Annotated in this window: 50 protein-coding genes; 16 read left to right on the top strand and 34 right to left on the bottom strand. The window is 61.3% G+C overall.

Going from position 1 to position 49,239, the window contains the following annotated elements; all coding sequences use genetic code 11:
- Nucleotides 1-223: 223 nt before the first annotated feature.
- Entirely contained in the window at nt 224-355 is a 132-nt protein-coding gene (locus SO180_RS15630) for a hypothetical protein (RefSeq protein ID WP_449379725.1), read from the top strand.
- Between the two features lie 197 nt (nt 356-552).
- Here SO180_RS15630 and SO180_RS15625 read toward each other — a convergent pair whose 3' ends face one another.
- Nucleotides 553-1,056, bottom strand: a complete 504-nt coding sequence (locus SO180_RS15625) for a cupin domain-containing protein (protein ID WP_449379724.1) — start codon at nt 1,054-1,056, stop codon at nt 553-555.
- Between the two features lie 644 nt (nt 1,057-1,700).
- Between SO180_RS15625 and SO180_RS15620 the strand changes: the two genes are divergently transcribed.
- Nucleotides 1,701-1,949, top strand: coding sequence for a hypothetical protein (locus SO180_RS15620; protein ID WP_449379723.1), 249 nt, complete (start codon nt 1,701-1,703; stop codon nt 1,947-1,949).
- 43 nt (nt 1,950-1,992) lie between these two features.
- On the opposite strand, the gene SO180_RS15615 is transcribed toward SO180_RS15620, so the two are convergent.
- The 8 genes from SO180_RS15615 to SO180_RS15580 all read right to left on the bottom strand — a co-directional run bounded on the left by SO180_RS15615 (nt 1,993) and on the right by SO180_RS15580 (nt 8,619).
- Complete coding sequence (locus tag SO180_RS15615; RefSeq protein WP_449379722.1) at nt 1,993-2,190, bottom strand: hypothetical protein; 198 nt, start codon at nt 2,188-2,190, stop codon at nt 1,993-1,995.
- Nucleotides 2,191-2,438: 248 nt separating this feature from the next.
- Entirely contained in the window at nt 2,439-3,215 is a 777-nt protein-coding gene (benD, locus tag SO180_RS15610; protein WP_449379721.1) for a benzoate diol dehydrogenase BenD, read from the bottom strand.
- The gene (gene benC, locus SO180_RS15605; protein WP_449379720.1) at nt 3,212-4,234 is read right to left on the bottom strand and encodes a benzoate 1,2-dioxygenase electron transfer component BenC; all 1,023 of its coding nucleotides are present in this window, start codon (nt 4,232-4,234) and stop codon (nt 3,212-3,214) included. The genes benD and benC overlap by 4 nt, the downstream gene beginning before the upstream one ends.
- Before the next feature lie 32 nt (nt 4,235-4,266).
- Nucleotides 4,267-4,791 (bottom strand): benzoate 1,2-dioxygenase small subunit, encoded by a 525-nt coding sequence (benB, locus tag SO180_RS15600; RefSeq protein WP_449379719.1) that lies wholly within the window; start codon nt 4,789-4,791, stop codon nt 4,267-4,269.
- A complete protein-coding gene (locus SO180_RS15595) occupies nt 4,788-6,161 on the bottom strand; it encodes a Rieske 2Fe-2S domain-containing protein (RefSeq protein WP_449379718.1) in 1,374 nt (457 codons plus the stop codon). The genes benB and SO180_RS15595 overlap by 4 nt, the downstream gene beginning before the upstream one ends.
- 50 nt (nt 6,162-6,211) lie before the next feature.
- A complete protein-coding gene (locus tag SO180_RS15590) occupies nt 6,212-7,105 on the bottom strand; it encodes a dioxygenase family protein (RefSeq protein ID WP_449379717.1) in 894 nt (297 codons plus the stop codon).
- Nucleotides 7,106-7,161: 56 nt separating this feature from the next.
- Complete coding sequence (catC, locus tag SO180_RS15585) at nt 7,162-7,452, bottom strand: muconolactone Delta-isomerase (protein WP_449379716.1); 291 nt, start codon at nt 7,450-7,452, stop codon at nt 7,162-7,164.
- Nucleotides 7,453-7,455: 3 nt separating this feature from the next.
- A complete protein-coding gene (locus SO180_RS15580) occupies nt 7,456-8,619 on the bottom strand; it encodes a muconate/chloromuconate family cycloisomerase (RefSeq protein WP_449379715.1) in 1,164 nt (387 codons plus the stop codon).
- 1,029 nt (nt 8,620-9,648) lie between these two features.
- Here SO180_RS15580 and SO180_RS15575 point away from each other — a divergent pair.
- The gene (locus tag SO180_RS15575) at nt 9,649-10,572 is read left to right on the top strand and encodes a LysR family transcriptional regulator (RefSeq protein WP_449379714.1); all 924 of its coding nucleotides are present in this window, start codon (nt 9,649-9,651) and stop codon (nt 10,570-10,572) included.
- Between the two features lie 258 nt (nt 10,573-10,830).
- Here the strand turns inward: SO180_RS15575 and SO180_RS15570 are convergent, their stop codons facing one another.
- From SO180_RS15570 to urtA, 8 genes are all read right to left on the bottom strand, one after another.
- Entirely contained in the window at nt 10,831-11,871 is a 1,041-nt protein-coding gene (locus SO180_RS15570; protein WP_449379713.1) for an aliphatic amidase, read from the bottom strand.
- A 57-nt stretch (nt 11,872-11,928) separates the two neighbouring features.
- Nucleotides 11,929-12,279 carry an FmdB family zinc ribbon protein gene (locus SO180_RS15565; protein WP_449379712.1) on the bottom strand — a complete coding sequence of 117 codons (351 nt, stop codon included), beginning with the start codon at nt 12,277-12,279 and terminating at the stop codon, nt 11,929-11,931.
- Nucleotides 12,280-12,344: 65 nt separating this feature from the next.
- A complete protein-coding gene (gene fmdA / locus SO180_RS15560) occupies nt 12,345-13,574 on the bottom strand; it encodes a formamidase (RefSeq protein ID WP_449379711.1) in 1,230 nt (409 codons plus the stop codon).
- Nucleotides 13,575-13,599: 25 nt separating this feature from the next.
- Complete coding sequence (gene urtE, locus SO180_RS15555) at nt 13,600-14,289, bottom strand: urea ABC transporter ATP-binding subunit UrtE (RefSeq protein ID WP_449379710.1); 690 nt, start codon at nt 14,287-14,289, stop codon at nt 13,600-13,602.
- A 12-nt stretch (nt 14,290-14,301) separates the two neighbouring features.
- Nucleotides 14,302-15,057 (bottom strand): urea ABC transporter ATP-binding protein UrtD, encoded by a 756-nt coding sequence (urtD, locus tag SO180_RS15550; protein WP_449379709.1) that lies wholly within the window; start codon nt 15,055-15,057, stop codon nt 14,302-14,304.
- Nucleotides 15,058-15,067: 10 nt separating this feature from the next.
- Nucleotides 15,068-16,207: an urea ABC transporter permease subunit UrtC gene (urtC, locus tag SO180_RS15545; protein ID WP_449379708.1), complete on the bottom strand. Its 1,140-nt coding sequence runs from the start codon at nt 16,205-16,207 to the stop codon at nt 15,068-15,070.
- Between the two features lie 22 nt (nt 16,208-16,229).
- Complete coding sequence (urtB, locus tag SO180_RS15540; protein WP_449379707.1) at nt 16,230-17,156, bottom strand: urea ABC transporter permease subunit UrtB; 927 nt, start codon at nt 17,154-17,156, stop codon at nt 16,230-16,232.
- Between the two features lie 178 nt (nt 17,157-17,334).
- Complete coding sequence (gene urtA, locus SO180_RS15535) at nt 17,335-18,594, bottom strand: urea ABC transporter substrate-binding protein (RefSeq protein WP_449379706.1); 1,260 nt, start codon at nt 18,592-18,594, stop codon at nt 17,335-17,337.
- Nucleotides 18,595-18,767: 173 nt separating this feature from the next.
- On the opposite strand from urtA, the gene SO180_RS15530 reads away from it, so the two are divergent.
- From SO180_RS15530 to SO180_RS15520, 3 genes are all read left to right on the top strand, one after another.
- Nucleotides 18,768-22,136 carry a hybrid sensor histidine kinase/response regulator gene (locus SO180_RS15530; RefSeq protein ID WP_449379705.1) on the top strand — a complete coding sequence of 1,123 codons (3,369 nt, stop codon included), beginning with the start codon at nt 18,768-18,770 and terminating at the stop codon, nt 22,134-22,136.
- Nucleotides 22,126-23,064 (top strand): response regulator, encoded by a 939-nt coding sequence (locus SO180_RS15525; RefSeq protein ID WP_449379704.1) that lies wholly within the window; start codon nt 22,126-22,128, stop codon nt 23,062-23,064. Before SO180_RS15530 ends, SO180_RS15525 begins: the two co-directional genes overlap by 11 nt.
- A gap of 249 nt (nt 23,065-23,313) precedes the next feature.
- Nucleotides 23,314-23,667, top strand: a complete 354-nt coding sequence (locus tag SO180_RS15520) for a hypothetical protein (RefSeq protein WP_449379703.1) — start codon at nt 23,314-23,316, stop codon at nt 23,665-23,667.
- 203 nt (nt 23,668-23,870) lie between these two features.
- On the opposite strand, the gene SO180_RS15515 is transcribed toward SO180_RS15520, so the two are convergent.
- The 4 genes from SO180_RS15515 to SO180_RS15500 all read right to left on the bottom strand — a co-directional run bounded on the left by SO180_RS15515 (nt 23,871) and on the right by SO180_RS15500 (nt 26,847).
- Nucleotides 23,871-24,458: an aldehyde dehydrogenase family protein gene (locus SO180_RS15515; RefSeq protein ID WP_449379702.1), complete on the bottom strand. Its 588-nt coding sequence runs from the start codon at nt 24,456-24,458 to the stop codon at nt 23,871-23,873.
- A gap of 31 nt (nt 24,459-24,489) precedes the next feature.
- On the bottom strand, nt 24,490-24,879 hold the full coding sequence (locus SO180_RS15510) for a cupin domain-containing protein (RefSeq protein ID WP_449379701.1): 390 nt from the start codon (nt 24,877-24,879) through the stop codon (nt 24,490-24,492).
- A gap of 193 nt (nt 24,880-25,072) precedes the next feature.
- Nucleotides 25,073-25,825: an SDR family oxidoreductase gene (locus SO180_RS15505; protein ID WP_449379700.1), complete on the bottom strand. Its 753-nt coding sequence runs from the start codon at nt 25,823-25,825 to the stop codon at nt 25,073-25,075.
- A 71-nt stretch (nt 25,826-25,896) separates the two neighbouring features.
- On the bottom strand, nt 25,897-26,847 hold the full coding sequence (locus SO180_RS15500; protein ID WP_449379699.1) for an MBL fold metallo-hydrolase: 951 nt from the start codon (nt 26,845-26,847) through the stop codon (nt 25,897-25,899).
- A gap of 366 nt (nt 26,848-27,213) precedes the next feature.
- Between SO180_RS15500 and SO180_RS15495 the strand changes: the two genes are divergently transcribed.
- Nucleotides 27,214-27,522 carry a nucleotidyl cyclase domain-containing protein gene (locus SO180_RS15495; protein WP_449379698.1) on the top strand — a complete coding sequence of 103 codons (309 nt, stop codon included), beginning with the start codon at nt 27,214-27,216 and terminating at the stop codon, nt 27,520-27,522.
- A gap of 84 nt (nt 27,523-27,606) precedes the next feature.
- The gene (locus SO180_RS15490; protein WP_449379697.1) at nt 27,607-28,866 is read left to right on the top strand and encodes a tetratricopeptide repeat protein; all 1,260 of its coding nucleotides are present in this window, start codon (nt 27,607-27,609) and stop codon (nt 28,864-28,866) included.
- Nucleotides 28,867-28,971: 105 nt separating this feature from the next.
- On the opposite strand, the gene SO180_RS15485 is transcribed toward SO180_RS15490, so the two are convergent.
- From SO180_RS15485 to SO180_RS15475, 3 genes are all read right to left on the bottom strand, one after another.
- Nucleotides 28,972-29,634, bottom strand: coding sequence for an SDR family NAD(P)-dependent oxidoreductase (locus SO180_RS15485; RefSeq protein ID WP_449379696.1), 663 nt, complete (start codon nt 29,632-29,634; stop codon nt 28,972-28,974).
- A 68-nt stretch (nt 29,635-29,702) separates the two neighbouring features.
- The gene (locus SO180_RS15480) at nt 29,703-30,686 is read right to left on the bottom strand and encodes a helix-turn-helix transcriptional regulator (protein WP_449379729.1); all 984 of its coding nucleotides are present in this window, start codon (nt 30,684-30,686) and stop codon (nt 29,703-29,705) included.
- Nucleotides 30,687-31,129: 443 nt separating this feature from the next.
- Nucleotides 31,130-33,985: an ATP-binding protein gene (locus tag SO180_RS15475; RefSeq protein WP_449379695.1), complete on the bottom strand. Its 2,856-nt coding sequence runs from the start codon at nt 33,983-33,985 to the stop codon at nt 31,130-31,132.
- Nucleotides 33,986-34,026: 41 nt separating this feature from the next.
- Here SO180_RS15475 and SO180_RS15470 point away from each other — a divergent pair, with 41 nt between their 5' ends.
- The 3 genes from SO180_RS15470 (at nt 34,027) to SO180_RS15460 (ending at nt 35,535) form a co-directional block, all read left to right on the top strand.
- Nucleotides 34,027-34,551: a DUF302 domain-containing protein gene (locus SO180_RS15470; protein WP_449379694.1), complete on the top strand. Its 525-nt coding sequence runs from the start codon at nt 34,027-34,029 to the stop codon at nt 34,549-34,551.
- Between the two features lie 41 nt (nt 34,552-34,592).
- Nucleotides 34,593-34,949, top strand: a complete 357-nt coding sequence (locus tag SO180_RS15465) for a hypothetical protein (protein WP_449379693.1) — start codon at nt 34,593-34,595, stop codon at nt 34,947-34,949.
- 418 nt (nt 34,950-35,367) lie between these two features.
- Nucleotides 35,368-35,535, top strand: coding sequence for a hypothetical protein (locus tag SO180_RS15460; RefSeq protein ID WP_449379692.1), 168 nt, complete (start codon nt 35,368-35,370; stop codon nt 35,533-35,535).
- 17 nt (nt 35,536-35,552) lie between these two features.
- On the opposite strand, the gene SO180_RS15455 is transcribed toward SO180_RS15460, so the two are convergent.
- From SO180_RS15455 to SO180_RS15420, 8 genes are all read right to left on the bottom strand, one after another.
- Nucleotides 35,553-36,323 carry a COG3904 family protein gene (locus SO180_RS15455; protein WP_449379691.1) on the bottom strand — a complete coding sequence of 257 codons (771 nt, stop codon included), beginning with the start codon at nt 36,321-36,323 and terminating at the stop codon, nt 35,553-35,555.
- Between the two features lie 235 nt (nt 36,324-36,558).
- The gene (locus SO180_RS15450; protein ID WP_449379690.1) at nt 36,559-36,792 is read right to left on the bottom strand and encodes a hypothetical protein; all 234 of its coding nucleotides are present in this window, start codon (nt 36,790-36,792) and stop codon (nt 36,559-36,561) included.
- 651 nt (nt 36,793-37,443) lie between these two features.
- Nucleotides 37,444-38,673: a 5-aminolevulinate synthase gene (gene hemA, locus SO180_RS15445; RefSeq protein ID WP_449379689.1), complete on the bottom strand. Its 1,230-nt coding sequence runs from the start codon at nt 38,671-38,673 to the stop codon at nt 37,444-37,446.
- A gap of 338 nt (nt 38,674-39,011) precedes the next feature.
- Entirely contained in the window at nt 39,012-39,221 is a 210-nt protein-coding gene (locus SO180_RS15440; RefSeq protein WP_449379688.1) for a hypothetical protein, read from the bottom strand.
- Entirely contained in the window at nt 39,218-39,388 is a 171-nt protein-coding gene (locus tag SO180_RS15435; RefSeq protein ID WP_449379687.1) for a hypothetical protein, read from the bottom strand. The genes SO180_RS15440 and SO180_RS15435 overlap by 4 nt, the downstream gene beginning before the upstream one ends.
- Nucleotides 39,389-39,528: 140 nt before the next feature.
- The gene (locus SO180_RS15430; protein WP_449379686.1) at nt 39,529-40,248 is read right to left on the bottom strand and encodes a hypothetical protein; all 720 of its coding nucleotides are present in this window, start codon (nt 40,246-40,248) and stop codon (nt 39,529-39,531) included.
- A 98-nt stretch (nt 40,249-40,346) separates the two neighbouring features.
- Nucleotides 40,347-40,625, bottom strand: coding sequence for a hypothetical protein (locus SO180_RS15425; protein WP_449379685.1), 279 nt, complete (start codon nt 40,623-40,625; stop codon nt 40,347-40,349).
- Nucleotides 40,626-40,672: 47 nt separating this feature from the next.
- Complete coding sequence (locus tag SO180_RS15420; RefSeq protein ID WP_449379684.1) at nt 40,673-41,512, bottom strand: SDR family NAD(P)-dependent oxidoreductase; 840 nt, start codon at nt 41,510-41,512, stop codon at nt 40,673-40,675.
- Between the two features lie 100 nt (nt 41,513-41,612).
- On the opposite strand from SO180_RS15420, the gene SO180_RS15415 reads away from it, so the two are divergent.
- Together SO180_RS15415 and SO180_RS15410 are read left to right on the top strand one after the other, a co-directional pair.
- Nucleotides 41,613-42,524 carry a LysR family transcriptional regulator gene (locus SO180_RS15415; RefSeq protein WP_449379728.1) on the top strand — a complete coding sequence of 304 codons (912 nt, stop codon included), beginning with the start codon at nt 41,613-41,615 and terminating at the stop codon, nt 42,522-42,524.
- A gap of 300 nt (nt 42,525-42,824) precedes the next feature.
- Nucleotides 42,825-43,508 (top strand): alpha/beta hydrolase, encoded by a 684-nt coding sequence (locus SO180_RS15410; protein WP_449379683.1) that lies wholly within the window; start codon nt 42,825-42,827, stop codon nt 43,506-43,508.
- 788 nt (nt 43,509-44,296) lie between these two features.
- Here the strand turns inward: SO180_RS15410 and SO180_RS15405 are convergent.
- Both SO180_RS15405 and SO180_RS15400 read right to left on the bottom strand, forming a co-directional pair.
- Nucleotides 44,297-45,358, bottom strand: coding sequence for an alpha/beta fold hydrolase (locus SO180_RS15405; protein ID WP_449379682.1), 1,062 nt, complete (start codon nt 45,356-45,358; stop codon nt 44,297-44,299).
- Nucleotides 45,289-45,693: a hypothetical protein gene (locus SO180_RS15400; RefSeq protein WP_474799255.1), complete on the bottom strand. Its 405-nt coding sequence runs from the start codon at nt 45,691-45,693 to the stop codon at nt 45,289-45,291. Before SO180_RS15400 ends, SO180_RS15405 begins: the two co-directional genes overlap by 70 nt.
- On the opposite strand from SO180_RS15400, the gene SO180_RS15390 reads away from it, so the two are divergent.
- From SO180_RS15390 to SO180_RS15380, 3 genes are all read left to right on the top strand, one after another.
- The gene (locus SO180_RS15390; protein ID WP_479683992.1) at nt 45,607-46,551 is read left to right on the top strand and encodes a LysR family transcriptional regulator; all 945 of its coding nucleotides are present in this window, start codon (nt 45,607-45,609) and stop codon (nt 46,549-46,551) included. The two genes, SO180_RS15400 and SO180_RS15390, sit on opposite strands and share 87 nt — an antisense overlap.
- Before the next feature lie 354 nt (nt 46,552-46,905).
- A complete protein-coding gene (locus tag SO180_RS15385; protein WP_449379680.1) occupies nt 46,906-47,334 on the top strand; it encodes a DUF305 domain-containing protein in 429 nt (142 codons plus the stop codon).
- Nucleotide 47,335: 1 nt separating this feature from the next.
- The gene (locus tag SO180_RS15380; protein ID WP_449379679.1) at nt 47,336-48,844 is read left to right on the top strand and encodes a YncE family protein; all 1,509 of its coding nucleotides are present in this window, start codon (nt 47,336-47,338) and stop codon (nt 48,842-48,844) included.
- Nucleotides 48,845-49,239 lie beyond the last annotated feature (395 nt).

Raw genomic sequence — 49,239 nt, 5'->3', positions numbered from 1 at the left:
GAGATGTCGCAGCCCGGCCGAACAAGGAGATGGCCAATAACGAAAGCGCTTGACACCAATCGCCCCATACAAGTCCTTTGGTCCATAGCGTCGGTCAGCAAGTGTCCGCTTTAGCGCCGCTTTGGGGTATTAAGCGGACGGTCACGGTAGAACCGTGATCACGAGGACCCTGCGACAAGGGCCGCATGCGAGCGAGTGCTTCGCGAACGGGTATGGTCATCGCATGATGACTGCCGCCGGCGACCTCCGGCAAGCTCGCGAGCTGGCACTGCTGATCTGCGATGGCGACAAAGCACTCGAGACCTTCCTCGCGCATTGCGATGTCGCCGCGCGTAATCCGGTGGTGCCCCTATGACGACCTTGTGCTGTCCGCGGTGCTGAGGATCAGGCGCACGCCGGACGGCGTCGACATCGATCGGATCACTATGGACGTGAGACGCGCAAGACGTTGGCGATCGAGCGCCCGCGGCGGGCCGAGTGGCGCAAGGCCGAGTTCACGGCGAAGCGCTTGCCACCTTCGAGCTTCATAATGATTGCCTCTCAACCCATCCGCTATTTCGCGGCCTGTTTGCTCGGGTCATCGGCCGGATTGGCATAGGTGATAGCGAACGGCCCGGGCCCGGCGATCTGTACCACGGTGTCTTCTGTCGTCCAGGCATAGTGGTTCATGCCTGCTGGCATTTCGGCAAAGGCTCCAGCCTTAAGGGACTGCCCCTTGTCCACATCGAGCTTGTCGCCGAGACCGACACGGAAGTCGCCGGAGATCACCGTCACGAACTCGTCGGTGGGATGGTTATGGGCCGGGACTTTGTAGTTGGCCGGCATCTTTAGCCGCATCGTGAACAGCCCCTCCTTGCTGGGGTCACCAGCTATGACGGCGAGCTGCGCGCCGGGTGGGATGGTCGGTGGAACGGGACCCCACTTAATGTCTTCAACATTGACCGGAGGCTTCATTTGCATCTCAGCGGCCTGCAGTGCCGCCTTCGGCAGGAGTTGCGCTGCTGCTAGGACAGCAAGGCCAGAAGCAACAGCAAATAGTACGATTGGTCGCCTCATTTCCTTTCCCTCCTTGGCTTAGATCTCTCTTCACTCACCACAAGCTGGTCACACAAAGAAGAAGTCGCTGCCATGCAACCGTGAAGGCGTGACGATCCGGCGATTGATTGCCGGCGAACGGATCGTCGATGGTGGTGCATGAATAAGTTGCTATGTCGAACCTCCCGATTTGAGACCGGACATTGCAGGGCAGGAATTACAACGGTCTTCCAACTGATCTCTCTAAAATACGAAGCGTGTGCGGGCACGACGAGATCGTGCTCGGCAAGGCCCTAAGGCTGCCCATTGAATATAATTGCGTACGCCTGCCGCGCAGCTCAGACTTAGACCCCTAGGGGGCAGCTCTCTGAGGCTCCAATTCGAGCATACGCTCAACAGCAAGTAGCGCAAGTGGATGGGCCATGACATTATCGGCCCAGGCCCGCTAGACTCTGGAGCGGGCTGCCAGGGTAGCCCCGCGCTGCGCGACGGAGGGCAGCGCTTGTGCGTTTCATAGGTCGCCCGCCGGGTAGGTAGCCCCGGCAGCAAAAGCGCTTCCCGTGCCTCCGTGGACTGCACGGCTCTCGCAGCTTCGTGATCACGCCGATGCGTTCGAGCAACGTTCGTCGTAGTACAATGACCTTTCCCCAAAGAGGAGCCCGGCCATGAGGAAGATCGTGATCGCTACGACCTTTGCTGCCGTTACTCTTACCGCCTATCCGGCGGCCGCATGCGACTGGAACCGTCAGGCAAGCGCTAAAGATCCCGTTGTCGCCGCCACCGCCCCTTCCACAACTGTTGGACAGGCCTCACAAAGCGCGGCGGCCCAGCCCGCGAGCGTTGCTTCTGATGAGGGCAATCGCAAATCCCTCCAAGAATCTGCGCCGGTTGTTTTGATCACTGACCGTCACTAGGCGCGCCTGCGACCCTCTCGACGACGGTGCGGTCGACGAGCGATCAACTGGACCTGCGGTCGCCGGCTGCGTGATGTTCGTCGCCGGCAGTCCGATCATCAGCCTCGTCGGAAGGGCTGACACTGCAATTCGCCTGTGCGACTTCAGGGCTGCTGGTCTGAATCAGGAAAAGCTGCTTCCGCATCTCAGAAAGGCGCGCACGGCAAAACTCACGGTATAGAAAATCGAAAATGGCGGGCATGATCGAGCCCTCCGTCGCTCGAGTAGGCACCGCACCACCACGACCATGGCGCGCGCTGTGAACTAGATCACAGGCAGGCACCTGTATTCCGGGCTGTTCTGGTCACTTGTGCGTGCGAGGTAGTCGCGCTGCACCGCGAGTTTTTAGGTGCGAGGGCAGCTCTTCTTCTCCTTGGTTCGGCCCAGCATGCTCAGCGACCTCGCTAAGGGTCCAACTGTGGACCTTGCGCGCGGAACGACGTCGCAGAGTTACCCGAGGTCGCCGCCGGCGACTGGCAAGATATTGCCTGTGACATAACTTGCTTCATCCGACGCCAAGAACAGGATTGGCGCGACCTGCTCGGCGACCGAGCCGTATCGCCCGAGGAAGCTAGATTTCTTAACCTGCTTGACGACCTCGTTCATCCATTCCTTTTCCTCAACCGTGTCGCCCTCGGCGTTGCGCGGCACTCGCCTCGGCGGCGCCTCTGTGCCGCCGGGAGCCGTCGCGACAACGCGTATGTTGTCCGATGCGTACTCCATCGCCAGGCTTTGAGTGATCGCGTTGATTCCTCCCTTTGCAGCCGAGTATGGCACCCGGTGAATGCCGCGCGTCGCGTTCGATGAGACGTTCACTATCGTACCCCTGCCTCGCCGGGTGAGGTACGGAATCACGGCGTGACAACACCACAAGGTGGGCATTAACGAGCGCCGAATCTCCGCCTCGATCTGCTGCGGCTCGAACCGATGGTATGGTCGCATCCGGATTGCGCCGCCGACGTTGTTGATGAGGATGTCGATTGCGCCGAAATGTCTGATGGCCTCGGCCATGGCGGCTTCAGCACCCTCGTGGGTTTCGAGATCGCATACGAAGCCGCGGCCTCCGAAACCTGCTTCCGAGGCGACATCATCGACGAAGTCCGCACGATCGACGAACAGGACGTTGCCGCCCTCGGCCGCGGCCCGCAGCGCCACGGCGCGCCCGATCCCCTGAGCGGCACCGGTCACGACCAGCGTCTTTCCGGCAAAGCGACCTTCGAAGATCATGCTGCCACCGCTTCGGTCGCGGAAAACTTCTCGTAGAAGAAATGCGAGGGGCTAACCCTCTTTTCCGTGAAGAACACCCGCACCGTCTCCACCATCGGCGGCGGACCGCACAGATAGACGTCGCAGTCACCGTCGTTGAGATGCTCGTCCGCGAGATGCGCCGTGACATATCCCTTCAGCGGATGGGCGCTATCCGGGTTGGCGACGCAGGTCGCCCAGGTGAGCGTCGGCAGCCGCCTGGCCAGCGCTTCGATCCGATCGATCTCGACCAGATCGCCATCATTGGTGACGCCATAGATCAGATGCACGGGCTGGTCGGTGCCTTGGTCGGCGAGGACCTCGAGCATCGACAGGATCGGCGCGAGGCCCGTGCCGCCGGCGAGCATCACGACCGGACGGTCGACCGCTCGCAGGAAGAAGCTTCCTTGCGGACCGACAAACGTCATCCTGGTACCGACCCTGGCCTCGCTCGCGAGCCAGCCGCTCATCAGACCGCCCGGCACGTTGCGGATCAGGAAGCTCGCTTCACTCGCCCCCACCTTCGAACTGAACGAGTAGGAACGATGCTCGCTCGTCCCGGGCACCGTGAGGTTCACGTACTGGCCAGGCAGGTATCCCAACGCGTCCGGTCTGTCGAGCTTGAGCTTGAGGATGATCGTGCTGTCCGAGACGAGTTCGACGGAGCTCACCTCGGCGCCATGTTCAGCGGGCCTTACCTTGCAGGCCGTGGACGGAACCGGCACGGCGATAACGCAATCCGAGGACGGCACCATCTGGCAAGTCAGCACCAGTCCCTCCTCGGCCTCGGCTCCGCTCAGCGCGTCGTCGAGATATTCGTCGCCGAGATCGTATTCACCCTGCTCGCAGCGGCATTTGCAGGTGCCGCAAACGCCATCCGAACAGTCCATCGGCAGGTTGATCTTATTGCGATAGGCCGCGTCCAAGACCTTCTCGCCCTCGTTGCAGTCGATGAAACGGGTGGCCCCGTCCTCGAAATTGAGTGCTACGCGATAAGTCATGTCTTACTCTCCCGCGATCCCAACGAGCAGCGTCAGATGTGATAGATGTCGATGACCTGGTGGATGTAGTCGCTCTTGAGCACGACCTTCTTGGCCAGGATCCGCGGTTCCTCACCGCGCGTATCCAGCGTGTAGAAAGCGGCACCGAAGAAGCTGTCGGTCTTCTTGTAGCGGTGGCTGAGCGTGTGCCAGTTGAAGCGCAGGTCGAGCTCGCCGTCGCGTTCCGCCACGATTTCGACATTCGAGACATTGTGGCTGGTACGCGGCTCCGGCGTGCTCGCGCCGGACCGCTCGGTCTTGATGCGGAAGACGCGGTCCTCCAGACCCTCCCGGTTTGGATAGTAGATCAGCGAGATATGCTGCTGCGGGTCCTCGACGACTTGGTCATCGTCGTCCCACGCCGGCATCCAGAAACTGGCCTTGGGCGAATAGAGCTTGATCCATTCGTCCCACTGCCGGTCGTCCAGCAGCCGCGCCTCGCGAAACAGGAAGGAGCGGACATGTTCGAGATCGAATTTACCGGTGGACACGAGCGTGCTGGCGGTTGCGATGCTCATGCTGCCTCTCCCCGCAACGCAACGACGCCGCCTGTCGCTTCGCCGCCATTTCGCAGGATCGCCTGGCGCAGCGACTTGGCCCAGAACTCATGCTGGCGCACGAACAGGCCTTCGTCCTCGCTGCGTTCGCCGCTCAGCAGCGGCTCGAGGCCGATCGCCCTGGCGTTCTCATCCGGGCCGTCGATCCAATGGACGGCGCCCCGACTGAGGTCATTCCAGAGTTCGCCGGCGCCGACATAGGCGGTCTGACAAGCACGGAATTCTTCCAAATCGTCCGGCGTGCCCATGCCGGAGACGTTGAAGAAGTCCTCGTATTGCCGGATGCGGGTCGCACGTTCCTTCGCGTCCTCTCCTTTGGGCGCGAAGCAGTAGATGGTCACCTCGGTCTCGTCGACGCTGATCGGCCGCACCACGCGGATCTGCGTCGAGAACTGATCCATGAGGTAGACGTTCGGATAGATTCCGAGATTGCGGGTCTGGCCGATGATGAAGCCGGCGCGATCTTTGCCGAGACGCGCTTCGAGCTCGTCCTTGTGATTGAAGACGGGCCGGACTTCGGGATTGAGCAGATTGGTCCAGAGCAGGATGTGTCCGTTCTCGAAGCCATAGACGCCGCCTACGCTCTTGGACCAGCCGTTGGCGTCGACCGTCTTGATGCCCTCGTTCTCGTAGTTGCGATGGCCCATGGTCGCCGAGTAATTCCAGTGCACGGAGCTGACGTGATATCCGTCGGCGCCGTTCTCCATCTGGAGCTTCCAATTGCCGTCGTAGATGTAGGAGGAATTGCCGCGCAGCACCTCGATGCCGTTGGGCGCCCCGTCGACGATCTGGTCGATCACGGCTTTCGCGCCGCCGAGATGCTCCTCGAGGGAAACGACGTCCGGATTGAGGCTGCCGAACAGGAAGCCGCGATAACTCTCGAAGCGCGGAACCTTAGCCAGGTCGTGCGAGCCGTCGGTGTTGAACGAGGCCGGGTAGTCGCCGGTCTTGCCGTCCTTAACCTTGAGGAGCTTGCCCGAATTGCTGAAGGTCCAACCGTGGAATGGGCAGGTGAAGCTGCCCTTATTGCCGTGCTTTCGCCGGCAGAGCATCGCACCGCGATGGGCACAGGCGTTGATCATCGCATGCAGTTCACCCGCCTTGTCGCGGGTGATCATGATCGGCTTGCGGCCGATCCAGGCACTGAAATAGTCGTTGTTCTCGGGGATCTGGCTCTCATGCGCCAGGAACACCCAGTTGCCTTCGAAGATGTGCCGCATCTCGAGCTCGTACATCTCGACATCGGTGAAGATGTCGCGGCGGCACCGGAACAGCCCGCTCGTCTTGTCTTCGACCACCGCGCCGTCGATGCGCTCCAACAGTGTCGTCATCGTTTCCTCTCCTCTTCCCATTCGTTGCCGCGTCGGGTCGCTGGCGAGACTCAAGCCGCCTCGGCGCGCTGTCGGCTGGAAAAGTGCTCGTCGGCACCGTCAGCGGCGCGCTGGAGCTGGAAGTCGAAATTGATGTAGGCGCTGTCGCCCTGACGCTGCGGGACCGGCAGCAGACCATCGCGTGTGGCGAAGGCGAAGTCGTCGGCGGCATGCGGGTCGTCGCCGAAGTTGATCTGCGTCGTCAGCTTCCGGTAACCGGGCGCTTCGATGAAGAAGTGGACGTGCGCCGGGCGATGACCGTGACGACCGATCGCCTTCATCAGCGTGTCGGTCGCACCGCCGGGCGGCACGGAATAGCCGTTCGGCATCTTCGAGTGGAACGAGTATTTTCCGTCGGCGCCGAGCTTGATGCGCGCGCGATTGTTGAACGGCGTCTGTTCACGGGTCGGATCGAAATGCGAATACCAGCCCTGTGAATTGGCGTGCCAGACGTGCAGGATCGCATCCTTGACCGGCTCACCGTCCGGGCCAGTGACGCGGCCTCTCATGTAGAGGCTGCCGGTCGCGTCCGGATCTTTCGTCAGATTGACATCGCCCTCCTCGAGCGGCGCACCCGCCACGTAAAGCGGTCCCTCGATGGTCCGCGGCGTGCCGCCCGTGCGGCCCGCCTCCGCGTCCTTTGCATCCATGAACAGATCCAGGAAGTGCTCAAGTCCCGTGCCGGGCACCAGCAAGCCGAACTCCGGCGCGCCCTTCTGCAGGAAGTTGATGGCGCCCCAGAATTCGTCCTCGCTGATGTCGTGCCGAACGATGATCTTCGCACCGGCCTCGACGATGTCGCGGACGATTGCCTTCAGACGGGAATCCCCGCTCGGCTGATTGAAGCCCGCAGCCCTGTCGAGCAATGCCTGGACGTTCGCAGTCTTCACGAAGCTCGTATCCATGTCGTCTCTCCCTTGGTTTTAGGTCCGGCATGCGGACGTTCGTCGTTCGTAATGTTTCAGCGCTCGTCGTCGTGGATTGAAGATGGATGTCTACAGAGCGGCGTCACCTTCATCTCCATGAAGGTATAGAGCGGCAGGCTCGTCAGGATGTCGTGAAGCTCGGCGTTGCTTTCGACATCGAAGATGCTGACGTTCGCGTAGTGGCCGACGACGCGCCAGATGTGACGCCACTTGCCAGCGCGCTGCAGCTCCTGAAACCGCTCCTTCTCGCGCGCCTTGAGGCGGTCGGCTTCCTGCCGGTCGAAGTCCAGCGGGATACGGACGTTCATCTCGACCATGGTGAGCATGCATCACGCTCCCTTTGACGCGACGACGTGCAATGTCGGCGCGGTGCGATCACGGCGAAACCGGGCAATCTTGTCCTCGTCGAGCGTCACGCCGAGACCGGGGCCTGTCGGCACGCCCAGCGAGAAATCGGCGTAGTCGAGCGGCTCGGCCAAAATCTCCTCCGTGAGCAGCAGCGGACCGAACAGCTCGGTGCCCCAGGCGAGCTTAGGGAACGTCGCGAAGAGATGGGCAGAGGCTGCGGTGCCAACACCGGCCTCAAGCATCGTGCCACCGTAGAGACCGATCCCCGAAGCATCGGCGATGGCTGCGACGTCGCGGCCGGCATGAAGCCCGCCTGACTGGGCGATCTTCACGGCGAAGACGCGGGCGGCGGCGCTGGCGGCAATACGGAACGCGTCGCGGGGACCGTGCAGCGCTTCGTCGGCCATCAGGGGGATTCCGTGCCGTGCGGACAGGCGCGACATGATGGCGATCGCGTCGCGGGCGACCGGTTGCTCGACCAGGTCGCAGCCGGCGTCTTCCAGCATCTTCATGCCGACATCGGCCTGTGCCTCGTCCCAGCCCTGATTGACGTCGACGCGGACGCTGCCGCGGTTTCCGATAGCCTTTTTGATCGCCGCAACATGAGCGACATCGTCGGCCACGCTGCGCTTGCCGATCTTCAGCTTGAAGATCGAATGCCGCCTGGCCTCGAGCATGGCCTCGGCTTCCTCGATGTCGCGCGCAGTATTTCCACTCGCGAGCGTCCAGGCCACCGCCAGGCGGTCGCGTACGCGTCCCCCGCCGATCAGTTCGGAGACGGGCACGCCGAGACGCTTGCCGGCGGCATCAAGCAGCGCGGTCTCGATCGCGCATTTGGCGATATGGTTGCCGACGACGTTGCGACCGATCTTCGCCATTGTCTCGGCGACGCGGGACACTTCACAGGTCTTCAGGACCGGCGCGATATAGGTATCGATTGCGAGCTTGATGCCTTCAGGGCTTTCTTCGCCGTAGCTCAGACCACCGATAGTGGTCCCCTCGCCGATCCCGATGACACCGTCCGAGCAGGTGATCCGGACCAGAACGACGGCCTGGCTGCGCATCGTGGCCATCGCCAGGACGTGAGGCCTGATCGTGGGCACATCGACGATAAAGGTATCGACCTGGGCAGCTTTGCTCGTCACCGGCGCGTCCTCGAATTCGCATTTCGTGGCCGAAAACTAGATATATGCGGCATCGATGGCAAAGACCGATTGGGTCCAATATTATACCTATGAGGTATATGCTTCAGATGGGACAATGGTCAGCTCTGCTTTTCCGTACGCGCGACGACGAGTATCGGTGCGTCGTCCGCCGCCAGGAACCTTGGATAATCGCCCCGCCGATCGGCCGCCTTCTCGAAAAACAAGGCGACCGTCTCGCTGGAGCCAACGGCTGACGGTCGCTTTCTTTCTCCAGGTCAGGTGTCCCAACGAGCACTCGATTGACCCGACCAGCGATTGTTAGCCCGTTGAGACATGTTAACCACTGTTCTGATTGTCGGCCCTGGAGCCGTCGTGAATCGCGATCGTGCTTCTATCTTCAGGTCAGAGGTGACTCGCAGAGTTCGAGCCGCGTCGAATTCACCGCGCGCAGTCTCGCGGTTAAGTACTTGGAACCGAATCGGCTTTCAGACCCTCACGCCGATCTACAGATTCTGGGCGTTGGCCGCTCCAATTGCGGCTCGATCCACAGACGCGAAGCTTCGGATTTCCTTGAGTATGGCGCAGGCGCAGTGGCCGCACTTCGCCGTGCAGCCGAGCAAGGCGTAAACGCGACTGACCCGCGGGCATGGCGCGACGCTTGCGATCGCGGATCTAATCTCGACCTCGCTGAGGACGTTGCAACTGCAAACGATCACGGCGCACTCCTGACTGAAGAAGCTGCTAGGACCGCAATGGGAGGCAATCCCAGCGAGCCTGCCGCCGCTACGATGGTGAATGAAGCGAGACCACCCTAGGGCGTAACATCCGATCGAAACAGGACCGCCTCAGTCTATGTTCATACCTGCGGGGTATGGTGCACACCGAATTCCCCCTGCTCATTGTGGCGCCGGGAATGACGCGCCTCGTTTCCGCGAGCGGGAGGGTTTGCCCGGATCAGCTTGAAGCGAAGGATTGATTGTGTCTATTTCAATACTCGAGAGGTATGGACGCGATTGGAGGGCTGCTCCCATGGAACTCCGTCACCTGCGCTACTTCACCACCGTGGCAGCGGAGGGCTCCTTCAGTCGCGCCGCTGAGAAACTCCACATCGCGCAACCACCGTTGAGCCGCCAAGTGCAGCAGCTCGAGGACGAATTGGGCGTGCGCCTGCTCGATCGTGGCCGACCGCTTACGTTGACAGAGCCCGGACGATATCTGTTCGAACAGGGACGTCAGATCCTGCAGCGCATTGACGAGATGCGTGCGATGACCAAGCGGATCGCCAAAGGCACGGTATTGCAGTTCAACATCGGCTTTGTCGCATCCACCCTCTACGACGCTCTTCCGGAACTGATCCGCCGCTTCCGCATCATCCTGCCCGGCGCAGAGGTCAATCTTCTGGAGATGACGACGCTCGAGCAGGTCGCAGCATTGAAGGACGGTCGTATCGATGTAGGTTTCGGCCGACTGAGATTCGACGATGAGGCGATCGTCCGTAGCGTCATCCGTGAAGAACGCGTCTGCCTTGTGGTACCACGCCGGCACAAATTGGCGGCCAAGAAGGGGAGGTTACGACTGCGCGCAACCGCTGACGAACCGCTCATCGTCTATCCCAAGTCGCCGCGGCCAAGCTACGCCGATCAGGTTCTTTCATTCTACCGCGATGCAGGTATTGAGCCGAGGGTCGCGATGGAGGCGAAGGAGTTGCAGACCGCGCTCGGTCTTGTCGCCTCTGGTGGCGGCGTCTGCATCGTGCCTGCCTCCGTGAGGCGCTTCGGGCGCGACGACGTATGCTTTATCGACCTCGATGAGCCGAAGATGATTTCGCCGATCATCATGAGTTATCGCAAGAATGACGCGTCGATGCTGCTCACGCAATTGATCAAGCTGGTTCGCGAATTCGACAAATGGGATGCATCTACCGGTCACCCTGCGTCCGGCTCGTCTGATTGATCGCAACGCCGCGCCTACGCCGAGGGTTCAAGCTCGACGCAGATATCATTCATTGCCAGATACAGCTCTCAAGGCGCGGCGCAACGAAAATGGTACCGCTCAAGAGTATCGGTATCGTGGCAAGCAGCAACTTCGTATAGTCATTCTGTTGCCTGGCCTAAATGGCTTCTGCCGTGCCTTCCTCTGTGATCCGTCCAAGGTGCATGATCACCAGCAGAAGTCCAAGGCTGGGATGACATCGGTGTATGGCGCAATAGTCTAGTAATTGCTCGCCGATAGCTCGTTCGGAATGCCGTCGATCGGGCATTCTTCGGTGCCAACGGTTGGACGAGTCATCGCCTCGACCATCTCGCGCGTCCCTTCCGGATCAGCGATCCAGTTCTTGTAGAACTCATAGGGGCAGGCGGCCACGCCGCGCGGGCCTTCGCCGGAATTGATCATGCCAGTGTAGCCGCGATGCAGCAGCTTGAAGAGATGGTTCTGCGACTGGTTGTTGCGGCGCGCATCGCGGATCAGGCCCTTCGACAGGCCAGCGTATTGAATGCCATATTCCTCTTCGCCGGTCTCGCCAAGCGTGCGTCCATCGAAGCCGATAATCGCAGAGTGCCCGAAGTAGGAATAAACGCCGTCAAAGCCCGCGGCATTGGCGACAGCGACATAGACATTGTTAGCCCACGCCATCGCCTTGGAAATCAGCACCTGCTGTTCCTTCGCCGGATACATGTAGCCCTGGCAACGCACGATCAGTTCGGCGCCCTTCATCGCGCAGTCGCGCCAGATCTCCGGATAGTTGCCGTCGTCGCAGATAATCAGACTGATCTTCAGCCCCTTCGGACCGTCCGAGACATAGGTGCATTTGCCGGGATACCAGCCCTCGATCGGCACCCAGGGCATGATCTTGCGATACTTCTGCACGATCTCGCCCTTGTCGTTCATCAGGATCAGCGTGTTGTAGGGCGCCTTGTGCGGATGTTCTTCGTGGCGCTCGCCGGTCAGCGAGAATACGCCCCAGACCTTCGCCTTGCGGCAGGCTGCGGCGAAAATCGCGGTCTCCTCGCCCGGCACCTGCGAGGCGGTCTCGTACATCTCCTTGGCGTCGTACATGATGCCGTGGGTGGAATACTCGGGAAAAATCACGAGATCCATGCCGGGCAGACCGAGCTTCATGCCGACGACCATGTCGGCGATCTTGCGGGCGTTGTCGAGCACCTCGGCCCTCGTGTGCAACCGCGGCATCTTGTAATTGACGACGGCAACGCCGACCACGTCGTTGCTGGAAGAGATGTCACCGTGAAGCATTTGAAACGCCCTTCTGTTCTAGTTTGAATTCATCGCCGGCGCGATGGCCATGCGACGTCAGTGGCTGATCATCCAGGGGCGCGCAGTCGGGAATCCGACGGCGCCGCTCTTGCTTTTCGTCACGAGACGCCCCGGTTTCTTCTTCGTCGCTGTCCCACAGCAGCCGCAGCCCGGTCCGTGCGCGGCCTTGTACTGGTCGAGCGTCTTCGGCGCATACTTGCTCCGCTCGTTGGTGGCATGCGCCTTACGCTTGTCCGCGGGCATGCAGAAGAACGCCGGCGCAGTGAGGATCACGCGCGGCGATTTCATCTCGCAGCGCGGACAGTCTTGCGGATCGTCACATTCGGCCATCGGCCGCATGTCGGTGAACGGGCCGCAATCGTTGCAGAGATATTCGTAGACAGGCATCGTCGCTCCCTCGCTGTTGCGCATCGGATGCGGGGCCCACCCCCCGCATCCGTCTCACGCAGGGATTACTTGTCGGGCGAGATCGGCATCTGGATGTCGCCTGTGATGTGCTTGATTGGTCCGGCCGACGACGGCATAACGTCGAAGTCGAAAATCTCGGTCGGCAACCACAGCGTGGCGCAGGCGTTGGGCACGTCGACCACGCCCGAGATGTGGCCTTGGCACGGCGCGGTGCCGAGGATCGAATAGGCTTGGGCGCCGGAATAGCCGAACTTCTTCAGGTATTCGATCGCGTTCAAGCAGGCCTGGCGATAGGCGATGTGGACGTCGAGATAGTGCTGCTTGCCGGCCTCATCGACCGAGATGCCCTCGAAGATCAGATAGTCCTTGTAGTTCGGCGTGATCGGCGACGGCTTGAACACCGGGTTCTTGATGCCGTATTTCGCCACGCCATCCTTGATGACGTCGACCTTGATGTGAAGCCAGCCGGCCATTTCGATCGCGCCGCAGAAGGTGATCTCGCCGTCGCCCTGGCTGAAATGCAGATCGCCCATCGAGAGACCGCCGCCGGGCACATAGACCGGGAAGTAGATCTTCGAGCCGCGCGAGAGATCCTTGATGTCGCAATTGCCGCCATGCTCGCGCGGCGGCACGGTGCGCGCGCCCTCGAGACCGATCTTGGCCTTGATGTCACCTTTGGCCTGGCCCGCATGCGCGGTCGGCGCGAACGGCGGATTGGCAAGGCCCGGCACCCGAGTCGGGTTGGTCGCGATCAACTCGGCTTCGCGCGCATTCCAGGCGGCCAGCATCTTGGCATCGGGCAGACAGCCGATCAGGCCGGGGTGAATGAGTCCGGCGAAATTGACGCCGGGCACGTGACGCGACGAGGTGTAGAGCCCCTTGATGTCCCAGATCGATTTCTGCGCCAGCGGGAAGTGATCGGTCAGGAAGCCGCCGCCATTCTGCTTGGAGAAGAAGCCGTTGAAGCCCCACAGGCTTTCCTTCAGCGGGCCGACGTCGAGCAGATCGACGACGAGAAGATCGCCGGGCTCGGCACCCTTGACGCCGATCGGACCGGACAGGAAGTGCACGATCGACAGATCGATGTCGCGCACGTCGTCGGCCGAGTCGTTGTTCTTGATGAAGCCGCCGGTCCAGTCGACAGTTTCGATGATGAAGTCGTCGCCGGGGCTGACCCACTCGACGATCGGAACCTCAGGATGCCAACGGTTGTGGATCTTGTCGTTTTCATAGGCCGACTTGGTGAGGTCAACCTTGATTAGTGTATCTGGCATCGAGATGCTCCCCTTCGTTGACTGATTAGACGGACAAAAACTTGGAGATCTGCGCGGCATCGACGCCGTCGCACGGATCGTCGCGCACGATCTCGCCGTTCTCGATCACGAGCACGCGGTCGGCGATGTCGAGCGCAAAACTCAGGACCTGCTCGGAGACGACAATCGACAAGCCTCGCTCGTCGCGGATTCGCTTCAAGGTGCGCGCCATCTCCTTGATGATCGACGGCTGTATGCCTTCGGTCGGTTCATCCAGCAACAACACCTTCGGTTTGGTGGCGAGCGCACGGGCGATCGCCAATTGCTGCTGTTGCCCACCGGAGAGATTGCCACCGCGGCGCCCCTTCATCTCCAGCAGCACCGGAAACAGCTCGTAGATGTCAGCGGGCACTTCGTTGCCACCCGAGACGACCAAACCAGTCTCAATGTTCTCCTTCACCGTCATGGTCGAGAAGATCATCCGCCCCTGCGGCACGTAAGCGAGGCCTTTTGCGACGCGTTCGTAGCTCGGGAGCGAACCGAGCTCGATGCCGTCCATGGTCACCCTGCCGCTCTTTGTCGGCACGATACCCATCAGCGACTTCATCAGCGTCGTCTTGCCCATACCGTTGCGGCCCATGATCGCGACGATCTCGTTGGGCGCGACCGACACGTTGAGGCCGTGCAGCACCTCGCTCTGGCCGTACGCGACGTGAAGATCATTGATTGCCAACATTGATGTCGCTCCTCAGTGACCAAGGTACACTTCAATGACCTTGGGATCGTTCTTCACCTTCTCCATCGTGCCTTCGGAGAGGATTTGGCCCTGGTGCAGCACGGTGACCTTGTGCGCGATGTCCTCGACAAACTTCATGTCGTGCTCGATAACCAGCACCGAGCGGTCCTTGATGATGCGGTTGAGCAGCTCGGCAGTCTTGGCGCGTTCGGACACGCTCATGCCGGCGACGGGCTCGTCGAGCATCAGCAAATCCGGATCCTGGATGAGCAGCATGCCGATCTCCAGCCACTGCTTCTGGCCGTGGCTGAGCAGCGCCGCGCTCATGTTGAGGCGATCCTTGAGGAAGATCATCTCTGCGACCTCGTGGACGCGTTCGCGCACGGCGGCATCGCGAGTAAAGGTCAGCGCGCCGAAGACCGTGCGGCCGCGTGGAAACGAGATCTCCAAATTCTCGAACACGGTGAGGTCGTCGTAGATCGATGGTGTCTGGAACTTGCGACCGACGCCGGCCTTGACGATCTGGTTCTCCTTCAGCTTGGTCAGGTCCTTGCCGCGGAATTCGATCGAGCCCGACGTGGCCTTGGTCTTTCCACAGATCAGGTCGAGCACGGTGGTCTTGCCGGCGCCGTTCGGGCCGATGATGACGCGGATCTCGTTCTCCTCGACATAGAAGGAGAGATCGTTGACGGCCTTGAAACCGTCGAACGACACTGTGAGACCTTCGACCGAGAGCAGGAAGGGCTTTGGCTGGTGACCGATGAGCATGAAGTCCTCCTCATTCTGCCGGCGCGCCGTCGGCGACCGAATTGTCGCTCCAGCCCGGCTTCGGTTTGCGCGAGGCGGTCAGGCGATTGATGCGCGGCTGGATGTAGTCGCCCCAGATACCGGCAAGGCCGTTCGGGAATGCGAGCACCACGGCAATGAACAGGCCGCCAAGGCCGAACAGCCAGAGTTCCGGGAAGGACTCGGAGAGACTGGTTTTGGCGAAGTTGACCAGCAACGTGCCGTAGACCGCGCCGAGGATCGAGAGGCGACCGCCAACCGCGGTGTAGATCACCATCTCGATCGAGGGTACGATGCCGACGAAGGACGGCGACATGAAGCCGACATTGAGCGCGAACATGGCGCCGCCGATCGCGGCGAACACCGCGGCGATGCAGAAGGCGAAGATCTTGAAATTGGCGACGCTGTAGCCGGAGAAGCGGACCCGATCCTCCTGGTCGCGCATCGCCACCAGGATGCGGCCAAGCTTGGAATGCCGCACCAGCTGGGCGATGCAGATGCAGGCGAAGAGCAACCCGACCTCGAAGAAGTAGAGCACGACCTTGGCGTGGTCGGGACGGATGTCCCAGCCCTTCAGGGTGCGGAGGTCCGTCATGCCGTTGATGCCGCCGGTGTAGCCCTGCTGCCCGACGATCAGGATGGTCAGGATCGCGGCGACCGCTTGCGTGATGATCGCAAAGTAGGTGCCGCCGACGCGGCGCTTGAACATCGCCGCTCCAATGATCAGCGCGAAGATGCCCGGCACCAGGATGACAGCCGCGATGGTGAAGGTCAGGCTGTGGAACGGCTTCCAGAAGAACGGCAGTGCGGTGATCTGATTCCAGTCCATGAAATCGGGAATGCCGGGTGTCGACTGGATCTTTGTGTTCTCGACGCTCGAGGCCTCAAGCTTGAGAAACATCGCCATACAGTAACCGCCGAGGCCGAAGAACACGCCCTGCCCCAGGCTCAGGATGCCGCCGTAGCCCCAGCACATCACGAGCCCCAGCGCGACGAAGGCGTAAGTCAGATATTTGGCGACCAGATTGAGCCGGAAGACGTCGAGGCAGAGCGGCAGGATCACCACCAGGAATGCGGCGAGCACCAGGATGCCGATCAGCTCCGAGCGCGTGGCAAAGCGATTGTCGTTCATGGGTTGCGCCCCCTGCGCTTCTCTACTTGCGGACCTTGAGGGCGAACAGCCCCTGCGGCCGCAGCATCAGAATTCCGACCACTACGAGCAGCGTCAAAACCTTCGCCATCGATCCCGACATGAAGAATTCGAGCGTCGACTGGGTCTGCGAGATCGAGAAGGCCGAGGCGATGGTGCCGAGCAGGCTGGCAGCTCCGCCGAACACGACGACCAGGAAGGTGTCGACGATGTAGAGCTGGCCTGAGGTAGGCCCGGTCGAACCAATCATGGTGAAGGCCGAACCGGCGACGCCGGCGATGCCGCAGCCGAGCGCGAAGGTGTAACGGTCGACCTTCGCGGTGTTGATGCCGACCGCGCCCGCCATGATGCGGTTCTGCACGACGGCGCGGACCTGGCGGCCCCAGCGCGACATGAACATGACGTAGGCGACCGCGATGGTGATCAGCACCGTCAGGCCCATCACGAAGACGCCGTTGATCGGCACCTCAATCGAGTCGGTGACGTGCAGCGAGCCGAGCATCCACTGCGGCAGCTCGACGCCGACCTCACGCGCGCCGAAGATCGAGCGATAGGCCTGCTGCAACATCAGGCTAAGGCCCCAGGTCGCGAGCAGCGTATCGAGTGGGCGCTTATACAGATGCCGGATCAGCACCCATTCGACCAGCATTCCGAGCGCACCGGATGCGAAGAAGGCCAATATCATCGCGAGGAAGAAGTAGCCGCTGAACAGGCTCGGCAGGTAAGACTGGAAGAAGCTCGACGTCATCCAGGTGACGTAGGCACCCAGGATCATGAACTCGCCATGCGCCATGTTGATGACGCCCATCTGGCCGAAGATGATCGCAAGTCCGAGCGCCATCAGCACGTAGACGGAAAACAGGATCAGGCCGGCAAAGCCCTGCATGACGAAGATCGAACCGAGGTCGCCAATCGAATAGTCGCCGAACATCTGATTTCTCCGTCGAGGGGGGACAGCGTCCCGCGTCCGGGGACAGCGTCGCGCGTCCGGGACAGCGTCCCGCATCCGAGGGTCCCGCGTCGCGAGTGATGTCGCGACGCGGGGTCGTGAAGCGTGGATTGACGGTCCACGCCAGGGAGCTCTTGCTCGGGGAAAGATCGCGAAGGACTTACTGGTAGCCCTTCGGGAACGGGTCGGGCTCGACCAGATCGGCCGTCTCGTAGATCAGCTCGAACTGGCCATCAAGCTTGGCGCGGCCGACTCGAGTCTTCGACCAGAGGTGATGGTTTTCGTGGATGCGCACATAACCTTCCGGCGCGCCCTTGAATTCCACGCCGGGCGAAGCTGCGGCGATCTTGTCGACGTCGAAGCTTCCGGCCTTCTCGACCGTCAACTTCCACAGCCACGGGCCGAGATAGGCAGCCTGCGTCACGTCGCCGATCACGGTCTTCTCGCCCCACATCTTCTTGAAGGCGGGCACGAAGGTCTTGTTGTTCGGGTTATCGAGCGACTGAAAGTATTTCATGCAGGCATAGGCGCCCGCGATGTTCTCGCCGCCAATGCCGTCGATCTCGTCTTCGGTCACCGAGATCGTCAGCAGCGCCTGCTTCGACAGGTCGACGCCGGCCGCCTTGAGCTGCTTGTAGAAGGCGACGTTGGAGCCACCGACCACGTCGGTGAAGATCACGTCGGGCTTGGTCAGCTTGATCTTGTTGATGACAGAATTGAACTGGGTGCTGCCGAGCGCGTAATACTCCTCGCCGACGACCTTGCCCTTCAGCACGTTCTCGACATGCTTGCGTGCGATCTTGTTCGAGGTGCGCGGCCAAATGTAGTCCGAGCCGATGAAGAAGAACGATTTGGCGCCCTTCTCCTTGGCGATCCAGTTCAGGCCGGCGAGGATCTGCTGGGTGGCTTCCTGGCCGGTGTAGATCACATTCTTGGACTGCTCGAGGCCTTCATAGAAGGTAGGGTAGTAGAGCATGCCGTTGTACTGCTCGACGACCGGCAGCACTGCCTTGCGCGAGGCCGAGGTCCAGCAGCCCATGATGGCCGCAACCTTGTCGTTGACGAGGAGCTTCTTGGCCTTCTCCGCGAAAGTTGGCCAGTCGCTGGCGCCGTCTTCCTGGATGACCTTGATCTTGCGGCCGAGCACGCCACCCATGGCGTTGATCTGGTCGATCGCGAGCTTCTCGGCTTCGATCGAACCGGTCTCGGAGATCGCCATCGTGCCGGTCGCCGAGTGCAGGATGCCGACAGTGACTTCAGTATCGGTTACCGCGAGACCGGTGGTGTTGATCGCAGAAGTTGCCGGCGCCTGCGCAAAAGACGCGCGCGGCAGCATGGTCATCGCAGGAATTGCCGCCATTCCCATCAGCAGCCTGCGGCGGAATGCCGACTGCGGGCCCGTATTTGTTTCGTCTGACATGAGCACCCCATTGGTTCGAGAACGCGCTTATTGATCAGGCGAGGATTGCTCAGAATTGTGCACTGCACAGATACGTGGGATTGCGTATACTGCACCGCAAAATGACGACGTAGGTTCTTGGGTACGGGATTTGCTTGCGATCAGCGCCGGCAAAGCGGGTCAGGAGTCAGGACGTGGCAGGGCGGCAGCGGATAGACCGCGTCAGGCGCCAATACAATCAATGGGTCGCCAACCAGACTCTGGAAGACTACGCGCTGCGCTTCACCGCCAAGAGCGCGCGGCGCTGGTCCGCCGCCCGCGTTGCCAACACCGCGCTCGGTGCGATCTCCTTCCTCGCGCTTGAAGCGATCGGGGGCACCATCACGCTGAACTACGGCGCGACCAATGCGACCGCCGCGATCCTGGTGGTCAGCGTCATCATCTTCCTGTGCGGACTGCCGATTGCCTATTACGCCACGAAATGCGGCATCGATATCGACCTGCTGACCCGCGGCGCCGGCTTCGGCTATATCGGCTCGACCATCACCTCGCTGATCTACGCCTCCTTCACCTTCATCTTCTTCGCTTTCGAGGCTGTCATCCTCGCGGCAGCGCTGGAGATGTGCTTCGGCATCCCTCGCCCGCTCGGCTATCTCATCTCCTCTGTCGTCATCATTCCGCTGGTGACCTACGGCATCACCCTGATCAGCCGCTTTCAATTATGGACGCAGCCACTGTGGGTCATCCTGCATATCCTCCCCTTCGTGGCGATCGCCTGGGCCAATCCGCATTCCTTCACAGAATGGCGGACGTTCGCCGGCGAGCATGGCAATCCGAGCGGCCATCTCGATCTCTTGCTGTTCGGCACGGCCGCGTCGGTGGTGTTTTCGCTGGTGGCGCAGATCGGCGAGCAGGTCGACTTCCTGCGCTTCCTGCCGCGCGACCGCCGGACATCAAAGACCTCGTGGTGGATTGCGCTGCTCAGCGCCGGTCCAGGCTGGATCGTCTTCGGCGCGCTCAAGCTCCTGGTCGGCTCGTTCCTCGCCTATTTCGCGCTGAGCCATGGCGTCGCGCTCGAACAGGCTGCCGAGCCGGCGCATATGTATCTCGAAGCCTTCCGCTACGTGCTGTCGCAGCCGGATCTGGCGCTGGCGCTGACCGGCAGCTTCGTCATCCTGTCGCAGGTCAAGATCAACGTCACCAATGCCTATGCCGGCTCGATCGCCTGGTCGAACTTCTTCTCGCGGCTGACGCACAGCCATCCCGGCCGCGTGGTCTGGCTGGTGTTCAACGTGATGGTGGCGCTGCTGCTGATGGAGATCGGCGTCTACAAGGCGCTGGAGCAGACGCTGGCGCTCTACTCCAACGTCGCGATCGCCTGGGTCGGCGCGCTGGTCGCCGACCTCGTCATCAACAAGCCGCTGGGCCTTCGCCCGCCGCAGATCGAGTTCAAGCGCGCGCATCTCTACGACATCAATCCAGTCGGCGTCGGCGCGATGACGATCGCGACCATCGTCTCGATCTCGGCGTTCTACGGATTGTTCGGGCCGACCGCGAAGGCTCTGTCCGCCTTCGTGGCGCTCGCCGCCGCGTTTATCGCCGCGCCGCTGATCGCCTGGGCCACCGACGGCAAATATTACATCGCGCGCAAGCCGAAGCGGAGCTGGCAGAACGTCGAGGCGATCCAGTGCTGTATCTGTGAGCATTCGTTCGAGCCGGAGGACATGGCCTCCTGCCCCGCTTATGCCGGGCCGATCTGCTCGCTGTGCTGCTCGCTCGACGCCCGCTGCCACGATCTCTGCAAGCCGCACGCGCGGGCCGGCGCGCAGGTGTCGGTGGCACTCGGCAAGATGTTGCCCGAGGCGATCTACGCGCGGATCAACTCGCAGTTCGGCCATTATGTCGGCGTGTTCACGGTCTCGGCCGGCTTGGTCGGGCTCGTGCTCGGGCTGATCTATCTTCAGACCTCGGCGACCGTGCATGCCGATGCGCTATTGGCCGACGTGCTCTGGAAAGTGTTCTTCGCGCTGATCATCATCATCGGCGTGGTCGCCTGGCTGTTTGTGCTCGCACAGCAAAGCCGCCGCGCGGCGGAGGAAGAGACGCGGCGGCAGACTACGCTCTTGATCCAGGAGATCGACGCACACAAACGCACCGATGCCGAATTGCAGCGCGCCAAGGAGGTCGCAGAATCTGCCAACCTCGCCAAGAGCCGCTACGTCGTCGGCCTGAGCCACGAGCTGCGCTCGCCGCTGAATGCGATCTCCGGCTATGCGCAACTGCTCGAGCAGGACGCCAGCCTTCAGGCAAGGCCGCGCGACCAGGTGCGCGTGGTCCGCCGCAGCGCCGACCATCTGTCGGGTCTCATTGACGGCATTTTGGACATCTCCAAGATCGAGGCCGGTCGGCTCTATCTGTCCCGCGACGAGGTCCGCCTCAATGATTTCCTAGACCAGCTTGTCGGCATGTTCCGCCTGCAGGCCGCGGCCAAGGGTATCGACTTCGTGTTCAAGCGGCCGACGGTGCTACCGGTCGTGGTCTATGCCGATGAGAAGCGGCTGCGGCAGATCCTGATCAATCTGCTGTCCAATGCGATCAAGTTCACGCAAACCGGCAGCGTGAAATTTGTCGTGCACTATCGCAGCCCGGTCGCCGAGTTCGAGGTGGTCGATACCGGTCCGGGCATCCAGGCTGACGACCTCGAACGCATCTTCGCGCCCTTCGAGCGCGGCGCGCTCGGCGTCGCGCAGCCGCAGACCGGCACCGGCCTCGGCCTCACTATCAGCCGCCTGCTGGCGGGCGTGATGGGCGGCGACATCAAGGTGACGAGCACTGTCGGCGCTGGTGCGACGTTCCGCGTCAAACTCCTGCTCTCCGAAGTGACCAATCCCCGGCGCGATGCGCCGGTGGAGGCACCGATCTACGGCTATCTGGGCCCGCGCAAGACGATATTGATCACCGACGACGACCCGACTCATCGCGATCTTCTGCGCGAGGTGCTGGCGCCGCTCGGCTTCATTCTGCTCAGCGCGCCCGATGGCCTCGGCTGCCTCGCGCTGGCGCAGCACTGCCGGCCCGATCTGTTTTTGCTCGACATCTCCATGGCCAGCATGGATGGCTGGACCGTCGCCGAGACTTTGCGCGCGAACGGCCATCACACCGCGCGCATCCTGATGGTGTCGGCGAGCGCGCTGGAAGCGCATGGCGCGCCGCTGGCGCAGCCGTTTCATGACGGCTATCTGATGAAGCCGATCGACGTCCCGCGGCTGCTCGAGACCATCCGCCAATTGCTCAAGCTCGAATGGCAGCACGAAGCCGACCAGGTTCCGGTGCCGCTGTGGAAGCCGGAGAGCGGCTCACGGCCGCCGGTGAAATATGTCGAGGAGCTGATCGGCCTCGGCCGGCTCGGTTATGTCCGCGCGATCCAGCTCAAGCTCGACGAGATCGGCACCGGCCATCCCGAGCACGCGGATTTCGTCACCCACATGCGCGCGCTGGTCGACCGTTTCGATCTCGACCAATACATGGCGACGCTGAAGACATTGCACAGCTATGATCACTGATCCCAAGATCACAGACCCCAGGAAGCGCGACGTCGCGCTCGTCGTCGACGACTCGCCAGAGACGCTGCGGCTTCTGACCGACGCGCTCGACGGAGCCGGCATGACCGTGATGGTCGCGCTCGACGGCGCCTCCGCGATGCGCATCGTCGAGCAGATCACGCCCGACATCGTGCTGCTCGATGCGATCATGCCCGGCATGGACGGCTTCGAGACCTGCAAACGGCTGAGGCGCGACGCGGGTCTCGACGGCGTGCCGATCATCTTCATGACGGGCCTGGCCGAGACCGAGCATATCGTGCGCGGCTTGGAAGCCGGCGGCGTCGACTACGTGACGAAACCGATCGTGGTTGAGGAGATGCTGGCGCGGATCCGCGTCCACCTCGCCAATGCGCGGATGACCCAGAGCGCGCGCGCCGCACTGGATGTATCCGGCCGCTATCTGCTCGCAGTGAACAATAAGGGCAAGCTGCTATGGGCGACGCCGCAGGCGCGAAAATTGCTTTCGGATACGCTGGCCAGCGCCGATGACGATTTCGCACTGCCCGAGCCGGTGCCGCAATGGCTCGACCAGGTCCAGAAGGGCAAACCCGCAAAGAGTGCGACCATGGCCTCTTTCCCTGGCAACGAGCAGTTGCGACTGCAATATATGAGCAAGCTCGGCCCGAACGAATTCCTGCTTCGGCTCGCCAAGGACACCAGCGGCGACATGCCGGCGGAATTCTCCGCCCAGCTCGGCCTTACCACGCGCGAGAGCGAGGTGCTGTCCTGGCTCTCCAAGGGAAAAACCAACCGCGACATCGCTCAGATCCTCGGCCTTAGTCCAAGAACGGTCGATAAGCACCTTGAGCAAATCTACTCCAAGCTGGGTGTCGAGAACCGAACGGCGGCGGCCGCCATCGCGGTGAACGCTACGCGCCGGAACTCCTAGCAAAAGCACCCGCACTCCGACAGTTCTCCCATAGCAGCAGCTGCAGTAGTTGCTGCAGACCACATCGCGCGGCTGGGGTTGGGCCGCGGACGTCTCGCGTCGCGTCAATTCGCGATGCCCCCTGTCGCCCAATCTTTGGGCATGCATCCAACCGGCCGCTCAGGCTAACTCGTTCGCAATATGAGATTCCTGACCCGTCGCTAAACCGTGCGCGACGATGATGCGAACATAGCGCCGTGGAGGACTTGCATGCGAAAGTCAGCCGAGATCGCCTTGCTGGTGTCCCTGCTCGCGCTGGGGCGGGCAAGTTTCGCATCCGACAGTGGGCAATACGAAAACGTTCCCGCGGACATCCGCGCCTGGTTCAAGAGTGTGATTGCGCCAAATGGCGTGCCCTGCTGCGATATCTCCGATGGCCATCGCACAGAATATGATTTTCGCGAAGGCGCCTATTGGGTTCCGATCGAGGGCCATTGGATGGCGGTACCGGAGCGTGCCATAATCCGCGACCGTGGCAACCCCATTGGCGAAGCCGTGGTGTGGTATGTGCATCACCGCGGTGGCATCGTGATCAGCTGCTTCGTACCTGCGGACGCCGTATGAAATCGGCCGATCGACGGTCGCCCTAGCAAGGGCGAGCCGTTTAGCCGTCTCACGCACGGTCACTCACGACGGGTCGCCTTCCGATCGGAATTGTCGCCGAGCTTTCGAGTCTGCTTGACAGCATTTCGGCGAAACTTACACCGATCCATCTCGAACAAATCTCATCGTGGGCGCATGCACCGCGCCTGCCCGCCGCACACCGCCTACCGTTCCTGGCGGCCAAGGACACTCATGAGCACGTATTTGACTTCCAGATATTCCTCGATTCCGTAGTAGCTCCCCTCCCAGCCGTAGCCCGAATGCTTGACACCTCCGAACGGGACAGATGCGGTACCTACCGAACCCGAGTTCAGGATCACCATTCCGGCCTCAATTTCTCGGGATAGGCGGAAAGCCCGGCCGAGTTCGCGCGTATAGGCGTAGGCAACCAGGCCATATTCGGTGCTGTTCGCTCGCTTCACCACTTCTTCCTCTGTTTCGAAGCGGTAGATGGGGAAGATGGGCCCGAAGGTCTCGGTCCGGGCCACCCTCATGCCATCATCCACTCCGCTGAGAATGGTCGGCTCATAGAACAGGCCACCCTTGGCGTGAGCCCTGCCGCCAAGCACCACCTTGGCTCCGCTCCTCCTCGCGCTCTCCACCAGCTCGACCACCTTGTTGTAGCCCGTCCTGTTGATCATCGGACCGACCACGAACTTCTCCTGCATGCCCTGCATCCCGAACATCACGACCAGGCCTGCCACGATTGCAATCAGGCTGATGATCACATGGACCATCGTGAACGTCGCCAAGGTCACACCCAATATCATGATGCGCCGCCGACTACTGTGCAGGCACGAGCGCCGGCGCGCCCTTGTCCTTGATCAAAACCACCAGGAATTTCGCTGGCTTTGTGTCGCTTGCGTTCCGGTCGACGACGTGAACGTCGCCAGGGCCTTCATAGAAGCTCTGTCCTGGTGTCAATGTTACCGGTTGTCCACCCTTCACTTGCATCACGACGGAGCCCTCCAGCACGTAAACAAACGCATGGGCATTGTGTCGGTGAACAGCGCTTGATCCGCCGGGCGCATGCTCGACCGTGATCATCAGGGCTTCCCTGCCGGGGCTTTCCGGAAGATCCTTGGACATGAGTGGCGTGACCTTAGCCTCCTCAGCAACCGCAGTGCCGGTCATGAAGCACAGCAGAGCCAACGCAACGAGTTTGTTTGTCATAGTCGCCTCTTTCGTTCGTCGCCCGAGGCCCGCTCGTAGCAGAGCGGGCCTAAGGCGCGATGAGATGGGATGAATCGTCATCGCGCTTTAGTTTGTTGTTTGAGCATGATCTCCGCGCAAACACGTTCCGCGTTTGTCGCGAGGGAAAACCGCTGCGCATTTTTCCGGATCATGCTGTAGTTGCGATGCGGCATCAGGCTGCTGCCTGTGAGCGGCGGACCCATTCGTCCAAACCGATGCGGCCGAGGCGCGCCTCGCCCAATGGCACTAGCGAGTGCTCGTCGACCCGGCCGCCCCAGTATCGGGCCTCGGGATCGCTCAGGACCTCGCGCGGATCGCCAACCGCCTTCAGGTAGCGGGCAATGATTTCGTTGAACGGCGCTCGCTCCGGGCCGGCGATCTCCACGATACCGCTTCGCGGCGGCGCGAGTGCCACGTCGGCAACATTGGCAGCAACGTCGTCCGCCGCGATCGGCTGGAACAGGATCGGCGGGAGCCTGACCTTGTTTCCATCCGAACTTGAATCGGCGATGCCGCGGAGAAATTCCATGAACTGGGTTGCGCGGACGATCGTGTATGGGACGCCGGATGACTTGATCAGATTCTCCTGGGCGACCTTGGCGCGGAAATAGCCATTGTCTGTCCGGTCGGTTGCGACGATCGATAGTGCGACATGGTGCCTGACGCCCGCTGCGGATTCTGCTGCGAGCAGGTTACGGCCAGAGGTCTCGAAGAACTCCAGCACTGCCTTGTCTTCGAATGAGGGCGAATTGGCGAGGTCGATCACCACCTGTGTGCCTGCCATGGCCTGCTTGAGCCCCTCGCCGGTGATGGTGTTGACACCGCTTTGAGGCGAGGCGGCCAGGACCTCGTGGCCGCCCTGGCGCAGAATGGCGACGGTCTTCGAGCCGATCAGGCCGGTGCCGCCGATCACGACGATCTTCATGTTTGATCCTCCATTGTCGTTAGATGCGCTTGGCTTCTGAGTTGGTAGCCCGGCCCTAGCCCTGCAAGCGGTCAGTAGTCCCAGGTGGCCGGTACCCAACGAAAGGCGTCGCCAGCGACCGCGACATGGCCGACGGACGGGAACGGCATGTGAGTGGCCACCAGCAGCTCGCGGTTCGCCGCCAGCTCCCGCAACAGACTGATACGAACGCGGGCCGCCTCCTCGGGGTCATGTTCGAAGCCGTTGTACCAGTCGGGGTGTTCGAATCCGACCGTGAACACGAGGTCGCCGGCGAACGTCAGCCGGTCGCCGCCGGACGCCAGGCGGACCACGCTGTGCCCGGGGGTGTGGCCGCCGGTGCGACAGACGACGACTCCCGGCGCCACCTCGTACTCCGCCTCGAACGTGTGAAATTTGCTGCGGTATTCGTTCAAGAACCGCTTGGCCGTCTTCCGAAGCGCGTCCGGGAAACCCGGCGGCATGGAGACGCGGGAAAAATCGGGCGATTCCCAGAACTTCACCTCGGCGGCGGCCACATGGATCCGCAGGTCCGGACGCAGCCTCTCCTTCACGCCTTCGATGAGCAGCCCGCCAACATGGTCCATGTGCATGTGGGTGAGCACCACGTCAGTCACGGACGAAAGATCGATCCCAGCGGCCTCCAATCGGTGGACCAATTGCCCGGCCCTCGGCAATGGGAACTCCACCCCCATCCCGGCGTCGACGAGAATGGTCCGGCCGCCGCTACGCACCAGGACCACGTTCAGCGCCCAATCGAACGCGTCCGGCGGCAGGAAATTGTCCTTTAGCCAGGCTGCCCGGACGGCCGGCTCGGCGTTGTGGGCCAACATCGCGCCCGGCAGCGTTAGCACCCCATCGCTGACCACCAGTACGTCAATCTCGCCGACCTTGAGCGCGTAGCGCGACGGAACCAACTCGTCGGGCGCCGGTCCACCGGGGTGTGAGGTGATATTCAGGCTCATGTTTGTCTCGTCCTGGGTATTGCGGATCATCTCGTTCATCCTTGAAAACTCCTGCGTTTGATCTTGGCGTTTGATCCTAGGCGGACCGCGCTTCCCGCGTGGGAAGCGCGGTCAATGTTGGAGAGGTGTTCAGAGACCGGTGACACGCTCATTGCTGGTCTGTCACCGAGATGGTCTATCGAACTTGACCTGCGACTGCGCCAGAGCGATTGCCGTCGCTATAGAGCGATTGCTGCTAACGCATGCGCCTCCGCTAGGCGGGCAAGCGGCTATGCCGTCCGGTTGCGACCGGGAGCCTGTGAGGCGCACCGCAAGCACATGTCGCACGCTTGGATCACTACGGCCGCTTGACGGACGTGCGTTCGCCACCCCAGACTGCCCCTACAGGTGGCATTGGGGCCCCGTATGTCAGACCTTTCAGACATCACCAGGAGGCTTGTGGCTGTCTTCGCAGCAGACGTGGAGGGCTACAGCCGGCTCATGGGTGTCGATGAGGTCGGGACGCTCAAGGGACTCACCGAGCGACGGGCGATCCTCGATAGACTCATTGAGGAGCACAGGGGCCGCATAGCCAACACGGCGGGTGACAGTGTGCTCGCCGAATTTCGGAGTGCGGTGGATGCCGTCCAGTGTGCCGTGGATGCGCAGGCCGCCCTGGCAGAGATCAACGCAAGCCTCTCGCCTGATAGCCGCATCGCCTTCCGATGTGTATAAGAGACAGAGGTCCTGCCGATCACCTTTACGGACCTCGGCGTTCAACAGGTAAAGAACATTCAAGAGCCAATCAGGGCCTATCAGGTGGGTGCGTCGATTGAAACGAGTGAGGCTGCTCCAGCGCGTGCTGTCGAGGCTGAGAGCGCGCCTCCACTGCCCGACAGGCCTTCCGTTGCAGTGCTTCCGTTCGAGAACATGTCCGGAGATCCGGAGCAGGAGTATTTTGCCGATGGGATGGTTGAGGAAATCATCACAGAGCTGTCGCGTTTCAAATGGTTGTTCGTAATCGCCCGCAATTCGAGCTTCACCTTCAAGGGCCAAGCCGTCGACATAAAGGAGGTCGGACGCAGGCTCGGCGTGCGCTACACCCTTGAGGGGTCGGTACGCAAGGCGGCAGGGAAGGTTCGCATCACAGGCCAGTTGATTGATGCTGTGACGGGCGCGCACCTATGGGCCGACAGGTTCGAGCGTGACCTGACCGACGTTTTCGCTCTGCAGGACGAAGTGACCGTCGCCGTTGTCTCGGCCATTCAGCCAAAATTGCTACAGACAGAAATTGCAATGGCGGCGCGGCGGCGACCGGAAAACCTCACCGCCTATGATTTTTATCTGCGAGCGATGTCGCAATTCTACCTGACGACCCGTGAAGGGTTGGCAGAGGCGATAAGATTGGCTCATCGCGCTTTGGAGCTGGACCCTGGGTGCAGCCTGGCCGCGGCCCTCGCAGGTGCCGGTCACATGCAAAACGTCCTTTTGGGCTATGCGGTCGATGCTCAATTCGACCGGGAGGAAGCAATTCGGCTGCTTCGCTTGGCATTGAGCATCAACGATGATGATCCGGATGTGGTGGCAGTGGCCGCGGTGACATCGGCCTACATGGTCGGCGATCGAGAAAGTGAAATTGAAATGGCTGACCGCGCGGTTGTACTCAACCCAAATTCATTTGTGGCATGGAGCTGCAGAGGCCAAGTCTATAGGATTGCAGGGTTGCCCGAGGAAGCGATTCCCAGCTTTGAACGGGCCATTCGCATGAGCCCAGTAGACCCGCGGCTGCACCTGATGCTTGCTGGTATGGGGCAGGCCCTGATTGAGCTGCGTCGCTTTGACGAGGCTATCGCCGCAGGGAAGAGAGCCCTTCGTCAGTGCCCCTCCTTTTCGGGGGCTCACTGTTGCCTCACGTCCGCTTTAGCCCATCTCGGGCGTGACGCTGAAGCTCGCGAGGCGGCGGCGCAGTTGCTCGAAGTCGATCCCGACTTCACGATATCGGCTTGGATCGCCCGGGGCGGCCAAACAAACTCGACGCTTGTGTTGGAGGGCCTTCGGAACGCGGGGTTGCCCGCATGATCCCGGCTTGTGCGACCGCTCTCGCGTGATCCTACGTCGCGATGTGTTGGCCTCTTGCCGGCAGGCCTTAGTGGTGATGTCGCAACACCTGGAATCGCCTTCCTGTCATGCGCTCGCAGGGGGGTAGCTCGCTTCGACGGTCCAGGAGTCCTTCGGCTGGCTGTACAGCTGCCAAAACTGTTCGGCCACCGATGAGGCCTCCTGCGAGTCCGGGGAAACAAAGGTACAGACGGTCACCGTCGCGACGTGAATTCCCTTTTCTCGGAACGATTCGAAAAGTCCGCGAGCCAAAGCACGAATCCCGGCCTTGCCGATGCTGACCGAGAGATAGTCCGGGCTGGGAGCGAGCGCGAAGCCACCTCCCGTCAACAGGATCGCACCGGACCCCTGCTCCCCCATCTTCGGAGCGACCGCCTGAGCAGCGACAAGCGCCCCTCCGATGTTCACGGCAAGATCACTGTTGAAGCTGTCGCGCGACTGTTCAGAGAGGGTCGCCTTGCGCGCGGATGCGGCATTGTAGTGCAAGACGTCGATTGAGCCGTGCTGCTGCTGAACCTCAGCGATCAGTTCCGCGACGCTCCTCGGATCGCCTGCGTCCGCTTTGCGAGCGTTGGCCTTGTACCCCCTGTTTATTAGTCTTTCTGTCAACTCCTGTGTCTTAGCGACGTTTCGAGCGGCCAAAACCACTTGGAAACCCTCTCTGGCAAAGCGTTCGGCGGTCGCGAAGCCCATTCCCGGGCCCGCTCCGATGCTGAGAAATGTTTTCATCTCTTGTTCCTTTTTGTAAGCACCTCGCCTTTGCCATTCACCAGCCCAGCGTCGGCGCAAAAAGGTGTTCACCGCATGCGTCTTCGCCAGTCGCTCGGCGTTTCACCGGTCAGCTTTCTGAACGCTGCGGCGAAGGCGGTCTGGGAGGAATAGCCGAGCGCTACTGCGACCGAGACCACCGACACGTCGGTGTCACGCAGCATGCTCTTGGCTTGCTCGAGCCGGTGCTGGCGCAGCCAGGCATGCGGCGACAGCCCGGTACTTTCCTTGAAAGCGCGGCAGAAGTGGAAGCGCGACAAGCCTGCATCCGAAGCCAGCGCGGCAAGCGATAGGTCCGCATCGCTGTCCGAACGCAGGCGTTCGAGAGCGCGACCCAGCACCTTGGGCGACAGTCCGCCCATGACCGGCTGGATCGTTGCGGGTGAGCCGCCGTACGCCGTGAGCAGGCGCGTAGCCAGAAGATCCGTCAGCTGGTGTCTGAACAGCGTATCCAGCGCTGCACAGCCTTCCAGGGCGTCGGCCGCGCTCAGGAGCAGGCGGGATGTGATGGGGTCAGGATGTGCAGTTCGCTCGACAAGGTCGCCGGGCGCGGTTGTGCCGGCTTCGTGGGCAACGCGATTGAGCGTTGTCTGCGGAAGATAGAGCTGAAGGACACTCAAAGGCTGGTAGATGTCCCATCGTGAAGTTGAACCGGCCGGAATGACCGTCACGGCCCCGGGACGCGTCATTCCGTGCACAAACGCTCTACCGTCACGGCGCTCGAACTTCACCGGCTCGGCAGGGAACGTCATGATGACGTGGTCGGCCATGGGCCGGACGACGTCGTGCAGGGGATCATGCCTCCAGAAGGTGATCACGCCGCTGGATGGGTCTGAAGCCATGCGCAGTGGCACCATCTTGAGCACGCGTGTCATTTCCGCATCGGCATGCGGACACTCGCCGATCGGGATATCGCTTTGCTGTGGCTGGGACCTGTCTGGGTGATTGTTCTGCGAACGATCGCGCAGGATTGGCTTGCTGCCCATGGATCTGTCCTCACCGTTGAGGGGCATTTCGTTGAGCGTTCGGCGCACGTTCTACCCGCTCAACAGGTTCGACGTCTTTCCCAAAACGGCTGTGCTTTGCCTGATCATGCTCAAGCCGCCATCACACGCCCCTGTCCAACCGAATTGCAATCGAATGCGGCGAACGGTCGCGGCCTGTTGCTTTCGAAACGAGTGCCGGTGCTACAAAGGTTCTTGTTGAGTGACGCCGTTGCGGATGGACAACAACGCTGACTCTCCTTTGAGAGCGCTATCAGTCCCGTGATCTGAGAATGCCAGCTTGCGGGTCCGGCCTAGTGTCCGCTTTCCCCCAAGAGCTGCTGGTCTCCCATTCCCCACGAAGCGCCTGACAGCGCGAATGCGCCCGTCTAGCTTGCCGGCACAACCGCTCCATGTCGGGCGAGTTTTGCCGAGGCTTGGCGGAAAACCTCGAACCCGACGTTGCCCGATCGTTACTTGGTATCAAGTCCATCAAGCAGCGCTCTTGCCTCGCGAGCGTCGGCAATCTGGAGGCTGTCTCCGCGCGTCTCGCATACCTGTGCAATGATTTGCCTCGCCTCGGCCTTCCTGTCCTGTGCAGCGCAGAGACGCGCGAGGCTAACTGCATTTCGCAACTCCCAGAAGAGCGCGCCCTGCTGCCTTGCCAGATGGAGCGCGTCGGAGAAGTATGCTTCTGCTGACGAGGCGGATCGGTGTGGTGACCCCTTCAGGATCAGTTCGCCTTTGATGCGCAACAACTCCGGGACGTACCACTCTTCGTGCCTGGCTTTGCAGCGCGCCAAGGCTTCATCGACCGCTGCAAGTCCGTTATCGATTTCATTTGCTTCACCGAGACAGACCGCGAGCTCGCCCAGCGGAAGCAGGAAGCGCGGCAGGAGCCTGGCGTCACCCGCACGACCGATTTCACTGCGCAAGAGCGCCAGTCCGGCGTCGACGTTACCCCGTTTCGCCATGACCATCCCCCTGAAACAACCAGCCCAAAGCCGCCATAGTCGTATCGCGTGGCGTTCGGTGTGCTCGAACAACACGTCACCGTAGTGCTCCGCCGCGTCGAGATCGCCGGCCCAAAAAGCGATCGGGCACGCGGCCTGTCCCAGCACACTACAGAAAGTCAAGGCGTGGCCGTTCGCGCGCCCCTCCTCGATGTTGCGCTCGACAAGCCGTAGCGCCTGACCCGCAAAACCCTGCAGCCACAGGATGCGGGCACGGAAATAGTGCGTCGAGATGCGAAGATCGAGGGGGAAAATCCTGGGCCTTCCTACCAGGCGATCGAGAGACACATCCACTCGATCGATGTGATTGCGGGCATCCTTCTGGTTTCCGAGAAAGTGCAGCGAGACGGCGAGAAGGCGATCGCCCAGCATCGAGTCGGTCGGATCGGCCGTGTCCTCTGCCGCCCTGGTGAAGCGCTGAGCGAATTCGAGCGCCTTGAGAAATTCGCCATTGTTGAACTGATCGACACACAGGCCCCACAGCGCACGCAGGCGATAGTCCTTGTCGTCGAGCCGTTCCGCCAATTCGAGGGTGTTCGCCAGGGCCGGACCCGTCTCTCTCGCACGTCCCTGGCTGTAGGTCAGCGACCAGCCTAACGCCGCCGAGAGCTGCATGCGCAGGCGTGTTGCGCCGGTAGCGCCATCATCCAGCCGCGCGAGCGCCAATTCGGTACGCTCGCGACATTCGCCGAACAGTGACAGGTGGACCCATAAAGGTACTGCCGCGGCAGTCAACGCAGCGCCGACCTGCAAATCGCCGTCCGCAGAGAATGCCCAGTCGAGGCCCGCACGGACATTGCCGAGATATCGGCCGTAGCGTTTCTGCCAATCGGCTTGCGGCAAGGAATTACTCTCGGCTTCGGCCCGAAGGAGGGCAGCCCGGAAATATTCCGCATGACGACGTGCGGCTTCCCGATACTCGCCCACAGCCCGCAGTTTCTCGAGCGCGTAGGCGCGCGTCGTGTCCAGGAGACGATAGTGATCGTCCCCGGCTTGAAAGTCTGCGGCGACGAGCGACTTAACGACCAGTCCAGCCAGCATGTCTGCGGCCGTCGCGTCCATATCTGCCGTCACCGCGGCAGCAGCATCGAGGGAAAAATTGCCATTGAATACCGCGAGGTGGCGTAGCACTCGGGCCTCGGTCTCCGAAAGCAACTCATAACTCCAGTCGAGGGTCGCGAGCAGAGTCTGATGCCGCGGCAGTGCCGTTCGAAAGCCGCTGGTCAGGAGATTGAAGCGATCGTGCAGGCGCGCCGCGACCTGCTGCAATCCAAGCGTCGCGATGCGGGCCGCCGCGAATTCGATGGCAAGTGGGATGCCATCGAGCTGACGAGAAATCGACGCGACTAGTTGAAGATTTTCCGCGCTCGGCGAGAAGTCGGCATTCAACGCCTTTGTCCTCGCCACCAGAAGCTGCACTGCGCTATATCCGAGGACATCCCGATCTCCACCTTTCTCTTGTCCCGGAATATCGAGTGGAGGAACGCGATAGACGTACTCGCCATCGATGCGCAGTACCTCGCGGCTCGTCGCCAGTATCGTTGTATTTGGACAGGAACGTACGAGCGCTTCCGCCAGCCTCGCAGCCCCTTCGATGAGATGCTCGCAATTATCCAGCACCAACAGAAGTTTCTTTGTACCAATTTCACGCGTGATCGTTTCGACGGAAACCTCGTCGCCACGTTGCGTGAGGCCTAGAACTGCCGCGACCACGAGCGGCACCATCGCGGGGTCCGATAGCGAGGCCAGTTCCACGAGCAGACCATCGCCTCCGAAAGTCGCGAGCAGGCTGCGCGCAACCGCATGCGCGAGGACACTCTTTCCGATACCCCCTGGTCCCGTCATGGTGACCATTCGATAGGTCGAAAGGAGCTCCGATAGCTGGATTTCGGCAGCCGCTCTGCCGATCAATGCATTGGTTGGGGCCGTGAGATTTGTTACATGGCTTTGAATTGGTTCGGTAGTCGGCATGCCCACCGCGGCGACGGCCTCCTGCTGAATGACCCAATCTCCCAGCAATCGGTAGCCGCGACCCGCGATCGTTTTCAGGAGTCCCCGGTCGGGACCCAACGCTTTGCGTATGGCGGAGATTTGAGCTTGCAGCGTATTTTCCTCAACCGCTGCTCCGGGCCACACACGATTCATCAAATCGTACTTATCGATCAGCTCGCCCGCCGACTGGACCAGCGTCTCAAGGATTTCAAACGCCCGACTCCCAAGGTCAGCCGGAACGCCGTTCAGCCGCATCTCGCGGCGAGCGAGATCGATTTCCCAAGCGCCCGACCTGTAAACGGGCTGTCGGTCCTGGCCTCGCATCTGTACTCCTTTCGGGCATTTTAAGGCCATTTCGGACGGCTTTGCCGGACAATCTGCGGTTCCCGCACAGTGCTTTTCAGGACTTTTCAGAACTGGCTCAAGGAGAAATGCAGTCCGTGAGGATAGGGTCAGTCATCGAACATTCTCTGGGCCGCAAAGCCATGACCACAAATGGATTGATTACGATCGAAAGTCGCAACGGACCCGAGGAAACGATGAATCGGTTCGAGGCCGAGGTCCGCGCCAGGGGAATGACCGTCTTTGCCCATATTGATCACGCCGCGGGCGCGACCGCCGCGGGGCTCCCGCTGCGGCCCACGGAACTCTTGATCTTCGGCCATGCAAAGACCGGCACACCGCTGATGCAGTCGAATCAGATGATCGGCATAGATCTGCCGCTGAAGACCCTGGTCTGGCAGGACGCATCGGGCACCACGTGGTTGTCTTACAACGATCCAGCGTTTCTTGCGCACCACCATGGCGTGGACGGTGCAAACGATACGACCGTCAACGCCATGGCTGCCGCATTGCAGGCGATCGCAAGCAAGGCAACGACCGCAACCTGACGTCCAATGGCAGTTCAAGGACTAAACTTCGGAGCACGCCGATGACTATCACACAACCAATAGTCCAACGCGACATCCCGTTAGAGGAAAGGGTAAGCGCCGAAGACGAAACACCCTTGCAGACACCGGCGAATATCGCGCGGCCCTTTGATGCAGAGCTGCACGAGATCATCGACGCGATCGCGGCGATGGTCATGGGTGCACAGGCTGGGTCACGATGGTTGCGCGTTCAACCGCCGGATCTGGAAGAAGTGCGAGAGATCCTCAACAGTATCGCCGTGGACGGCAAGCGAGCTTGCGAACTCGTCGTTCGGCTTCGAGCGGTTCTGAGCGCAGGAGCCCAAACAGCGCAGAGCATCAGCAAGGGCGTTTTTTGCGGATCCCACGATCCTTGCTAACGGGTCCGGGCGATGTTCGGTCTGCACCGATTGCGTCGAAAAACTTCTGACGTCCCATTCGAGGACTGAAATTCGCGATGCCCGTCGTCGGAGTGCAGTTTGAATGTGCCGGGAGGCTCGCTGATTGCGGTAGCAAGAGATGACGCCGCCCCCAGAGTCTCCAACACCGCCGCGCTGGGCCCTTATTATCGCGCACCGCCGCCCAACACTTCCGAACTCGCCAGGCCCGCAGTCTCTCTCCCGGCGAAGCTTCCTCGAGTCCTCAAGGGGATGATCCCACCGAACGGACCGCGAACGAAGCCCTGCACAGGGCAAGGATTTCCTCTGATCGCCGTCATAAATCCGTAATCTTACGTCACTGAGCCTTTGCGGGCCCGACCTCATGACTTAGGTTAGGTATAAGGAGACGGGGCAAAATATGACGGAACGCGATCAACCAGGAACGACGCCACGTGACCGCCTTCTTGAAGCGGCTCACAAGGAGCTAGTTGATTTCGAGCGGCGCGAGAACGAGTTCCGGAAAAAGGATCGCGACGAGCGGGCCGCAGAGTTGCGACTTCCTCTGGAAGTGATCAAGATTCACTAGGGTTTGCGGGCTGCGTGCTACTCTTGCCAGGGCACGACAGCTGCCGCCCTCACGCCGCCCATCCGCCCGGCGGGTTCAGCCGAGTTGATCGATTTCGCCGCCTCCGAATATGTTTCAGTCGCAACGGCACCGCTTGTGAAGCGCTCTTGCACTGGCTTGGGCTTGAATTCGACCGCCGCGGCGCTGGGGCTGACCGGCTGGTCAACCATATTGGTGTTGACGAGATTGATCAGTCGCAACTCGTCCCGTGACAGCTCATGCAGATCCTCCCAGGGCGGCACGTTCAACGAAAGCGACAACAGGTCGCCCGCGCCACCCATCTCGAAGGTGTATTTGGCGAGACGCCCGATATCGCGTTCCACGATTGTTAGATCATCTGCGCTGTAGCTCGCGGCCCTGGCGTCGTTGGCGCGGTCGCCCATCCATATCTGATGCACGCGAACATGGGCAGTCTCTGGCACGTAACGCGTCTTGCCCGACAGAAGCAGGAACACGCACATCGACTCGCAATAGGCCACGGGCGTCATGTTGACAGGATCGCTCTGCGCGGTGTTGGTCTGAACGCTGACGCCGACGGTGGTCAGCGCCCCGAGACTGCGCCAGCGCCGACCAAGCGCCATCGAGTCGTTGACCGAACCGCCGCTGGAAACCAGCACGATGGCCACGCCGCCGAGCTGTCGGCCGCGCGCGAATTCATCGAAATCTCTTGGACTGGCGGAGGTCACGATGCCGACAGCGCTGATCCAGCCCCGGCAATTCGGCTGGCAGGCGACCCAGCTAAACTTCATTGGCAATTTGCGGTCTTCGCCGGCATGCGCCGAACCGCTCAGCATAGCCACCAATGCGATGCAAAGAGCCGCGCCAATGAGCAGCATCCAACCTCGGATTTCCGCCCAACGAGCGCGAGCGGAGATTGGATCGGAGATGCGGAGGCGCTCCGAGGATTCGGCCCGCGAGATGAGCATGATACCGTAACCTCGGCCTGACTATCGAGTCGGGCGGGGCCGCGTCGCGGCGGCGTACCTACAGCGACACGTGGTGCTGCCCGCCTGGCGGGACTGCTAGAGGATCGAATTTCAGCCAGGGCTGATGCTTGGCGCGCCATTTCGGACCAGGGCCGCGCATGTAGTGCAGCTCGGGCCGGTAACTGTCGCGCACGTCCAGAATCAGGTTGCGAACGACGCTGGCGAGGTCGGAGGCTGACTCAGCCGTCCTGCGAGCCCAACCTGACAATGCGGTTGCGTCCATGATTCTCATCGCTGTGACTCCTCGATTTGCCGCTCGATGGATCGGGCGATTAACACCCGGAGCGTAGGCACGAGAGGAGAAGCAAGCCATTGCACAGAGGTCGATCGCGTACAGCCCAATGGCTCAGAAGAGCACACCTAAGTTTAGGTCTGCCCACCCGAGACTTGGCCGGCTTTCAGACAAGCGCTTTTGATCCGACTCGGACCTGCCGCGATACGATGCGGCCCACCATGTGGGCGATGACAACTTGGAGCAAACAATGAAAAAACTTTTCACCTGTGTGGCAGCCGCGGGCTGCCTTGTCGCCTTCGTCTCCGTCGCTCAAGCCCGCTCCGCATACGACGGATCCTGGGACATCATTTTCGTGACGCAAAGAGGCGCTTGTGACGCGACCTATGATTTCACGGTCAACATCACGGATGGAATAGTGACACATCCAAATCTAGTCAGGTTCAGAGGCTACGTGGCGCGTTCCGGCATAGTCCGGGCGTCGGTGACCGTTCAGGATAAATTCGCCTCCGGCGCGGGCAGGCTCTCGGGCAATTCTGGCCGCGGGACGTGGAGTGGCTATTCAGGAAACGCGCGATGCTCGGGCTAGTGGACCGCGCAGCGAAATTGAGGCGCTGAGCCCAGACATTTCGCGAAATTCCCGATGGGGAGTCACTCCGCCGCGAGCGCGCGGTGTCGCAGCGGCAAGCCAAGGTGTTCCCATACATCGACCAGCGCTTCAGCGAGCGCATCGATCAGTGCGTCATCATGGTAGGGCGTCGGCGTGATGCGCAGCCGTTCGGTACCACGCGGAACGGTCGGATAGTTGATCGGTTGCGCATAGATGTCGTGCTCGGCGAGCAGGAGGTCGCTCGCTTCCTTGCACTTCTTCGGATCACCCACCATGACAGGCACGATGTGTGTCTCACTTGGCATTACCGGCAGACCTGCTGCGTTGAGCACAGCCTTGACCCGCGCGGCACGGTCCTGATGGCGGTCGCGTTCCCATTGCGACGTCTTGAGGTGCCGGATTGCAGCGGTAGCAGCGGCGCAGACCGCCGGCGGCAGCGCGGTGGTGAAGATGAATCCCGGCGCATAGGAGCGCACCGCATCGATGATGTCGGCGCTCGCCGCGATGTAACCGCCGAGGCAGCCGAAGGCCTTCGCCAGCGTGCCCTCGACCACGTCGATGCGATGCAAGGCCCCTTCCCTCGCGGCGATGCCGGCACCGCGCTGACCGTACATGCCAGCCGAATGGACCTCATCGATATAGGTCATGGCGCCATAGCGCTCCGCGAGATCGCAGATGCGGCTCACCGGTGCGACGTCGCCGTCCATCGAGTAGAGCGCCTCGAATACGATCAGCTTCGGCCGCTCAGGTGCCTCCGCCGCAAGCAATTCTTCGAGATGACCGATGTCGTTGTGGCGCCAGATCTTCTTTTCCACCCCGGCACGCCGCACGCCCTCGATCATCGAATTGTGGTTCCAGGCGTCCGACAGGATTACGCAGTTTGGAAGCAGCTTGGCGATCGTCGGGATGCCGGTCTCGTTGGAGACGTACCCCGAGGTGAAGACCAGCGCCGCTTCCTTGCCGTGCAGGTCGGCGAGTTCCCGCTCGAGCTCGACCAGCGGATGGCTGGTACCGGAAATGTTGCGGGTGCCGCCCGCGCCAGCACCCATGCGGGTCGCGGTCTCGACCATGGCGCCGATCACCTTAGGATGCTGGCCCATGCCGAGGTAGTCGTTCGAGCACCAGATCACGACCGAGCGCGGGCCGTCCGGGGAATGCCATATCGCATACGGGAAACGCCCGGCGATGCGCTCGAGATCGGCAAACACGCGGTAGCGCCGTTCAGTGTGTAAGCGAGCAAGCGCGGCGGAAAAGAAATGATCATGGGTCATGGAGCAAAATCTCCGTCCGGTTTGTGCTCGGCGATCGGGATTTCCCCGGTCCAACGAGCCGCCGTGCCTCTCTCCGATCCGGCGCCGTCACCTATCCAGGCCTTGCGAAGGGGCGGCCGGTCCTCGGGAGGGGAAGGACCGGCCGCGGCGAGCCACGGCGAAGGGACGGGGGCGCCGAGGCCAAGCAGTTGCGAAGCTGTCGGTCTCCGCGAGGCAAATTGGTATCCGACAAGGAATGTCGGGGCGAGTGAAGCAATGTAAATCTCAGCAAATCTTAGCGAATGCGTAGGCCGGCGCATCGATCACACCCGTTATGAGACGTGATCCGCCTCTTCACCCTAAGCTCCCCGGCCTCCCTGTTTGCCGATCACACACCGCCATCCGGCAAGGCGCTCGGCCGGATGCTCCTTCATCCAGTCGGCAAGCTGCGGTGCTCCCATCAGGCACGACTGCACGGAGACGTTAGCGAAGTCCGAGGTGGTGACGGTCTGCTCGTAACAGTTTGTCGGAGAGGACAGGCTGCAAAGCACGGCAATGATCTTGATCACGACAGCAGATCCCCGCCACTGATCGCGTGAACCGCCGGCCTTTGGTCGCCCTGCTCGCTGTTGGGAGCATCTGACGGGAAGACGCTTTCATATATCGCACGAGCTTCTCGAATGAGGCGGATACGCTCGCGCTCGGATTTTGAAACAAATCGAATAACCTCACCCATAGCATGCTCCTATTGAATTATGACCATCATTTCTTATGGAGACTTGGTGTCCCTAGCGCCGACGTTGAAGCCCCTCAGGCGGTAACGAAGAGATAAAAAGCGCGTGACATCCGGGTCGGCCGAGATTGCTTAAGAGCAGCCTAAGAGAAGGCGACCTCGCTAATGTCGATTGACACCATCAGCATATCCAGGATCGGACGCCGGTCGGGACCGCGCGTGTATGCGCGACGCTTGCTCTGCAGGCGAATGCCGCCCGCCTCAGTATATTCCAGCATCAGCTGTGCGGCGGGAAAGCCGCCGGCGATATTGACGCTGTAATCGTGGCGGCGAAGCTCGAATTTTTCGTCGAAGAAGAAATCCTGAACTTGGCAATGCGTCTCGATCGAGCCCGGAAAATGGACACGCAGCACTCGCCATGTCTCCTCCCTCTCTTGCCAGGGCACAGTCTCCTCGACGTGGAAGCCGTCCATTGCAAAGGCAAAGGGTGTGGCGAGGTAGGTCCACAGCGCTTCGCCGTTGAAATAGGCACGGTGCAGAGCGTCCCAGGGCGTATGCATCTGGTGCCCGGCAAAGGAATCCCTGGGCATGCGCCGCTCGGCAACGACTGCACCATCGAGCTTCTCGATGGCGATGCGATCGGGAGTGAACATGGTCCGCTGATCCGCCGCCCCATAAGGGGCGACTGACGATCGCTCCTCGTGCAGCCATACGGTCATGCGGCGCGGATTTGCATCCTGTAGTACGCCTTTCAAGGGAAAGAAGCCGCCGCCACTGACAATGGTGGCCTCAACCTTGTCGTAGCTGCGCCAGCGCTTAAGGCCGCCATGCGCATCCAGAACTTTCGCCAATAGCTCGTTCATGGCTTTCCTTTCCAATCCTCGAGCGCGATCGCCGGCATTTCGAAATCAAACTGCACGGCCCTCTCCCGATCCCTGGTTGCCCTCCGATCCGGCGGGCTCTAGCGCGTCGCCTCGGCTCTCTGTTGTGGGCTTTGCGGCTTGCTCCCTTTACCCGCCGTCAAGACCGCGATCTGATTGGGAGAGGCAGGCATGCCACGCAGCGTCAGCGTGGGGACGGAGGGGGTCTCCTGAACGTGTGCCGAGCCCAGAATGGAAATCTGGAGCGCGGTGATCGGAAAGCCCGCCCTTTCATAAGTCGGAAGCTCGGCAGCCGCAGCCACATCGGCTCCGTTTGCGATGGCGGCCGAAAGGGCGGCAAACAAGACTAGACGTTTCATGGGTGCATCTCCTTTGGTTCTACTTCCTGGTTACGGTGGGCGTTGGGTTAGTGCGTCGATGTGACAGCAGCCTTCGACGTGGGGGTGGTGGCGCCGACGTTGTATCGGGGAGCCGGGACCGCGCTTGAGAGCTTGCCGGACATCATGCGGCGCGCGGTCTCGTAGCTGTCCCAGTCGACCTTGTCGGCGAGAGACGGAATGGTGACGACCTCGCCCTGGTCGAGACCGGCCAGTGCGGCGTCGACCATGTCACCGGCGGACATCACGATCGCGGCAGGGAGATGGTGGAGCGGCACGCCGGCGGCGTCCCAGAAGTCTGTCGCGGTCGCGCCGGGCAGCACGGCCTGGACGCGCACGCCTTTCTCGGCGAGTTCGTGGTGCAACGAGAGCGAGAAAGCCAGCACGTAGGCTTTACTGCCACCGTAAACGCCATTGAGGGTTTCCGGAGAGATCGCGACGATGGACGAGATGTTGATGATCGTGCCCTTGCCGCGCGTGACGAAGCCCGGAGCCGCTGCATAGGTCAATCGGGTTAGCGCACCGACATTGAGACGGATCATGTCGTCCATCCTTTCGATATCGGCGTTGAGTAGCGGTGCGGTGGCTCCGACGCCGGCATTGTTGACCAGGAGCGTGATGTCCGCATTCGCGCGCAGGATCGCCTCGACCTTGGCGAGATCCGCCTTGTCGTTGAGGTCGGCTGCGACGGTGTCGACGGAGCGGCCGGTCGAGTTTCTCAAGCGTTGCGCCAGGCCGGCGAGACGAGTCTTGTCGCGGGCGACCAGGATCAGGTCGTAACCACGCTTGGCCAGACGGTCGGCGTAGATAGCACCGATGCCTGCCGATGCGCCGGTGATGAGGGCGGTGCCTTTGTTGGTGGTGCTCATGGACGTTCTCCGTTATGCCGTCCACACCTAAGGCCTTCCGAAATCTGACGCCATCTGGCAAAATCGAGAGCTATCCTTCCAAAATATGGAAGAGGAGCCGATGGACCGTCTGGACGCGATGTCGACCTTCCTGGCCGTGGTCGAAACCGGCAGCCTGTCGGCCGCGGCGCGGCAATTGAAAACGCCATTGCCAACAGTCAGCCGCAAGGTCTCCGAGCTCGAGTCCCATCTGCGGACGAAGCTGTTCAACCGGTCGAGCCGCAAACTGGTCTTGACCGACGCGGGCAGCTCCTATTTTGCTGCCTGTAAGCGCATTCTGGCGGATGTGACCGAGGCCGAGCGCGCCGCCTCCGGCGAATATTCTGCTCCGACCGGAGAGCTGATCTTGACAGCTCCGGTCGGACTTGGCCGCGCTTACCTCATCCCGATCCTGGCGGATTTCCTCAAGGCCTACCCCGATATCAAGGCCAGTCTTCTCCTCGCAGATCGCGTGCAGAGTCTGTTTCAGGAGCAGATCGACATCGGGCTCCGCATCGGCACTCTTCCCGACAGCAGCCTGATGGCGGTGCGCCTGGGTACGATGCGTCGCATGGTTTGCGCCAGTCCCGCCTATCTCGCAGCGCACGGAACACCGCGCACGCCGGACCATCTCGCCGGGCATGACTGCATCACTTATGCAGGCTTCATGTCCCCTGATGTTTGGACATTCTTCAAGGACAAAGTGGCGGTCGCGGTGCCCGTGCATGCGCGGCTCGTGGTCGGCAGCGCCGAGGCCGCCTGCGACGCCGCGTGCGCCGGCATCGGAATTACCTCCGCCTTCACCTATCACTTCCAGACCGCGCTTGAACGCGGAGCCCTCACGAGCTTGCTCGACGAATACCAGCCGGCACCGCTGCCGGTTAATCTCGTGTACGCAGCCAACCGGTTTCTGCCGATCAAGGTCCGTGCTTTCCTCGACTTTGCGGCGCCGAGACTGAAGAAAGTCTTCGCGGAGCTCCAGCCGCCTGTCTAAGGCGCGGAGCTCATTGGCGCGTAGCCAATGCAGATTGATGCGCGCTTGGCGAATGCCAGCTTACTTCCGCTTTCGGCGGCACAGCGGACGTGACCGAATTAGGTTGCTGGATCGCTTCAGCCGCGAATGACTCGGACATTGCCAAGCCTGCCGCCCGGACTAGGCGGCCTGAACCAGGCCTGCGACGTTTTACTTTTTTTAACTGCCCGAATGCTCGCTGCTGTTCGATAGTGCCGGTACACGACCGCCACATTGGTCGGCATGCTTTGGAAATGACGGTCAACGCGGAGGAGTAGTATCATGGCAATCAAAAACATCGTTCTTGTGCATGGCGCTTTTGCCGACGGTTCTTGTTGGGCAAAGGTCATTCCGTTGCTCACGAAGCGCGGGCTGAAGGCGATCGCCGTTCAAAATCCTCTCAGCTCCTTGGCTGACGATGTCACTGCTGCTCACCGAGTCATCGGGATGCAGGAAGGTCCGGTTATCCTGGTCGGTCACTCCTGGGGCGGCGCCGTCATTACGGAAGCCGGCAACCATGCTCAGGTGAAGGGTCTTGTCTATGTCGCGGCTGGCGCGCCAGATAGCGGTCAGTCGTTCGCTGATTGGTGGAAGGACTATACGCCCGCGCCGGGCGCAGCCGAAATCAAGCCTTACGGCGAAGGCTATGTCGCATTGACTCCCGAGGGGGTTCGCAAGCACTTTGTACAGGACATTCCGTCGGACGAGGCCGATATCGTGTACGCGACCCAAGGCCCGCCGGCCGTGAAGTGCTTCGGCGACAAGGTCACCGAGGCAGCTTGGCGCTCCAAACCAAACTGGTACATCGTCGCAGCCCAAGACGAGACCATTCCTCCTGGAGTCGAGCGCGATTCCGCGAAGCGAATGGGTGCCGAGACCCTCGTGCTGGAAAGCTCGCACGTGCCGATGCTTTCTCAGCCCGATGTCGTTGCAGAATTCATCGCCAAAGCGGCGTCGTCTCTTTGAGACTCGGGAAAATTGGGATCGCAGGCAGACCTTGTCTGCCGTTTAGATGCATCTGCAGGCGTCGGCTTTTTGACCTCGCCGAAGTTGACGCTGGTACTGATGATGAATGTAGGGCGGAACGATCGCAGTGTTAGATCGGACGAGCCCGCCTGCGAATCCCGTTAGCAATGGACCTCAATGATTCCGGAGCGGCTTGATCCACCAGACTGCACCGCAGCCCATCGTCAGCCGCACCGAAGATCGCCGTGGCGAGACCCGGTCTCAGAAGCTTGCAGGAGAGCGTCGTCAGGATGCCCTGAAATGATGGCCAATACACTCTGAACTCCGTGGTGTTGCAATGAGCGTGAGACGTATCGCGACGCGTCTTATTCCATCGAACTTGTTGAGAATTTCGCCGCCGCAACCATCGTCATCCCAACCATAGCTCTGCCCATGGATCATCGACATGATTTTGAGGCTGCAGCCTAAGCGCCCGCGGCGCAAACATGCTGTTCGACCCGTAAACCTGAGCGTGCGGACGCTCCAGGGACTTGGCCGCGGCATGCGTTGGGTGAGCTGCAAGAGCAGGGGAAGAGGCAAGCGCAATGCCGAGCGCCATTGTTGCGAAGACGAGAACAGGGTGTCGTGATTTTTGAACGGTCATTTCGATTCTCCATTTGTTGGGTCATGTGGCGAACGATTGGTTGACCTTCGCCGCACCATTGAATGATTAGGCCACGCTCATCGTGCTTGGGGACGATGCCCTGCGGGATGGATGTGTCCGCTCCGCAGGTTCTCTCTTACGCCGGTCAGATCTCGGCGACCTCGACGATTGCCTTGGCGAAGGCCTGCGGCGCTTCCTGCGGCAGATTGTGTCCGATGCCGCCCCTGATAGTCCGGTGCTGGTACTTGCCCGAAAATTTCTTGGCGTAGGAACTCGGCTCCGGATGTGGCGCACCATTGGCGTCGCCCTCCATCGTGATGGTAGGCACCGTGATGACGGGAGATTCCGCAAGTCGCCTGTCCAGATCGTCGTATTGGGGCTCGCCCTTGGCGAGGCCGATTCGCCAGCGATAATTGTGGACTGCGATGGCGACTTGATCCGGATTATCCAGGGACGCTGCGCTGCGATCGAATATGGCTTCGTCGAAGTCCCATTTGGGCGAAGCGTGCTGCCAGATGAGCTTCGCAAATTCGTGCCGGTATTTGTCGTAGCCGGCCCGGCCATTTTCCGTGGCAAAGTAATATTGGTACCACCATGCGAGCTCGGCCTTTGGCGGCAACGGCACCATGTTTGGGCTGCCGATCAGATAACCGCTAACGGAGACCATGGCCTTGCAGCGCTCCGGCCAGAGCGCGGCGATGATGTTGGCAGTCCGCGCTCCCCAATCAAAACCGGCGAGGGTCGCCTTCTCGATCTTGAGCGCGTCCAAGAGAGCGATGATATCCGTCGCGACCGCCGCTTGCTGGCCGTTCCGGAACGTTTCGCTGGAAAGAAAGCGCGTCGTGCCATAGCCGCGCAGATAGGGAATGATCACGCGGTTGCCGACCTGCGCCAGCAATGGCGCGACATCTACGAAGCTGTGAATGTCGTAGGGCCAGCCATGCAGGAGAACGACCGGTGGACCGTCGGCGGGACCAGCTTCTGCGTATCCGACATTCAGAAGGCCAGCGTCGATCTGCTTCAAAGGGCCAAACGACGTGTTGGTCCCCGCCTTGATCGCGCGCGCACCTTCCTGCTCCGCTCTGCTTGGTTGCGCCTCGGCAAAGCTGTTCAAGGCCAACTGAGCGGCAGCGATCGTCAGAGCTGCAGTGCTGAAAAAGCGCCGGCGCGGCTGGTTGATTTCTTCGGACTTCCTGGTCGTATCCATTGGTCAATCTCGCTGGGTGTTGGTCCGACCTGGACGAGGTTTCCTTCGTCCGGCTTCGATGCGAGCGAAGATGGCGCATGACCAGCGATCGATCCAACGAGTAATTTTTGATGTTTTAATCGATAAAATCGATTAAACTCCAGCACGGCGAGGCCACCGGAAATGCCACCGCTGAACGAGACAGATTTTTTCCTATCGCGCTTGTTCGGAATGAGCGTTGGTTTTGGGTGATGGAACAGGATTGCCGGATGACCCTTGAGCAGCTTCGCATTTTTGTTGCCGTGGCTGAATGCGAGCACGTCACCCGAGGCGCGCACCAGCTTAATCTGACCCAATCGGCGACGAGCGCCGCAGTCGCCGCGCTCGAAGAGCGATACGCGACCAAGCTGTTCGATCGGATCGGTCGTAGGATTGCGCTGACGGAGGCGGGGCGGCTATTCCTGAAGGAAGCAAAGGCGGTGCTTGCCCGTGCGTCCGCCGCCGCGAAGGTGTTGACCGACCTTGCCGACCTCACGCAAGGCTCGTTGGCGCTGGCTGCGAGTCAAACCGCGGCGAACTATTGGCTGCCTGTGGCGATCCAGAGCTATCGGTTGCGATATCCCGGCGTCATCGTCAGCACGACGATTGGCAACTCGGAAAATGTCGCAGCCATGGTTCGCGAAGGCAGCGCCGATCTCGGCTTGGTCGAAGCGGCAATTGATGATCCAACCCTCGTCATGGTTCCCGTTGCGGAAGACGAACTCATCCTTGTTGCGCCGCTAACCCATCCCTGGACGGCAAGAACGCCGCGATCGGCGCAGGAATTGAAGCGCGGACCTTGGGTGTTGCGCGAGCCAGGCTCAGGTACGCGATCGGTCTTCGAGGGCGCGCTGCCCGGCCTTGGCTTAACGAGCAAGGATCTCAACGTCGCGCTGGTGCTCCCATCGAATGAAGCGGTTCGCGCCGCGGCCGAGGCTGGCGCCGGGGTCACCGTGATATCCAGATTGGTGGTTGCGAATTCGATCAAGGCAGGCAACCTCGTTCCCGTCAAATTTCCTCTTCTGCATCGCCGCTTCGTCGCCCTTCGACACAAGGAGCGATACGTCAGCCGCGCGGAGCAGGCATTTCTTCAGGTGATTTCGAACGATGCTGCGAATCGTCAAAAAGGGAAGGGCAGCGCGCGAAGCTTCCGTCCAGCAAACATCGAGAGATAGAGTTTATCGGGACAGGCGACCTACCGAATATTCCTCGGACCGACGACGTCCGAAAAGTGCCATGAAACGAAATCGTGACCCCTTACCGCCAGGAATTGGACTAGCTTTGGTGTTGCAGGGAGGGATGCAGTGAAGCTATCCTCGCCGACTTTTTTTGCATCTGACCAGGCGCTGCCACGATCCCGGTCGTATTACGCATGACGCGCGAGAGCTGATCCGGCGCGCCCGGTGCAGTGGCTGCTCCGTCGCGCCGCCCTCTACATGACGGCAACGTGACTAAAGGACGTTTTCGCCGAATGGCCACTGAGCCAGGCTTGCGCCGTGACGATTTGAAAATGAACTCGGGAGGTCGGGATGAATTCGCTCACTCGCGGTTCGGCCATGCTCACGGTGACCACGCTCGCGGTCGTGTGCACCGTTGGAACTATCTTCTTCGCGTCCGCCCAATCGCTTCCGGCGTCACATCCGGAGATTTGCGCGAGGCCTACCTCCGACGTTGGTGCAGAAGCTTCCTTCCTGGCCGAGACCATCACCGCCATGAAAAGAATGATGGGCGATATGGCGGTGAAGCCGACCGGCGACGTTGATGCCGATTTTGTTGCGATGATGGTGCCGCATCATCAGGGTGCCATCGACATGGCGCTTGCCGTGCTTCGCCACGGCCGCAATCCGCAGATCAGGCGGTTGGCCCAGGAGATCATCGTGACTCAGCAACAGGAGATCGCGGTGATGCGCCTCGCTGTCGATCAGCGCCAACCCTCCGATCGAAGCGTGGAGCCGTGACATGAAACGCGCCGCTTATCTGGGGAGCCTCCTGGTATCGATCGTTCTCGTGGCGACGCGACATGCCGATGCCGGACAAGTCCCGGGCGCTGCCTCCAATCCCGATATCCCGATCAGCCACCGCGATCGCGTCTACGCCGCCGAGCAGTTCTCGAACACAGTCTCGGTCACCGATCCCGTCGACAACAGGCTGCTCGGCGTTATCCGGCTCGGCGATCCGCTGCCGGCGAGCTTCAGCCCACTCTATCGCGGCCAGTTGCTGGTGCACGGCTTGGGTTTTTCGCCCGATCATCGCACACTTGCCGCGGTCGCAATCGGCTCGAACGCCGTGAATTTCATCGATACCGCAACCAACACCGTCAAGCACGTCACCTACGTCGGGCGCTCGCCGCACGAGGCGTTCTTCACGCCGGACGGCAATGAAGTCTGGGTGGTGGTGCGGGGCGAGAACTATGTCGCGGTACTCGACGGCACGACCTACCAGGAAAAGACGCGGATCGTTGTGGCAAACGGACCGGGCATGACGATCTTTTCGCCGGACGGGAAGTACGGCTATGTCTGCTCGTCGTTCACGCCCGAGACCGCAGTTATCACTGTCGCCGACCACAAGATCGTCGGCAAGGTCCCGCAGGCGAGTCCGTTTTGTCCGAACATTGCCGCCACACCGGATGGTGCCCAGGTTTGGTTCACGTTGAAAGACACCGGCAAGGTCGAGGTGTTCGATGCCCAGCCGCCATTCGCGCTCTTGAAGACGATCGACACGGGGCCGATCACAAACCACGTCAACATCGTGCGCAACGCCAACGGCATGTTCGCCTATGTCACGATCGGCGGCCTCAACGAGGTCCAGGTTTATCGCACCAACGACTTCTCGAAGGTGGCAACCATTCCGGTCGGCAAGCTGCCCCACGGCGTCTGGCCGTCCGGTGACGGCACGCGGGTCTATGTCGGTCTCGAGAACGAGGACCGCATCGCCGCGATCGATACGCTGACGAACAAGGTGATCGCGACGAGCCCGATCGGACAGGCGGCGCAGGCGGTGGTCTACGTGCCAAATGCCAGCTCGATGATGAGCGTGAGCGACAACGCCGCGATGACGATGATGCCTGCAACCCCTGATCGTGCGGGAACGGAGAACCTGCAGCCACTCGGCGTAGCCGGGATGTCGACGCAGCTGTGGCTCGCGCCGCCCGGGCAGAAACCGGACCAGGCGCCCACTAGCGTCTCGCTCTCCGACCAAGGCCTGGTGCAAGTGCTCGAGGCTTCGGTCACCGGGCTTGAGCCCGGCAAGCCCTACGTGCTGGCGCTGGCGAACGAGGCGTCAGGCGGCGGTGCGCTGCAGCCTCTGCAGGGCTTCATGACCAATCCGGCGGGCGCGGCGGTCGTCACTGCGATCGGACCGATCCGGCAGCTCGTGCGCGGTGGTGACAAGGTCCAGCGCCGCTATCTGGTGATCGCGCCCGGTATGGTCGACGGCCCGGGCTCGCCGGTGCAGGTGCAGGCGGAATGATCGCGGTCGTGCCTGGATCGGGTCCGCGACAACCTGAGCAGCAATCGCAACGAAATCCTGCAGAGGTTTGCCCGAGGAAGAGCATTTTGAAGTTGCGCGTGAGTTCAAGGACGACATTTTCCGAGGATGGATCCGGGGAGCGATGACATCGGCAGATGCGCTCTCCCACTACTACTCGCACTTTACGCGAGACCAGGATCACTTCGAATCGAAATTTGCCTAGCTCAAGACGCCCCTGAAGGTTATTTGTGGCGAGAAAGATCTCTACATCAACGGGGAGATGGGAGTAGAGTTCGCCGAACGACTGCACGCGGAGATGCCCCTTCTTCCGGGCATGGGGCATTTCCCCCTGCGGACAAGGCTGGCCATCGATGAGGTTAGTGCTGCATTCCGAT

The organism is Bradyrhizobium sp. UFLA05-112 (genome assembly GCF_053572325.1).
This window is presented reverse-complemented; position numbering and strand designations above follow the sequence as displayed.

What these genes read in the sequence shown, in the direction of transcription:
- SO180_RS15630 (WP_449379725.1), top strand. Translation starts at nt 224, where the DNA reads ATGATGACTGCCGCCGGCGACCTCCGGCAAGCTCGCGAGCTGGCACTG.
- urtD (WP_449379709.1), bottom strand. Translation starts at nt 15,057, where the DNA reads ATGCTCATCGGTCACCAGCCAAAGCCCTTCCTGCTCTCGGTCGAAGGT.
- urtC (WP_449379708.1), bottom strand. Translation starts at nt 16,207, where the DNA reads ATGAACGACAATCGCTTTGCCACGCGCTCGGAGCTGATCGGCATCCTG.
- SO180_RS15615 (WP_449379722.1), bottom strand. Translation starts at nt 2,190, where the DNA reads ATGCCCGCCATTTTCGATTTTCTATACCGTGAGTTTTGCCGTGCGCGC.
- urtB (WP_449379707.1), bottom strand. Translation starts at nt 17,156, where the DNA reads ATGTTCGGCGACTATTCGATTGGCGACCTCGGTTCGATCTTCGTCATG.
- fmdA (WP_449379711.1), bottom strand. Translation starts at nt 13,574, where the DNA reads ATGCCAGATACACTAATCAAGGTTGACCTCACCAAGTCGGCCTATGAA.
- benB (WP_449379719.1), bottom strand. Translation starts at nt 4,791, where the DNA reads ATGAGCATCGCAACCGCCAGCACGCTCGTGTCCACCGGTAAATTCGAT.
- SO180_RS15485 (WP_449379696.1), bottom strand. Translation starts at nt 29,634, where the DNA reads ATGAAAACATTTCTCAGCATCGGAGCGGGCCCGGGAATGGGCTTCGCG.
- SO180_RS15465 (WP_449379693.1), top strand. Translation starts at nt 34,593, where the DNA reads ATGACTATCACACAACCAATAGTCCAACGCGACATCCCGTTAGAGGAA.
- benC (WP_449379720.1), bottom strand. Translation starts at nt 4,234, where the DNA reads ATGACTTATCGCGTAGCACTCAATTTCGAGGACGGGGCCACCCGTTTC.
- SO180_RS15455 (WP_449379691.1), bottom strand. Translation starts at nt 36,323, where the DNA reads ATGAAGTTTAGCTGGGTCGCCTGCCAGCCGAATTGCCGGGGCTGGATC.
- SO180_RS15425 (WP_449379685.1), bottom strand. Translation starts at nt 40,625, where the DNA reads ATGAAACGTCTAGTCTTGTTTGCCGCCCTTTCGGCCGCCATCGCAAAC.
- SO180_RS15385 (WP_449379680.1), top strand. Translation starts at nt 46,906, where the DNA reads ATGAATTCGCTCACTCGCGGTTCGGCCATGCTCACGGTGACCACGCTC.
- SO180_RS15380 (WP_449379679.1), top strand. Translation starts at nt 47,336, where the DNA reads ATGAAACGCGCCGCTTATCTGGGGAGCCTCCTGGTATCGATCGTTCTC.
- urtE (WP_449379710.1), bottom strand. Translation starts at nt 14,289, where the DNA reads ATGTTGGCAATCAATGATCTTCACGTCGCGTACGGCCAGAGCGAGGTG.
- SO180_RS15595 (WP_449379718.1), bottom strand. Translation starts at nt 6,161, where the DNA reads ATGACGACACTGTTGGAGCGCATCGACGGCGCGGTGGTCGAAGACAAG.
- SO180_RS15430 (WP_449379686.1), bottom strand. Translation starts at nt 40,248, where the DNA reads ATGAACGAGCTATTGGCGAAAGTTCTGGATGCGCATGGCGGCCTTAAG.
- SO180_RS15410 (WP_449379683.1), top strand. Translation starts at nt 42,825, where the DNA reads ATGGCAATCAAAAACATCGTTCTTGTGCATGGCGCTTTTGCCGACGGT.
- SO180_RS15475 (WP_449379695.1), bottom strand. Translation starts at nt 33,985, where the DNA reads ATGCGAGGCCAGGACCGACAGCCCGTTTACAGGTCGGGCGCTTGGGAA.
- SO180_RS15520 (WP_449379703.1), top strand. Translation starts at nt 23,314, where the DNA reads ATGCGAAAGTCAGCCGAGATCGCCTTGCTGGTGTCCCTGCTCGCGCTG.
- catC (WP_449379716.1), bottom strand. Translation starts at nt 7,452, where the DNA reads ATGCTCACCATGGTCGAGATGAACGTCCGTATCCCGCTGGACTTCGAC.
- SO180_RS15575 (WP_449379714.1), top strand. Translation starts at nt 9,649, where the DNA reads ATGGAACTCCGTCACCTGCGCTACTTCACCACCGTGGCAGCGGAGGGC.
- SO180_RS15420 (WP_449379684.1), bottom strand. Translation starts at nt 41,512, where the DNA reads ATGAGCACCACCAACAAAGGCACCGCCCTCATCACCGGCGCATCGGCA.
- SO180_RS15405 (WP_449379682.1), bottom strand. Translation starts at nt 45,358, where the DNA reads ATGGATACGACCAGGAAGTCCGAAGAAATCAACCAGCCGCGCCGGCGC.
- SO180_RS15415 (WP_449379728.1), top strand. Translation starts at nt 41,613, where the DNA reads ATGGACCGTCTGGACGCGATGTCGACCTTCCTGGCCGTGGTCGAAACC.
- benD (WP_449379721.1), bottom strand. Translation starts at nt 3,215, where the DNA reads ATGATCTTCGAAGGTCGCTTTGCCGGAAAGACGCTGGTCGTGACCGGT.
- SO180_RS15435 (WP_449379687.1), bottom strand. Translation starts at nt 39,388, where the DNA reads ATGGGTGAGGTTATTCGATTTGTTTCAAAATCCGAGCGCGAGCGTATC.
- urtA (WP_449379706.1), bottom strand. Translation starts at nt 18,594, where the DNA reads ATGTCAGACGAAACAAATACGGGCCCGCAGTCGGCATTCCGCCGCAGG.
- SO180_RS15505 (WP_449379700.1), bottom strand. Translation starts at nt 25,825, where the DNA reads ATGAAGATCGTCGTGATCGGCGGCACCGGCCTGATCGGCTCGAAGACC.
- SO180_RS15620 (WP_449379723.1), top strand. Translation starts at nt 1,701, where the DNA reads ATGAGGAAGATCGTGATCGCTACGACCTTTGCTGCCGTTACTCTTACC.
- SO180_RS15480 (WP_449379729.1), bottom strand. Translation starts at nt 30,686, where the DNA reads ATGCCCCTCAACGGTGAGGACAGATCCATGGGCAGCAAGCCAATCCTG.
- SO180_RS15590 (WP_449379717.1), bottom strand. Translation starts at nt 7,105, where the DNA reads ATGGATACGAGCTTCGTGAAGACTGCGAACGTCCAGGCATTGCTCGAC.
- SO180_RS15565 (WP_449379712.1), bottom strand. Translation starts at nt 12,279, where the DNA reads ATGCCTGTCTACGAATATCTCTGCAACGATTGCGGCCCGTTCACCGAC.
- SO180_RS15500 (WP_449379699.1), bottom strand. Translation starts at nt 26,847, where the DNA reads ATGAACGAGATGATCCGCAATACCCAGGACGAGACAAACATGAGCCTG.
- SO180_RS15525 (WP_449379704.1), top strand. Translation starts at nt 22,126, where the DNA reads ATGATCACTGATCCCAAGATCACAGACCCCAGGAAGCGCGACGTCGCG.
- SO180_RS15460 (WP_449379692.1), top strand. Translation starts at nt 35,368, where the DNA reads ATGACGGAACGCGATCAACCAGGAACGACGCCACGTGACCGCCTTCTT.
- SO180_RS15510 (WP_449379701.1), bottom strand. Translation starts at nt 24,879, where the DNA reads ATGACAAACAAACTCGTTGCGTTGGCTCTGCTGTGCTTCATGACCGGC.
- SO180_RS15390 (WP_479683992.1), top strand. Translation starts at nt 45,607, where the DNA reads ATGACCCTTGAGCAGCTTCGCATTTTTGTTGCCGTGGCTGAATGCGAG.
- SO180_RS15495 (WP_449379698.1), top strand. Translation starts at nt 27,214, where the DNA reads ATGTCAGACCTTTCAGACATCACCAGGAGGCTTGTGGCTGTCTTCGCA.
- hemA (WP_449379689.1), bottom strand. Translation starts at nt 38,673, where the DNA reads ATGACCCATGATCATTTCTTTTCCGCCGCGCTTGCTCGCTTACACACT.
- SO180_RS15570 (WP_449379713.1), bottom strand. Translation starts at nt 11,871, where the DNA reads ATGCTTCACGGTGACATCTCTTCCAGCAACGACGTGGTCGGCGTTGCC.
- SO180_RS15450 (WP_449379690.1), bottom strand. Translation starts at nt 36,792, where the DNA reads ATGAGAATCATGGACGCAACCGCATTGTCAGGTTGGGCTCGCAGGACG.
- SO180_RS15625 (WP_449379724.1), bottom strand. Translation starts at nt 1,056, where the DNA reads ATGAGGCGACCAATCGTACTATTTGCTGTTGCTTCTGGCCTTGCTGTC.